Source organism: Streptomyces sp. NBC_00872 (assembly GCF_045161915.1).
Classification (GTDB): Bacteria; Actinomycetota; Actinomycetes; order Streptomycetales; family Streptomycetaceae; genus Streptomyces.
Genome location: NZ_CP108806.1, coordinates 1,264,763 through 1,322,433, shown reverse-complemented (window position 1 = coordinate 1,322,433; position 57,671 = coordinate 1,264,763). Strand labels below are relative to the sequence as shown.

Genomic DNA, 57,671 nt, shown 5'->3' with positions numbered 1-57,671 from the left:
TCGGTCAGTTCCTGGATCCAGGTCCAGAACGTGGTGACCTGCCCGGCCAGTTCGGCGACCGCCTCCTGTCCCCGGCGGACCGCGCCCCGCATCAGCGCGTTCCAGGTCTCCCGATAGCCGATGTGATACGCGCCGAGAACGGTCTCGACCGGCAGACCCTGCGCCGCTCGCGCCGCGCCCAGCCGCGAAGCCGCCCGGAGATATTCGGCCGAGGGCATGATTCCGCGGTCCAGTGCGTCCAGCAGCCCATGGAGCTGGACCGTCACAGCGCGAATGTGCTCCTGTTCCGGCACGACCGAGTACGGGGGAATCTCCGTACGGATCATTTCCGTGACTCTCGGTGCGAAGTCCGGCAATTCCTCGATCATCTCCCGGAACAATGAATCGATCATGGGTCGCCTCGGATTCGAGCGGAACGCGGATACCGGCGGGTCCGCCGCTCCGACACACCCGCCTCGGAACACCCGGAACCGGTGTCGGCCACGGTCTTCCACGCGCCTGTGGATTCACCGTACATCTCCTGCCACGGGCCCGCGTCCGTAGCGGATCACCCCTCCTCACCTTGAGGTTTCCCCAAGAAACAGGCGCGCCGATTCTCGCTTCCTGCCCTACCGGGAGCGGGTGCGCCCATGGATGGTTGAGAGTGGGACCAGAACCGCGGGTTGGAGCGAAACCGATGACTTCACGTGACATCACGATCGCCGAATACTTTCTCGACCGTCTCGCGTCGCTCGGGGTGGACCATATTTTCGGTGTTCCCGGAGATTACAATCTCGCCTTTCTCGACAAGGTGATGGAGCACCCCCGGATCGATTGGGTGGGAAACGCCAATGAACTGGGTGCCGCGTACGCGGCGGACGGTTATGCGCGTGTCCGGGGGATCGGGGCCCTGCTCACGACCTTCGGGGTGGGGGAGCTGAGCGCCATCAACGGAGTCGCGGGCAGCTACGCCGAATACGTGCCCGTCGTCCATCTCGTCATCGGTCCCTCCACGGCGGCGGAACGCACCGGTGCGCTGGTCCATCACACCGCCGGGGACGGTGACTTCGAACGCTTCGAGCGTGCCCAGCGCAGCGTCAGCGCCGCCATGGCCACCGTCACCCGTGCCGACGCCGCCGAACAGATCGACCGTGCCCTGGTGGCGGCCCTCCGGGAGAAGCGGCCCGTATATCTGCGGATGGCCTCCGATGTCGCGCTCGCCCCGATACCCGCGCCCGTCCGTCCGCTGCCACGGGAGGGACGTTCCTTCCTGGTCGACCCCGTTTCCCTGGAGCGGTTCGCGGACGCGGCGGGCAGGACGCTGGCCGGTGCGCGGAGCGTCACCGTGCTGGCGGATTTCCTGGTGGACCGGTTCGGCGCGCGGGAGGCACTGGGCGAGCTGCTGGATACGGGCGGGCTGCCGTTCGCCACGCTCTGCATGGGCAAGACGGTCGCCGACGAGAGCCGCTCCAGCTCTCTGGGGGTGTACTCGGGGGCCTTCGGCGACCCGCGCGTCCGGCGGACCGTCGAGGACGCGGATGTCCTCATCCGTGCGGGGGTGCGGCTGACGGACACGACGAGCGGCGGCTTCAGTCACCGTATCGATCCCGGCCGGGGGATCGACCTCCAGCCGGAGTCCGCCTTCGTCGACGGCACGGAGTACCCGGGGGTGCCGCTGGGCGTCGCGCTGTCGGCGCTGACGGGAGTGGTGGCGGGGAAACCGCTCGTCGACGCGTTCACCGGTGGTGCGGGAGATTCCCCTGCCGGAGCTTCCGCCACCGGAGCTTCCGCCAGCGGGGTTGCCGAAACCGCGGTTTCGGCAAGCGCGGTTTCGGCAACCGGAGCTTCGGCCGCCGGGCGCGGCCCGCGTCCCGACGAGCCGCTGACCCAGTCGTATCTCTGGCCACGGATCGCCAGGTCGATCCGGGAGGGACAGACGGTGGTCGCCGAACAGGGCACGTCCTACTTCGGTCTGTCCACCCAGCGCTTCCCCGCCGGATCGCGGTTCATCGGACAGCCGTTGTGGGGCTCCATCGGATACAGCCTGCCGGCCCTGCTCGGCGCGCAGCTCGCCTCTCCCGGCCACCGCTGTCTGCTCGTCATCGGAGACGGCTCGGCGCAGATGACGGCCCAGGAACTCGGGACCATCGGCCGCTACGGCCTCACACCGGTCATCGTCCTCGTCAACAACGCGGGTTATACGGTGGAGCGCGCCATCCATGGCCCCGAGGCGGCGTACAACGACATCGCCCGGTGGGACTGGCAGCGACTGCCCGCAGCACTCGGCGTCCGCGACGCGCTCTGTCTGAGCGCGGACACCCCGGCAGGACTGGACCAGGCCCTGGCGGCGGCCGACGAGGCCACGGACCGGCTGGTCCTGCTCGAAGTCCACACCGGTACGCACGACGCGCCCGGTCTGCTCCGTGACATCGTCGCGGGGATGAGCGGCCGGAACGGCGAGAGCTGACCGCGTACGTCCGGGCACGTCATCGGGACGACGCGGCGGCCCGGACGACATCTCACATTCCTACCGTGGCCCGCACGTTGTTCTCGATTTCCCTGACCTCTGTTCATGTTCCGTTCGGTTTGAGCCTCAAGACTCGGTCGCCGCCCCCGACGAGTCGAACGAGAGGCTTCACGTGAAGAACAAGAGCAGCGAAGATCCGGAGTACTCGGCCATCTCGCGCCGCAGGCTGGTCAAGTACGCCGGTGTCGGGGCGACGCTGGCGGCCGCGAGCCCGCTGGTGACCGGCGGCCCGGCATGGGCGCATGACGACGACCGCAAGCAGGAGAAGTCCGGTGACTCCGGCAAGCGGGTGTGGCGTGCCGGTGACCACCATGTGCACTCGGAGTACAGCGGTGAGTTCGACACGTCGACGACCCCGCCGACGTTCCACAAGGGCGCGGACGCCGTCTACCCGATCGTCACCAACGCGATCATGGCCAAGCACTTCGGTCTCAACTGGGTGATGTGCACCGACCACGGCGGGCCGACGCACTCCAAGGTGAACCTTGAGCAGGCCTACCCCGATCTCCTGCGCTCCCGTGTGCTGGTGCCCGAGGTGCTCCAGTTCTGGGGGATGGAGTTCGACGCCCCGGCGCTGGACCACCACACGCTGATGATCCCTCACCACAGCGACGAGGCACAGCAGCTCTACGAGCTGGAGCGCCGCTTCGCCAAGAACGACCCCTTCCCCGCCGATCCGGGCCGTGACACCGAGGCCAAGATGATCGAGTTCCTGAAGGCCGCGAAGGACATGAGGCGCAAGCCGCTGGTGATCGCCCACCACGCCTCGCGGTCGGCGACCGGCCTCGGTGTCTACGGGCAGGACACCCCGCGCGAGTTCCGCAACGGCAACAACGCCGCGCCGGAGATCTATGTCGGCTTCGAGGGCGCGCCCGGTCACCAGGCGGGCCCCCTCAACGGAGGCGCGCGCGGCGGCTACGGCAACTACCCGACCCACGGCGGCTTCGACCAGATGACGGCCCGTGTCGGCGGCCTCTGGGACTCGCTGCTCGGTGAGGGCCGGCGCTGGTGGATCACGGCGACCTCGGACTCGCATGTGCACTGGACGCGCGGTGGCTCCGACTTCTGGCCGGGCGAGTACAGCAAGACCCATGTGCTGGCCAGGCAGGACTACGCCGACATCATGGACGGACTCCGTAACGGGCGGGTCTGGGTCGGGACCGGCGATCTGATCACCAGCCTCGATCTCACGGCGGGCAACCGCGGTGACGAGGCCGCCATGGGCGAGACGCTCACCGTCAGCCGCCGCAACCGCACGGACGTCGAGATCGAGATCAGGTTCCGTCCGCTGGAGGGCAAGAACGGCAACGGCGACCGGCCCGAGGTCCGGCGTGTGGACCTGATCGTCGGCGAGATCACCGGCCCGAGCGCCAGCCTCGACACCGACACCAACCCGACCACCAAGGTGGTGGCGCGGTTCGGCCCGCGCGACTGGCGCAAGCAGGGCAAGGAGTACGTCATCAAGCACACCCTGCGCAACGTGGACAGCGACCTCTACGCCCGCGTGCGCGGTACGAGCACCGACGAGGTCGAGCCGCTGGCGGACGGGCTGGAGAGCCCCTGGGACGACCTGTGGTTCTACTCGAACCCGGTCTTCGTCCACGTCCGCTAGGACCCGTCCCGGACATGCTCCGGAGCCGCGGAGACACCCCTGATCCGGGGTGTCTCCGCGGCTCCGCGCGCGGCCGAGGGCGAGGGAAGAGGGGGACGAGGGGGCGACGAGGGGGCGACGAGGGCGAGAGCGAGGAGACGCCCTCAGCGGCCACCGGACACGGCGATGTCGCTGCCGGTGACGAACGACGCGGCGGGCGAGATCAGCCAGGTCACGGTGTCCGCGATCTCCCCCGGGCGGCCGAATCGTCCGATCGGGCTGTGGGCCACGGCTTCCTTGGTCTCCGGATTGTCCAGATCGGCCGTCATATCGGTGGCGATGATGCCCGGTGACACACTGTTCACCCGGATGCCCTCCGAGGCGACCTCGTTGGACAGCGCCCGGCTGAAGGAGATCAGGGCGCCCTTCGTGGCCGCGTACGGCACGAGTCCCGGCAGACCGCCGGTACGGGCGGCCACCGAGGCGATATTGACGATCGACCCGCCCCGGCCGCCATGGCTGGTGGACATCGTGTGCACGGCGTGCCGGGCGCACACCATCGGGCCGAGGACATTGATCGCCAGCAGCCGCGACAGCCCGGTCGGCTCCTGGATGTCGAAGGGGGCGGGCGCACCCGTGGTTCCCGCGTTGTTGACCAGTGCGGTCAGCGGGCCCAGTTCGCGCTCCGCACGCTCGAACATGTCGGCCACCTCGTCCGGTTCCGACACATCCGCGTGCATGGCGCTCGCGCGCCCGCCGTGCGCGCGGATGTCGGCGGCCACTTCCTCGGCGGGTTCCGGGTGCGAGGAGTAGTTGACGACGACGCCGTATCCGGCCTCGCCCAGTTCTGTGGCGATGGCCGCGCCGATACCCCGGCTCGCGCCTGTCACGATCACCGTGCCGTGTTCGCCCTCAGCAGTGTTCGACATCGCTGTCTTCGCCTCCTCGTGGAGCTGGTCCCTCGTCGGTCCCTGTGCCCCACGGTGGGAACGCTCCCTGCCCCGCGTCCGTACGCGGACTTCGGGTCACGGGCGGAGACTCGGCTCGCTGCGTGGTTGGTTCGCCCTTCCCTTCCAACGTACTCGCGGGAGCGGATTTGTCTTCCGGACAAGGCGACCGGCCGGCGGAACGAGAGGCAGCCGGGGCGTTGGCACTCCAGCCGTCCCGTCCCGCCGCGTCTATTCCCGCGCGGTGGGGGCACCTGGCGGATATTGGTGCGATCGACTGCCAGGACGAGGGACGAGGAGGGAAGCGATGGCGACACCTGCCCTGCCGGGGCCGGGAACCACACCGCCGACCGGTGCGACCGGGACCATCACCACGGCCGTACCGGCCCGGCTCGACCGGCTTCCCTGGTCGCGCTGGCACTGGATGATCGTCATCGGTCTCGGCACGGTGTGGATTCTCGACGGTCTCGAAGTGACGATCGTCGGCAATATCGCGGGCCGTCTGTCCGAGGACGGCAGCGGACTGTCGATCACATCCGCGCAGGTCACCGGGGTTGCCGCAGCGCTGTATGTGGCGGGTGCGTGTGCGGGCGCGCTGTTCTTCGGCGGGCTCACCGACCGTTACGGCCGCAAGAAGCTGTTCATGGTGACCCTGGCCGTGTACCTCGCGGCGACCGCGATGACCGCGCTGTCCTTCGAGGCCTGGTGGTTCTTCGTCTTCCGCTTTCTCACCGGGTTCGGTATCGGCGGCGAGTACGCGGCCATCAACTCGGCCATCGACGAGCTGATCCCCTCCAAGTACCGGGGACGGGTCGACCTGATCATCAACGGCAGCTTCTGGCTGGGCGCCGTCGCCGGTTCGCTGCTGTCCATCCTGATGCTGAACACCGCGCTCCTCCCCAAGGACGTGGGCTGGCGCATCGCCTTCGGCCTCGGCGTCGTCCTCGGCCTGGTCATCCTTCTCGTACGACGGCATGTGCCGGAGAGTCCGCGCTGGCAGCTCATCCATGGACACAGCGAGGAGGCGGAGAAGCTCGTCGACTCCGTCGAACGCGGTATCGAGGAGGAGAAACACCGGAAACTTCCGCCGCCGGCCGGTGAGATCACCGTTCACGAGCACGAGAGCATCGGCTTCGGACTCATCGCCAGGACGGTCTTCCGCCGCTACCCCAGGCGGGCGGTGCTGGGGCTGTCGCTCTTCATCGGACAGGCGTTTCTCTACAACGCGATCACCTTCGGTTTCGGCACGATCCTGACCACCTTCTTCGATGTGCGCACGGGACACACGGGCTACTACTTCGCGGTGATCGCCGCGGGCAACTTCTTCGGCCCGCTGCTGCTCGGCAGGCTCTTCGACACCGTCGGCCGCCGGATCATGATCTCCTCGACCTATCTGCTGGCGGGTGTCCTGCTCTTCGGTACCGCCTGGCTCTTCGACAGCGGCTCGCTGACGGCCACGACCCTCACGGCGTGCTGGTGCGTGGTGCTCTTCTTCGCGTCGGCGGGAGCCAGCAGCGCGTATCTCACGGTCTCGGAGATCTTCCCGATGGAGACCCGCGCCATGGCGATCGCGTTCTTCTACGCGCTCGGCACGGCGGCGGGCGGTATCAGCGGCCCGCTGGTCTTCGCGGACCTCACGGCGTCCGGGGTGGTCGGCGACACCGTGCTCGCCTTCCAGATCGGCGCGAGCCTCATGTGCGCGGCCGGTCTGGTGGCGGCCTTCCTGGCCGTACGGGCCGAGGGCCGGTCGCTGGAGGACATCGCGGCGCCGCTGTCGTCGGTGCCCGGTACGGGCCGCGACCGGGGCGGAGCGGGCGGCCGGGGCTCGGGCGGTGTACGTGCGTGACGTGACGTGACGTGACGTGTCGGTCGCACGGGACCTGATCGTGTGCGCGTGACCGTACGCATGCCGCGTGTGTACGGGACTGTACGCACGGAGCATGCGTACGCGACCGGGCGTGGCGCCCTCAGACCGTGCCGTCCCCGGCCGTGCCGTCCCCGCCGTGCCGTGGTGGCGCGGGGAGGACGACGGTGAACTCGGTCCGCCCGCCTCCGCTGACCGCGTCCACCGTGCCGCCGTGTGCCGTGACCACCGCGTGGACGATCGCCAGACCGAGTCCGGTGCCGCCGTCCCTGCGCGAGCGGCCGCCGTCCGCCCGTACGAAACGGCCGAAGACTTCGGGCAGGAGCCGCGCGGGAATGCCGGGGCCGTCGTCCGCCACGGTCAGCCGGACGGCGCCGGAACCGGCCGACAGCCGTACGGAGACCTCGGTGCCGTCCGGGGTGTGGGAGCGGGCGTTGGCGAGGAGATCGCCGATCACCCGGCGCAGCCGTTGCTCGTCACCCGTCAGGGTCACCGCCTCCTCCGGCAGGTCGAGCAGCCACCGGTGACCGGGGCCCGCCGCCCGCGCGTCCTCCGTGGTGTCGAGGACGAGCCGCGTCAGATCCACCGGACCCCGGTCGAGGGCCCGGCCCGCGTCGATGCGGGCGAGCAGGAGCAGATCGTCCACGAGCCGGCTCAGACGCTCCGACTCGGACCGGATGCGGGTCAGCGCGCGCCGGAAGTCGGCCGGTACGGGGCTCCGGTGGCGGAGCGCCAGCTCCGCGTGTCCGCGTACGTTGGCGACGGGGGTACGCAGTTCATGGCCGGCGTCGGCGGTGAAGCGGCGCAGACGTTCCTCGCCGGTCCGCTCCCGCTCCAGGGCGTTGCCGACCTGCCCGAGCAGACGGTTGACGGCGGTGCCCACCTGACCGGCCTCGGTGTGCGGGTCGCCGACCGGGACGGGACCGGGCAGGGCGGCGGCCCCCGCGGCGGCCCCCGCGCCGGCCAGGGGCAGATCGGCGACGCTCGCCGCGGCGGCGGTGACCGTGCGCAGCGGTCGCAGGGAGAGCCGTACCCACAGCGCTCCCACGGTGCCGGTGGCCACGAGAGTCACACCGAAGACCACCGCCTCCACGCCTTCCAGCCGGTGCACCGTCTCCTCGACGGGACGCAGTGGCAGACCGGTGACCAGGATGGCCTTGCCGTCGCCCGGTACGGCGGTGACGCGGTACGCCCCCAGGCCCGACAGCCGCAGATCGTGGCCGTTCCCGTCGGCGGGGAGCGCGGCGAGCGCCCGGCGGTCGCCGGGGGTCAGCGGCACCCTCACATCCGTACGGTCCTTGACGACGGCCGCCCGGGTGGGGGTCCCGTCCAGCAGCCGCGCCCCGAACGTACCCTCCGGCTGCCCACCGGTGTCGGGCGGATCGCCGGCGTCCGATGTGCCCTCGTCGTCCAGACCGGCCGCGAAACGTCCGTCGGACGCGGAGAGTTGCTGGTCGAGGCGGTCGGTCAGGAAACCGTCGAGCGCGAACGCCGTGGTGAGGCCGACCGCCAGACAGGCCAGGGCGACCAGGACGAGCAGCCCGGCGGTGAGCCGGCCGCGAAGAGTGCGGGGCGGGTGGGGACGGTGACGGGCCAGGAGGGCGCGGCGGACGTGGTGCGACGGACGACGGGCGGGGGGTGGGGCCTGGCGGGCGAGGGTCTGGGAGGCGAGGGCCTGGGAAGTACGAGTGGGGGGCCGTCGCATCAGGGCTCCGGCTTGAGTATGTAGCCCACACCGCGCACGGTATGGATCATCGTGCTCCTGCCCATGTCCAGCTTCTTGCGCAGATAGCTGATGTAGAGCTCGACGACATGCGCGTGGCCGCCGAAGTCGTAGGACCACACGTGATCGAGGATCTGCGCCTTGGACAGCACACGGCGTGGGTTGCGCATCAGAAGACGGAGCAGTTCGAACTCCGTACGGGTCAGTTCGACGGGATCACCGCCGCGGGTGACCTCCCGGGCGGCCTCGTCCATCACCAGATCGCCCACGACCAGACGGTCGGCGCCCGTCCCGCCCGCGTCGTGTGCCTCGTGTGCCATGCCCGCCCGGCGGAGCAGCCCGCGCAGCCGGGCCAGCAGTTCGTCCAGGCTGAAGGGCTTGGTCACATAGTCGTCACCGCCCGCGGCGATCCCGGCGATACGGTCCTCGACGGTGTCGCGCGCGGTCAGGAACAGGACGCACACATGCTCCAGGTCCCCGCGCAGCTGACGCAGGACGCGCAGACCGTCCATGTCGGGCAGCATCCGGTCCAGTACGACGGCATGCGGGCGGAAGACACGGGCCGCGGTGACGGCGGACGCGCCGTCGGCCGCCGTGAGGACACGCCACCCCTCGCCGGAGAGCACACCGGAGAGGATCTCGGTCAGATCGGGCTCGTCGTCGACGACGAGGACCCGCACGGGACCGCCGTCACCGCCGTGCGTGTGCGTACGCGTAGGACGCGTACGCGTAGGGAGTGGGTGGCTGTGACTGTCCATGGTGTGTTCCAGGATCCCCTCCGAGAGGGGGCGCCGGGGCGGCTGCCGGCTCTGAGTTCTCTCTGAATCGGGCGCCGGCGACGGTGTTGAGAGGGTCGTCACAGGTTGCGCTGCGAGGCTCACGACTCATCGGCCGTCGGCATCGGTCATCGGCGAAGAGAGGACCCATGAGCAGCACCGCAGCGCAGGCGCAGGCGCAGGTGGAGGCGGACACCCGGTACGGCACCGTGCGGGTCTCCGCCACCGCCAAGGCCGTGTCGGAGGGGCCCGGTGGCTGACTCCGAGCGGTCCGACGCCACGCGGTCCGAGGGCATGCGGTCAGAAGTGCGGGGCTCCGGCTTCAGACAGGGTCTGCGCCATGTCGAGCAGGTGATGGGCACCGTCTTCTCCTTCGACATACGTGACCCGCGTACCCCCGCCATCGAAGCGGCGCTGGCCGAGGCGGTGGTCTGGTTGCACCATGTCGACGAGGTGTACTCCACGTACCGGCCGGAGAGCGTCGTCTGCCGGCTCGCACGGGGCGACCTCACACTCGACCAGTGCTCCGCGGAGGTACGTGAGGTCCTCGCCCTCTGCAAGAGGGCCGTACGGACCAGCGGCGGCTGGTTCAGTCATCTCGCGGGCGGCGTTCTCGACCCCTCCGCGCTGGTCAAGGGATGGTCCGTGGAACGGGCCTCGCAGATCCTGCACGAGGCGGGCGCCCACCACACCTGTGTCAACGGCGGCGGGGACCTGCGGCTGCGGGGCGAGGCGGCTCCAGGGGTGCACTGGCGCGTCGGCGTCGCCCACCCCCTGCGCCCCGGCCATCTGTGCTCCGTCGTCACCGGCCGCGGCGACCTTGCCGTGGCGACGTCAGGCACCGCGGAACGCGGCGCCCGCGTCATCGACCCCCACCGCGGTACGCCCGCGGAGTGCTACGCGTCCCTCACCGTCGTCGGTACACACCTCACGATGACCGACGCCTACTCGACCGCGGCCTTCGCCATGGGCCCGACGGCACGGGAGTGGCTGGAATCCCTGGAAGGGTACGAGGGCTTCGCCGTGACGCCGGACGGCCGCTCCTGGCGCACGACGGGATTCCCCGGCGAGACGCCCGCCGCGGCCAGGATCCACCGGTGAGGGGAATCGCCCAGGCCTTCGTCCCCCGCGATCCGGACCACCGAGGGCGGTCATCCGTACTCACTCCCGCGCAACTTCCGCGCAGCTCCCGCTCACTCCCGTTCGATCACCAGATGCCGGGGACCGCGCAGCAGGGCGCTGCGCCGGTACGGGGGCGGGTCCTCCACCAGGTGGAAGTCCTCAAGATGGGGAACGAGCGCGCTCAGCGCGATCTGTGCCTCGACACGGGCGAGCGGGGCGCCGAAGCAGTTGTGGATGCCGCTGCCGAAGCCGAAGTGCTGATTGTCCTCGCGTGTCGGGTCGAAGTGGTCGGGGTCCTCGAAACGCAGCGGGTCCCGGTTGCCGGAGGCGAGCATCAGGATCAGCGGTGCGCCCTTCGGGATGGTGACACCGGCGACCTCGATATCGGTCAGCGGGGTGCGCTGCGGCAGCATATGGACGGGTGGCTCGTAACGCAGCAGTTCCTCGACGGCGTTGGGCATCAGCTCGGGCTTGCCGCGCAGCAGCCGTAGCGCCTCCGGGAGGCGCAGCAGTGTGAGCGCCCCGTTGGTGATCAGATTGACCGTCGTCTCATGCCCGGCGATGAGCAGCAGGGTCGCGGTGCTCTTCAGCTCGTCCCTCGTGAGACGTCCTTCGGGGCCGGTGTCATTGACCAGGGCGGAGAGCATGTCGTCCGTCGGACGGCCGCGCCGTGTGTCGGACAGTTCCCCCAGATAGTCCGCCATCGCGTCCCGGGCCTCCCTGCCCGCGTTGAGGCGTTCCAGGTGGCCCTCGTCCTGCTCGGGGGCGAAATCGAAGCTGGCGATGATCGCGTTCGTCCAGGCGCGGATCTGCGGTACGTCCTCGAACGGCACACCCAGGAGCCGGCAGATCACGGTGACGGGGAGCGGATAGGCGAAGTCGTCGACGACATCGATCCGGTCCTTGTCGCGGAACGAGTCGATCAGGCCGTCGGTGATCCGGGTGATGTCCGCGCGCAGGGCGTCGATCCGCCCGGGGGAGTGGGGCGGACCGAAGGGCCGCATCGCGATACGGCGGAGCCGGTCGTGCTCGGGGTCGTCGACGCCGATGAAGGCCGGCGGGTCGGATCTTCTGAGGATGTCCTCGTCGGGGTCGGCGCGGTTGCGGACGTCCGAGCTGATCCGCGGGTCGTGGAGCAGCTCGGCGATCTCGTGGTACGTGCCCACCAGATAGCTGCCGTCGGTCTGCCGTGTCACCCCGCTCTCCCGGAGTGCGGCGTAGAGCGGATAGGGGTCGGCGCGGTTCGCGTAGTCGGTGATCCGCTGGAACAGGGTGTCCGGGCGCATGGGTCGGTGGCTCCTCGTCGATGGCGGACGGCGGGTGGACTCAGTCGTGCCGTACCAGGGTCAGACGGCGGTCCGGCAGATGGCCGGTGAGGGCCACGGTCGGACCGTGCGAGAGCGTCTGCGGGGACGGCACGTCGGAGGGGACGGGCACCCCGGAGTCGGGCGGGTCGGCGGCGCCGGGCTCGGGCGGGAACGGCGCCGCCGTCTCGATGAGCCGCTCGTAGTACTCCAGCCACTTGGCCCGGTTCACACTGACCGCCGCGGTGACCCGTCCCCGGTAGCCGTAGACGGCGACCAGCCGGCGCTCCCGCAACGAGCCCTGGGCGATGACCACTTGGTCGGAGAAGGTGGGCACACCGACGGACTTGATGTTGAGGCCGAACTGGCTGGACCAGAAGGCCGGCACGGTCAGATGGGGTCGTCTGAGCGGCCCCGGGCTGACCATGTTGTGGGCCGCGACCTCGGCCTGCGCGACAGCGTTGCCCCAGTGTTCGAGGGCGAGTATCTGGTACTCGAAGAGCGGATGCGGGAAGCGGGCCACGTCACCGGCGACGAAGACGTCGTCGGTGACGATCCCGTACATGTTGAAGGCGCGGCACCCCGCGTCGCAGGCCACACCCCGGGGGCCCGCGGCCAGCCCGGCGTCGGCCAGCCATTCGGTGTTGCGTACGGCGCCCAGGGCGACCACGGCGATATCGGCCTCGATCCGGCCGCCGTCGGAGAACTCGGCGCCGGTGAGCCGGCCGTTGCTGCCCTTCAGGGCGGTGACCGTCACCCCGCAGCGCAGATCGACTCCGTGCGCGCGCTGCATGGTGGCGGCGAGGGCGCCGAGCGCTCCGCCGAGCGCGCCGACGAGGGGCGATGGTCCGCGTTCGGCGACCGTCACCTCGAAGCCGCGCTCCCGGCAGGCGGAGGCGATCTCCGAGCCGGTGAAGCCGGCGCCGATCACCAGGACCCTGCGCGGACCGGCGTCGAGACGTTCGGCGAGGCGGGCCGCGTCGTCGGCCGTACGCAGTGTCATGACGCCGTCGAGAGCGGCCTCGGCGGGGTTCGGCCAGGGCCTGGCCCGGGTCCCGGTGGCGATCAGCAGCCGGTCGCACGGCAGCCGTTCGCCGTCGGCGAGGAGTACCCGCTTCTCCACCGGATCGAGACCGACGGCGGCCACCCCGAGCCTCCACTCCGCGTCCACCTCGCGGCGGCTCGGTAGCCCGACGTCCCGTGCGTCCACCCGCCCGAGCAGCACCTGCTTGGACAGTGGTGGTCTGTCGTACGGGGGCCGGGGCTCGTCCCCGACCAGGGTCAGCGATCCGGCGAAGCCCTCCTCGCGCAGCGTCTCGGCGGCCCGCAGCCCGGCCAGCGACGCGCCGACGATGACGATCCGGCCGTCGCGCCGTTCACCGGACACGGGCGCCCGCCCGCTCCCCGACCAGGATGGCCTGCACAGGACATGCCGCCGCCGCCCGGCGGACGCGTTCATGCTGGTCGTCGGGAACGCTCGGCGTGTACATCAGGGCCTCCTCGCCATGCAGCTCGAACACCTGCGGGGCGAGAAACGCGCACTGCGCGTAACTCTGACAGCGATTGAGGTCGACAACGATCTGCATTCCGGTCCGCTCCTCCGTGCCGCCCGCCGTCTCCGTCCTACTGCCTGCCGGGGAGCGGCGCGAGCGGTGTTACTCCGGCGAGGGCGCCCGGCGAGGAGAAGCCACACGCGCGGACCAGCCGAGCGCGGACCAGCCACGCGCGGACCGGCCGGGCGGGACCGGCCGCTCGCCGACGCCGGGGCGGATAGGCTCTGTGACGCCGCGGTGACACACAGTCAATGAGCGTGGGAGGGACGGGGGATGCGGGTCCGTATCGAGGTGGAGGTCATGGACGAACCGGGCGGGGAGGGCGGTGAGTGGGAAGGCGACAGCGAGGAGTTGCTGTCGCTCCACCGGTGGCTCGACAGCGACCCGGATGTGGCGGGCGGCAGTGCGCTGTCGCTCGTCCCGCGCGCCCGGACCGGTGCGGACAGTGAGGCCGGCACGTATATGGGGCCGGGGCTGGAGGTGATCGAGGCCGTGTTCAACGGTTCGGTCCAACTCGCCCAACTGACCCTGGCGGTGGCCACCTGGCGGCTCGCCCGTCCGCGCCCGCCGCGCGTCCGGATCGAGCGCGGCGGCACGACGGTGACGGTCGAAGACGGCGACCCGGAGTCGATCGAGCGGGTCCTGAGGGCACTGGACGGGCCCGGCTCGGATCCCCGCCCCGGCCGGGACCCGGACGCACGTACAGCCCCCGAGCCGAGCGCCCGCCCCGAGCCGGAGCCGGAGCCCGGGTCCCGCTCCGGTTCCGGTCCCGGCGGCACCGCCGGTCTCAGGACCAGGCGATCTCGCCATGGCGGTCGATGAAGCGTCCGGTGCCGGCACCGGGCCCCTCGGTGGCGAGGGCGACGATCGCGTCCGTGCCCTCGGTGACGGTCTGGGAGCCGCTGTGACCGTTTATGTCGGTCGCGGTGTAGCCGGGGTCGGCGGCGTTGACGCGAATGCCCTTGAGCCCTTTGGCGTACTGCGTGGTCAGCATCGTCAGCGCCGCCTTCGAGGAGGCGTACAGCGGCACGACGACGTGCGACTCGGACCGGCCGGGGTCGTGGGTGAAGGCGAGGGAGCCCATGCCGCTGCTGACGTTGATGATCACGGGGTCGTCCGAACGGCGCAGCAGCGGCAGGAACGCGGTGGTGGTGCGGACCACGCCGATGACGTTGACATCGAGGACGGCGCGGGCGTCGGCGGCGGTGAGGTCGCCGGGATCACCGAAGGGACCCTGGACCCCCGCGTTGTTGATCAGGACATCGATCCTGCCCTCGTGCTCGGCGACGTCCGCGGCGGCGGCGGCCACGGACGCGTCGTCGGTCACGTCGACGGGGACGAAGCGTGCGCCCAGCGCGGCGGCTGCCTCCTCACCCCGCTCACGGTCGCGGGCTCCCAGGAGAACGGTGTGACCGCACGCGATGAGGCGGCGGGCGGTCTCGCGGCCGATGCCCTTGTTGGCTCCGGTGATGAAAGTGATCGTCATGCCTTCGATAGTCGCCTTGACGAGGGAGCCGGACCAGGGACGCTTCGACGGTGGGAAGACCAGTACCACCCTCGCGCCCCCGCATGTGACCGGGGACGCGGGAGGATGGAGAGCATGACGACGACACCCCCCGGAGCTGGACTGGGCGCGATGATCCGCACGTGGCGGAACCGGCTGCCCCCGTCAGCCGCTGGGCTGCCGGTCGTCCGCAAGCGCCGGGCTGTCGGGCTGCGGCGCGAGGAGCTGGCCGACCTGGCCGGAGTGTCGGTCGACTACGTCGTGCGCCTGGAGCAGGGGCGGGCCACGACACCCTCGGCGTCGGTGGTGGCGTCCCTGGCGCGCGCTCTCCAACTGTCCACCGCCGAGCGGGACCACCTCTACCGGCTGGCCCGGATCGTGCCGCCGGCGGACGGCACGATCCGCGACCATCTCCCGCCCGGTATGCAACGGGTACTCGTCCGCCTCGGAGACGTACCGGTGGCCGTGTTCGCGGCGGACTGGCAACTGGTGTGGTGGAACCACGGGTGGGCCGCCCTGCTGGGAGACCCCTTGGCCTCGCCGCCGCGGATGCGCAACTTCGCCCGCGACAGGTTCCCGGTGGACGTCGATCACACCCCCCTCGCGCTGTGGCCGGTCACCGAGACGGACCCCGACACCGCCGACGCCGCCCTCGTCTCCGATCTGCGCCGCGCCACCGGCCGCTTCCCCCGGGACAGCCGCCTGGCCGCGCTGGTCCGCGACCTGAACGCAGGCAACGAGAGGTTCGCCGAGCTGTGGGCGACGGGAGAGGTGACCGCGAACCGCGAGGTCCACAAGAGGGTCGATCACCCGTCGGTGGGCCCGGTCACGGTGGACTGCGATGTCCTGACCGACGGCGACACGGAGCTCAAGATCGTCATCATGACCGCCGCGCCGGGCAGTGAGGACGAGACCAAACTCCAGCTCACCACCGTCGTCGGCCCACCGGCCGGCACGCGCAACTGATCCGCCCCGCCCATCGGCCGACCGACGGCTCACGGTTTTCGTGACGCACCAAACCGTTGGACACGCACCGACGGGCGATCAGGACGGCCCGCGGATCACCGCGCGGCGCGCGGAACTGGACGAACTCGAAGAGCGGCTGGCCAAGCAGTTGGCGGAGGTACGGGCCGAGCTGGAACCGCTGCGCGGGAGACTGGTCGGACTCGTCGATCGCGGCCGGCCAACCGGGGTGCCCCCGGCGGCCGTTGGAACTGTGTGACGAGATCCAAGGAACGCGCCGAGGACACCTGCCCGCTTGATCACCAGTGCCGTCTGCCGCTGTCCACGAGCACCGTCAAGTACCCCGCCGATCTACTGCGACGCCACCTGAAGGCGATTCGGTCCAGGTGGCGGAGCCCGCCATGCGCGTGGAACACGGCGAGGGCCACGGTGACAGGACCGAAGGGGAACGCGGGCACCGGGAAGGTGGCCACGGCGGGTCCGTCGGCGGACCCGGCGGCGCACCGCCGGTGCCGGAGAGCGGCTACGCCTTCGATCCGACGTAGAGCTCGCCCGGCATGTCCGGTGTGATGCCCCGCGCCGTCAGCGCGTCGGTGTAGTCACGGCGTATCCGCGGGTCCTCGTCCTCGTACGGAAGCAGGCTGCCGCCCTCCCGGACGCTGACGAGCACGCCGGGACGGCCGTCCACGATCGGGTTGCCGGCCCGCCGGATGCCCGTCGGATGCTTCACCCCGCCCCGGAACGCGAGCTGTCTGGCGGTCCCCGGGCCGGTGTTGAAGTGCTGGTGGAACCACTTGCTCGGCGGGCTGTAGACGGAGCCCTCGCCCCACTCGACACGGACCACCTGGTCCCCGTTGCCGGCCTCGTACGGCCGGCCGCCCGCCTCCTGCGGCCAGATGAGTACGTAACCCTCCGACCGCAGGCCGTAGAGAATCGCCCCGCCCAGATGATGGTGCGCCTTGTGGTAGCGCCCCGCAGGCCAGGAGGTGATGTGCGCGGCGATGGTGTTGCCCGCCATCTCGAAGACGGTCGCGTCCACACCACTGCCCTTGACACCCAGGGAGTCCAGCGCGATCTCGTGGATATCGGCGATGAAGTTGGTCTCGGCGATACCACCGAAGTAGTTCTCGTAGCGCTTGCTGTCCGCGTAGTACTCCGCGCCGGGGGAGAACCGGTCGGTGAAGCGGTAGTCGTTGGCGAAGACGAAGTCCTCGTTGTGGAAGAGGTCCATCACCATGGGCGCGTCGTTGACGGCCATGTACACCACCGGCTCCGACCCGGTGTTGTGCAGGACATAGGCGCAGTTGAGCGGGATCGCGAAGAAGCTGCCCCGCTGCCATTCGAAGCTGGTCCTGCGGGAGTCGCCGGGCAGCCAGACATCGGCCGCGCCGCGCCCGGACAGGACGGTGATGAACTGCTGGTGCAGATGCTGCTGGCGCTCCAGGGACCGGCGGGCGGCGATCTCACCGATCTGCATGCCGGTGAAGCCCTCCATACCGCGCAGTTGGACGAACGCCGCCCTGCCCCCGGTGCGTGCCCAGTCGGCGCGTTCCACCGTACGGACGTCGGAGATGCCGTACCCGCGGTGGATCGGCGGCCCCTCCTTCCGCATCCAGTTGTCGTAGAAGGTCTCCCGGGCCTGGCCGGACGCTGCCATCTCTCGTTCCTCTCATGCCTCTCATGAAGGGCTCCGCTGAAGTGCTCCGAAGCGCTCCGAAGCGCTCTGCCACGGACGGGGCCTACGGTGTGCCGTGGAACGCCTCCATCCGCGATGTGATGCCGTTCGTGGCACACTCGTCGCGGTATGTCCGCCGGACCAGCGGGTCCTCGTCCGCGTAGTCGATCTGGTCACCGCCCAGCCGGGTGCTGATCGAGGACATCGGCAGTCCGGTCGCCGGGTCCCGGCGCGCGTTGAGATGGCGCAGGGCGAGGTAACGGGCGGGCGAGGCACCGGTGTTGAAATGCTGGTGAAATGTCTCGCCGGGCGGGATCACGAGTGAGCCTTCGGACCAGTCGTAGCGTGTGATCGGCTCACCCTCCTTCCACATCAGGCTGTAGCCGGTGCCGCTGAGGATCACCACATGGGCACCGGGGGAGTGCCGGTGTGCCTTCTTGTAGGTGCCGACCGGGAACTCCGAGACATGCGCCATCATCGTGTTCCTGGCCAGCTTGAACTGGACGTTGGTGCCACCCGCCCCGCGTTCCCGGTACTCGACGAGCGGGAAGTCGCGTACGTCGGGGACGAAGTTGGTCTCCCACAGCCGGCCGGTCAGTGTGCCCTCACCGCTGAAGTAGCCGTCCGCTCCGGAGAAGCGGGAAGGGAAGTCGTAGGGGCAGTCGAAGATGAAATCGGCCTCGTCGAACAGGTTGATCGCGACCGGGGCGTTGGTCACCGCCAGCAGGGTCGCGGGCGCCTCGCCGCTGCTGTTGAAATGCTGGTAGCGGACGTTCAGCGGGATGGCGAACAGGGATCCGCGCTGCCACTCGAAGCTCTGCGGCCGTCCGTCCGGTCCCCACACCGTCGTGCTTCCCCGTCCGGAGAGCACATAGATCATCAGCTCGTGCAGATGCCGTACCGGGTGCAGATGCTCCCCGGGCGGGATCCGGCACACGTAGCAGTCGTTGCTGCGATCGCTCTCTTCGTGGTTGATGAAACAGCCGTAACCGCCCATCCGCGCCCAGGGCTTGAGCGGAACCGCCCGGAGGTCCGGGATGTGGAAGCCGGGGACGATGTCGATGCCCTGGCCGCGGGACCACCGGGCGTACGCGGTCGGTGGGGTGGCGGACCGGCGCTGCGCTGTCATGAATACCTCCAGGGAAGTGAACGGAACACCGGCACCGACACCGAACGCTGATACTTGTCGTCGAGATGTCACACTGACATGTCACACCGACATGTCACACCGATCTGTCACACCGGCGGGCGGCGGGTCGTTCTACTGCGGACCGAGCAGGTCGATCAGCATCTTCTGGAGCCGCTTCACGTCCTTGGTCAGTACGTTCCAGCCGTAGCTGTCGTAGTACTCGCTGCCCGACTCGGGGATGGTCGCGCCCAGATCGGCCGGCACCGGCACATCCGCGCGGTTGCTCGGCACCTGGAGGGCCTTCGTCCATACGGTGTTGCCGTCCTTGCAGACCAGCCAGTTGACCAGCAGCTCGGCGGCGGCCGGGTGCGGAGCCTTGTTGTCGATGGCCAGCAGGCTGGACCCGCCGGTCGCCACGGGCGGAGCGCCGGTCAGTTTGAGCTGCTTCAGCGGCAGCCCTTCGGCGAGCGCGCCCTCGGTCTCCGCGGTCTGGAGCGAGAGTCCGAAGGCGAACTTGCCGCGGGCGATGTCGTCCAGCTCCTGGCGCTGGTCGGTCAGCAGGACCGGCTTCTGGTCGACATAGAGGGACTTGACGAAGTCCTCGCCGTAGGCCTGCTCGAAGGCGCCCACGTCGTAGATCGCCCCGCCGTTGGAACGCGGGTCGTCCACCACGATCTTGCCCTTCCACTTGGGATCGAGCATGTCCTCGAAGGAGGTCAGATCGCCGTCCTTGACCAGGTCGGTGTTGACGACGACGCCGGAGTCGACGTAGTTCGACAACTGGAGGATCTTGTCCTTCTCGGGATCGACCCACTTGGGCGCGCCGTCGCGCCAGTTGTCCGCGGTCAGCAGCGCCGGGTCGAGCACGTCCTTGAGGGAGCCGATCCATCCCTCGCCGTAGTAGGTGCTCGACATGGTGTTGCCACCGCCGCCGAAGACATCGTGGGTGTAGATGCCGGCCTTGCGCTCGGCCTGGAGCTTGGCCGCGATGTCGCTGTTACGGCCTCCGACATAGGTGACCTTGACGCCGTAGGTCTGCTCGAACGACTTGGGTACGTCGGTACGCACACTGCCGTCCGGTGTGCCCGTCATGACCACCTCCCCTTCCTTCTCGGCCCGCTGGGCCAGGGCGCCGTCGGGGTCAGGACATCCCGCGGAGACGCTCTTGCCGTCGGCGTTGCCGGAAGCGGCGCTCTCGGTGGAGTCGGTGGATGTGCCTCCCGCGCAGGCGCTGAGGAGCAGCACCGCGGCGGCGGGGAGGATGAGCCCGGCCTTCGTCGTCATCGACATGGCCCTCACCTGTTCTCTGTGCGAGTGAGTGATGTGGCTGGGGGGTGTCAGGACCATAGCCATGGAGTTCGCTCTCCAGGAATACTCGTGTCAGATATTCCGTCACAAGGAATGGCGAACAGCTTCCTGGAGTGCGTTGGCACCCCCCGCGCCGGGCCCGCGGCCCCCTTGGGCCGGGCCTCACGGGTTCACACCGGCTCCCTCGGGCCGGCCGGCGGCTTGCTCAGGCCGGACCGGCGGCGCCCTCGGCCAGGACCGGCAGTGTCATGGCGCCGAGCCGGCTGATCGATGTGTCCAGTACGTCGCCCGGAAGGATCGGCCCGACACCGGGAGGCGCGCCGGTGAAGATCACATCTCCGGGGTTCAGTGTCATCATGCGCGACGCGTAGGCGATGATCTGCGGTACCGGGGTGATCAGCGAGGCGGTGTTGACCGCCTGCCGCCGTTCGCCGTTGCAGGTCAGCAGGATGTCGAAGTCGGCCGGGTCGCCCGCCTCGTCGCTGGTGGTGAGCCAGGGACCCAGCGGGCTGAAGCTGTCGTAGCTCTTGCGCCGCGAACGGTCGGCGGCGCTCCGTACGGTGATGTCGAGACCGATGGTGTAGCCGAGCACATGCTCCAGCGCGTTCTCGACGGCGATGTCCTTGCCACCGGTGCCGATCACCACCACGAGTTCGGACTCGTGGTGGATCTCGCTCCCCGCCGCGAGCACATCGCGCGGCAGCACGATGGCGGACCCGGGCCCGACGATCGACGACGGTGCCTTGAGGAAGACATCGAAGTTCATCATCCAGGACTCGACCTGCCCCAGGGTGCGCTCCTGCACCGAGTGCATCTCGTCGACATGTTCCTGGTAGTTGCTGGCGCAGGCGATGATCTTGGTGGGTGCCAGCACCGGCGCGGCCAGCCGCACCGAGTCCAGCGGCCGGCGCGGGCCGCTTCCGGCCGCGGCCTCCAGCGCGGGCGCGAGCGTACCGAAATCCCGGCACAGGCCACGCCACCAGCCCGCGAGCAGCGGATCGGATTCGTACGCCCACGGCAGCGCGCCGGTGACATCCACGATGGAGTCACCGACGACGGCACCGAGACGGTGGTCGTCGAAGATCGCGAGTCTCATACGTTCACCGTCTCTGTCGGCGGGAGTACTGCCGGGGTGAAGACACCGGTCACCTGCTGGGGCGCGTCGAGCGTCAGCTCGCGGTGGATTCCCAGAGCCCGCAGTACGGGGCTGTCGCCGATGGAGAACAGGTCCGCGCCCCCGGCGCTGGTGTGCTCGACCGCGGCCCAGGACGGAACGACGAACATGTCACCCGCCGACCAGTCGAAGCGCTGTCCCTCGATCACCGACGAGCCCGATCCCCGGTGGACGACGAAGACCGCGTTGCCGGTGCGCCGTACGGGCAGGGTCCGTGCGCCGGGTATCAGCCGGTGCATACCGCAGCTCATGGTCGGCAGCACACTGGCGCCGGTCCCGGGGTTGACGTATTCGAGGCTCACCAGAGGGTCGTCGCTCTCGGCGGCCAGCCGGGACAGTTCCCTGTCGGTGTCCGCCCATCGGTAGACCAGGAGCGGGGAGTGCTCGGTGGTGAGGACATCGCGTACGGCTCCGCTGACGAAGCGCGGCCCGGGGCCCGCCTCCCTCTCCGACCGGTTGTGCGGGTCGATGTCCGGCTGCCGGATGTCGGGGTAGGGCTCGAAGAACACCGCGTCGAGCGCCTCGATCATCGGCAGATCGAGACCGTCGAACCAGAGCATCGGGCCGTCGCTCGCACTGCTGTGGTCGTGCCAGTTCCAGGACGGTGTGAGGATCAGATCGCCGGGGTGCATGTCGCACACATCGCCGTCGACCGTGGTCGCGACACCGTCCCCGGACAGGATGAAACGGATGGCGCCCGGAGTGTGCCGGTGTGCCGGTGCCGTCTCGCCGGGGCCGAGGCACTGAATGGCGCCCCACAGCGTTCCGGCCGCGTAGGGCAGTCCTGCCAGGCCGGGATTGCCGAGGCTGAGCACCCGCCGCTCACCGCCGCGCTCCACCGGCACCAGCCGCAGCGCGCGTTCGGCGAGTTCGGTCAGTACGGGTGAGCTCCACAGCCAGGGGACCGAGCGGGGGCGCGGTGTGGGCGGAAGGAGATCGCGGGTGATCGTCCACAGCGGATACAGATCCACGGCGGCCAGATCCCCGTACAGGGACGCCAGTTGCGCGTCTTCCCCGGCCGGCGTGCCATCGGTTCGCGTGCCATCGGTTCGCGCGGGACCGGCCGGGGCGTCGTCGGTCCGCACACGCGGTGTCTTGTCGAGTGTCATGGGTCCTCTTTCACCTGCGCCGCGCCCGGTCCGGCCGGGCCGACGGCGGCAGTTCGCTCATGGAGTGGAGTGGGCCGCCGCGTCCATCCGGCGGCGCACCTCCTGTGGTGGCAGGCCGATCCCGAAGCGGGCCACCGATTCCAGCAGGGAGGCACGCCGGCACCAGGCCCGTGCCCGCTCGGGGTCGGCCGCGATGGCGCGCAGCTCCTGGTGGTTGGCGTCCCGCTTGGCCTCGTCGCGTTCGCTGATCCGCTCGGTGTTGCGCTTGGTGTCGGCCTGTACGTACTCGACGGCGACCCGGCGGCGCACCTCGGCGAAGGTCGCCAGCTCGGTGTCCTCGTCCGCCCCGTCGAGGACGATACGGACGAGCCGGCGGGAGAGGTCGACGGCGTCGTGGATACCGCTGTTGAGACCCACTCCGCCGAGCGGGCTGTTGATGTGCGCCGCGTCACCGATCAGCGCGCACGGCCCGGACAGGAACGAGTCGGCCACCCGCTGATGGACGTGGTAGATCTGGCGGTCGCCGATCTCGTAGCCGCCGGGAAGGGGCGCTATGCCCTGGAGACGGCTCTGCATCTCCACCGGATCGGTGGCATCCTCGTACGTCTGGCCGGGCGGAACGGGGTACACCGCGCGCCATGACTCCGGTGTGCGCAGCAGGAAGAGCCATTCGTCCGGGTCTGCGACATAGTTGACATCGGCGATGTCGGGGATGAGCGCGCGGAAGTCGGCCGAGGTGCTGGCGATCAGGAATCGCTCGGGGTAGGTGAAGCCCTTGAACTCCACACCCAGCAGTCCCCGGGCCGTGCTGCTCGCGCCGTCGGCGGCGATCAGGAAGCAGCCGCGCAGACTCACCTCGCCCGACGGTCCCCGTCCCTCCACGACCACACCCTCGTCGCCGGTCCGGATCGCCGTGGCCTCGATGCCGTAGTGCAGGGTGGCGTTCGGCTCGTCCGCGAGCCGCTCCACCAGCATCCGCACCAGATGCTGCTGGTTGAGCTGGAGCCGGTGCGGATACTTCGTCTCCTCCTTCAGCAGCGTGAAGTCGAACTCGGCCACCAGCCCCGCACGCCGGTCGCGGTACTGGTAGCGCGGCACCGTCAGACCCTCGGTGTGCATCTGCGCCGCGAGGCCGAGTTCGTCGAGCAGTTCGAGGGTCGGCGGATGAAACGTCGACGCACGCCAGTCGGTACGCGGCTCCGGCTCCCGCTCGATGAGATGGACCCGTACGCCGGCCCGAGCGAGGGCCCATGCCGCGGTGACGCCGACGGGGCCGCCACCGAGGATGAGCACAGGCAGCCCACGATGATTCGACACGAATGTCATAGCTCAAACCTTAATGATTATTCCGTGCGCCGAAAGAGTTGACGCTACTATTCCGATATGAAGAACTCAGTCCACGATGAACCCCACCACGCCGCTCCGTACCCCACGCAGTCCGGCCTCTCATCGGTCGACAACGCCCTCCAGTTGCTGCATCTGATCAGCGAGCGCCGTGTGCTGCGCGTGGCCGAGGCCGCGGACGACTTGGGCGTCGCCCGTTCCACCGCGCACCGGCTGCTGACCGCACTTCGCCGGCAGGGCTTCGTGACCCAGGACAAGCCGAACGGTGTCTACCGTCCCGGCCGCGCCCTGCTGGAGATCGGGCTCGCCGCCATCGGCCGTGTCGATATCCGGCACGCCGCCCGACCGGTACTCGAAAAGCTGAGTGAGGACACGGAGGAGACGGTCAGTCTGCTGCTGCTGGAAGGGAATTCCGTCCGGTTCATCGACTGTGTGGAGGGCACACGATCGGTGCGCGTCGCCACCCGTACCGGGATCGTCCTGCCCGCGCACTGCACGGCGGGCGGTAAGGCGATCCTGGCGGCGCTGCCGTCCACCGATCTCGGCCGGCGTTACCCCACCCGTCAGTTGGACACCCGTACACCGCACTCCATAGGTTCGTGGAGCGAGCTGGAGTCCGAACTCGACGTGATCCGTGACGTCGGCTACGCGGTGAACTTCGGAGAGGGCGAGAGCAGTATCTGCGCCGTGGGAATGGCGATCCACGACCTCATCGGCTACCCGCTCGCGGCGATCGCGGTGGCCGTGCCCCACTCCCGGCTGGAGACCGTCGACCAGGCGCGGGAACTCGCGCCCATGCTGGTCGAGGCCCAGCTTTCGGTGCACGACGCGCTCAACGAGACGGTCTGAGGCGCGTCCCGGCTCCGAGCCGGACGTCCTGCGCCACGGCGGCGGTCTGGCCCACGCCGGTCCGCCGTTCACAGCGAGAACACCATCGACTTGAGCGAGACCGGTACGGTCCCGGACTTGGGCAGCACCGCGCCGATGTCGACGAAGTCGAACTCGCCGACCGTGATGCCGTCGACGGAGATCACCGGCACCGTGACCCCCTGGTCGAGCAGGATGCCGCCGACGGTCCTGGCGATATCGCCCTCGAAGAGCAGACACAGCGGCCCGCCGGCCGCGATCCGCTCGCTCAGACCGCGCCGGATCCCCTCCACGAACGCGTCGAGGCGGGGAAAGCTCGGCAGTCCGCTCCACCGGAATCCCAGGACCAGCACATCGGCCGGGTCGGCGTCGAGGCGGGCGAGATGCTTCCCGATCGCGTCCGCGACCGCGTGCGGATCGACCGTATCGGCCAGCTCCACCTCGGGGCGGACCACCCGCAGATTGTGCAGCGGAAGCAGGTCAGGGTCACTGATGTGGATGGTGTTCCCGCTCACCCGCACCGTGTACTGGGACGCCCCGAGCACCGTCGCCCTGATCGCCCTGCCGGTGTCCTCCACCGGGCCCGGCATCCTGCCCGACCGCTCGGCGAGCGCGCGGCCCAACAACGGGCCCAGATCACCGAATTCCCGGGACTCGCGCCCGTGGACGTACTCCGCGACTCCGCCGGAGAACACAACGGCGTCGTACGGACCTCGCTCGGTCAGTGGTTCCGTGAGCCGGAGCCAGTCGAGACCGCCGAGCGGAGCGGGGGCTCCATTGACCGTGGCGACGACGGTGTCGGCCATCAGCGCGGCCAGTTCGGCCAGTTCGGCCGTGTGGACCAGGTCGCCCGGTGACCAGTCCAGCCCCAGCGACAGGGCCAGCCGCCGCCCCGCGGGCTCCAGCCGGACGATCCGTCCGGTGCTGTCGACCACGATCAGCCGTGCGCCGAGATGCAGCGCGGCGATCGACCGTACGGTGCCCGCCTCGGCCACGGACAGTTTGGTGGTGCCCCCGCCGATGTCGATGTTGAGCACCCGCGCGTGGCCGCGCTCGCTCCTGGCGACCGCGCCCGACCCATGCGCGGCGAGCGTGGCCTCCATGTCATGGCCGGCCGTGGCGCAGATGAAACGCCCCGTCCGGGCCGCGAACAGATCGGCGATGGCGCGCGCGTTGTGACGGCGGGTCGCCTCACCCGTGAGGATGACCGCTCCCGTGTCGACCTCGTCGGCCCGGACGCCGGCGTCCTCGAACGCCCGGTCGACCAGGGCCGTCAAGCGCTCCTCGTCGATACGCAGTCCTTCGGCGTAGGGCGTGAGAGCGACAGCCGACTCATGGACGATCTGCTTGTCCACGACGACGAAGGCGCTGGACAGCTCACGTCCCATGCGGCGCAGGGTCAGCCGGGAGAAGAGCAACTGGCTGGTGGCGGAGCCGATGTCGATGCCGACACTGGTCAGGACGATCTGATCGCGCTCCCACAGCGGATGGTCGGGGTCGTCGGACCGGATCGTCACACCGTGGTCGTGGTCGTCGTCGTGGTGATGGTCCAGATCGTGGTGATGGCCGTGGCCGTCGTTGTGGTCCGTGCCGCGGTCATGGCCGTGTTCACGGTGGTGTGTGCCGGTCAGGGCGCTGTCGGGCATGTTCTCACCGCTCCCCGGCCTTCTCGGCCTCTTCATCGGTCAGCCGGCGGTAGAAGCGCCAGGCGGAGTCGATCAGTTCGGGCCGGGTCCGGCCGGAACCGACGATCTCCTCACGCTCCGCGCGCTCGATCTCCCTCGGCTCACCGAGCAGTCTGGCCCGGTAGTTCAGCTCGGCCAGCTCGCTGAGTTTGATGACGTTCAGCGCCGCCTCCTCGGGACTCGCGCCCACGGTCGTCACACCGTGGCCGCGCATCAGACAGGCGGAGCTCGTCCCGAGCACGGCGGCCATCTCGTCCCCCAGCCGCGGGGTCGTCACCAGCACACCGCGCTCGAACGTGGGTACTCCCCGGGCCAGCAGGCGCAGGGCGTACGGGTCGTAGGCGCCGATCAGCGGCAGCAGCGGCACATCACAGATACCGAAGAGCACCGGCATCAGGGGATGGACATGCACCACACTGGTGACATCGGGGCGTGCCCGGTACACCGCGAGATGGATGGCGAGTTCCCGGGGCGGCTCCAGCCCCGGCGCCTCCGAGCGCGGTGTCCCGTCCGGATCGACCACCACCACATCGGCGGCGCCGGCGAACCGGAGCCCGGACTCCGAGGGGCCGCGGGCCTTGATCGCGACGCTCCCGTCGTCGAGCAGCATGCTGATGTGACCGGCCGGTTCGCGGGTGAGACCCAGCCGGCCGAGGACCCGGCAGGCCGCCGCGATGCGCTCGGCCACCGCCCCGGGCCCGGCCGGCGAGGTCATCACACCCGGCCCTCGGCCACGGCCACCCGGGCCTGACCACGGGACACGTCGAAGGTGACCACCGCCTGGGCGGGATCGCGGATCAGCGCCATCGGGTCCTCCCCGGCCTGTACCCGCTCGATCTGCTGCCGCAGCAGCCTGCGGTACATGGCGATGCCCTTGTCCTCCGCGCCGAGCATCTCCCTGGTGCGGTCGTAGACGGCGCCCTGTGTCTCCCACGCCATCCGGTCCTGGCTGGTGAAGGTGGTCATCGCGTGATCGCCCTCGGCCGTCATCTCCGACGGGACGCGTACGACGGAGGGTTCCTCGTCGTGCACCCGCTCCTCGCCCGGCTTGTCCGGCAGCAGACCGGCCCGGATGAGCATGGTGTGTTCGTCGTCCACCGGCACCCGCCAGTGCATCGCCTGCAACGGACCCTCGGGCAGCCGCAGGATGTTGGGGAACACCAGCGGATGTCCCGTCTCCTCCTCCAGCTCACCGGCCTGGTCGCGGTAGACACGGCGCTTGATGATGCCCCACTCGAACTGCTCGAAGGAGTACTTCTCGATGGGGCGGTAGTAGTAGCTGCCGCGGTCGATGCCCTTCATCCGCATGGTGTGTCCATGCAGCCAGAAGGTGTGCACGGTGTCGACGGCGTTCTCCATCGGCTGGAGCCAGTTGCACTCCAGATCCTCCTCGACGAAGAGTGTGAGATGCCCGTCGCGCCGGTCGAGCACATCCCAGTGAGGCAGTACGGGCGGCTCGCCGGGGCCCAGATAGGCGAAGACGATGCCGCGGTAGGCCTGTACCGGGTAGGCGGCGATACGGGCGCGCTCGCGGGCCCGCCGGTTCTCCTGCTCGAAGGGCTGCTCAAGGCACTGGCCGGTACGGTCGTACTTCCAGCCGTGGTACGGGCAGCGGATCTCGCAGCCCTCGACAAAGCCGTAGTACAGGGACACCCGGCGGTGCGCGCACGACTCCGCGACCAGCGCGTAGGTGTTCTCGTCGGTCAGATAGAGCACCAGGTCCTCGCCCAGCACCCGGATCCGCTTGGTCCGCTTGTCCGTGGAGAGATCGGCGGTGACGGCGACGGGCTGCCAGTACCGCCGCAGCAGGTCGCCCGCCGGGGTACCCGGACCGACGCGCGTGAGAAATTCGTTCTCGGCTTCACTGATCATGGTCATGCTCCTCTTGATTCCGCAGTGCCTGCCGCAGCATGGCGGCGACCCGTCGCCGGAGGTCGTCGCGCTCCCCGGTGCCCCGCGCTGCCCAGGTGTCGACGAGCCGGCGCAGATACGGTGTGGCGTCCGCGTCCGGGAGGCTCTCGATGAGCGGCTCGATGTCGCGTTCGAGTTCCTCCAGGTACTCCCAGGTCCTGTCCTCGGCGGGGGACCAGCCGAGCCGTGCCTGGAGCGCGTTGAGATAGCTCCAGAAGTCGACCGACAGCGTCGGTGTGTCCGCCGCGGGGGAGAAGTCCTCGTCGAAACTCCGTTCAAGGCTGATCATTGTCAGCCGCTCTGCCCGGCGGCCCGGTCCTGGAGCCGCCGCGCGGCCCGGTCGTAGACCTCGCCCATCCGGCTCTGCGCACCGTGCCCGGCGAGCTCGGCCTCGAATGTGGCGCGTACCGACGGGTCCTCGTCCTGGTACTCGATCTGGTCGCCGCCCTCGGTGGTGGGGCGGTCGATGAGGAACTGCTTGAACAGTGGGTACTTCTTGCTGCCCCAGCGCAGTGCGAGATAACGGGCGGGCGTGGTACCGGTGTTGAAGTGCTGGTGGAACCACCGCTCCGGCGGCACCACGATCGAGCCCTGCCGCCAGTCGACCTTCCGTACCGGTTCGCCCTCGCGCCACAGCAGCGAGAAGCCCGTACCGCCGAGGATGATCACATGGGCGCCCGCGTTGTGCCGGTGGGCCTTCTTGTACGTACCCACCGGGAACTCCGAGACATGGCCGCACAGGCTGTTGTCGGCGATCTCCAGCATGACGTTGCTGCCGCCCGCGCCGCGGGCGGCCCATGACTTCAGCTCGATGGCCGCCGCGTCGGGGATGAATCTGCTCTCCCACACCCGGGACTGATAGGCCGTGCCCGTCCCGCTGAAGTCGTCCTTGTCCGACCCGAATCTGTCGGTGAAGTCGAAGTCGCAGTCGTAGACGAACGAGCGGTTGTGGAACATCCGCATCACCAGCGGCGCACTGGTCACGGTGTAGAAACGGGCCGGCTGCGACCCGCTGCCGTTGAAGTGCTGTGCGTAGGCGTTGAGCGGTACGGAGAACACACTGCCCGCGTTCCACTCGAACGTCGTCCGTGTCCCGGCCGAGTTCCACACCGTGGTCGAGCCCCGGCCGGAGACCACATAGGTGATCTCCTCGTAGAGATGCCGCTCGGGCGCCACCTCGCCGCCGGGAGCGATCTCGATGATGTGGGCGTCGTTGACGTCCTCGGTGCCTTCCAGCCGGGCGACCGCCGCCCGGCAGCCACGCCGCTCCCAGGTGCCCAGCTCGACGGTGCGGAGGTCTTCGATGAACAGCCCTTCCACGACCTTGAGTCCCTCATCGGTCAGCCACTGCTCATAGGCCGTCGGGCGCTTGATCGTGGGCAACTCGGTTTCGGCCACGGTCATCTGATGTCTCCTTGTGCGCTAGTTCGAACCGATGAGGCTTTTGATCAGTTCCGTCGCGTCCGTCACGCCCTTGGTGAGGAACTCCCAGGAGTTGGTGTTGAAGTAGTCCACACCGTCCTGCGGGACCTGCCAGGCGGGCAGCTCGGCCGGCGGCTTGACGTCGGAGCGGGCGCTGATGCTTCCGTACGCGTCGTTCCACGCCTTGTTGCCGTCCGGGCAGGCCAGCCACTGGGCCAGCACCTTGGCGGCCTCGGGGTGCGGCGGCTTGTCGGAGACGGCCAGGAAGCCGAAGCCGCTGGTGGTCTGGAGCAGGTCCGGCATGACGACCTTGACCGGCAGCCCGTCGTCCGACGCCGTGTCGACGTCGAGCTGGCCCAGCCCCAGGGCGATCGGGTACTTGCCCTTGGCGAGATCGTCGGTTCCCTGCCGGGAGTCGGTGATGAGGACCGGCTTCTGGTCCTTGTAGAGCTGCTTGACGAACGCGTCGCCGTACCCGTCGGCCGCCTGGAACATACCCACGTTGTAGATCGCGCCGCCGGGGCTCCGCGGGTCGATGGTGGCGATCTTGCCCTTCCACTTCGGGTCGAGCAGATCCTTCCAGGAGGTGATCTCGTCCGCCTTCACCTGGTCGGTGTTGATGACGATGGGGACGCTGACGTACCGGCTGATGCTGAGGATCTTCTTGTCCGCGTCCACGAACGGGACGGTCCCGCCCCGCCACCCCTTCGGGTCCAGCTCCGACGCGGGCAGCACGTCGGTCAGCGGGGCGATCCAGTTCTGCGCGTGGTAGGTGTTGGCCATGGTGTCGGCGCCGCCGAGGAACACGTCCTGGGAGTAGATCCCGGCCTGCCGCTCGGACTGGAGCCGGGCCGCGTTGTCCTTGCCGCTGGTGCCGATGTAGTCGAGGCTGATCCCGTAGGTCTGCTCGAACGCCTTGGGCAGCTGCTGCCGTACGGTGTCGGTGGGCGGGCCCGACATCACGACCGTGCCCTCCTTCTTCGCCTTGGCGACGAGCGCGCCCGAGGGATCCGGGCAGTTGCTGCTGACATCAGCGGGGGCGCTGCCCGCCGTCGTGGTGGACGAGCCGTCGCCGCACGCTGTCGCGACGAGGGCCACCGCGGCGCCCGCGCATATCAGCTTCCAGTTGTGGTGAGCGATGAATCTTTTGATGACGCACCTGCTTTCGTTGCGGAGAGGGGCGACGGCGGGGTACCGCCGGTCACCCGGAGACGGCGTCCCGACCGCGGCTTGCGCAGCCGGCCGCCACTGAGCACCCGGGACAGCAGGGCCACTCCGACGGTGAGCGCGCTGATGAGGACGCCCAGCACGGAGGCCTGTTCGAGTACGCCGCTGGTGCTGTATTCGAGAAGGAGGATCGACAGTGGCCGGGAGTCGTTGCTGCTGAGCAGGACGACGGTGCTCACATCACTCACGGCGGAGTGGAAGGTGAGAACTCCGGCCGCGGCCACGGACGGACCGAGGAGAGGGAAGAGGATATAGGTGTACGCGCGCACCGGACTGGCGCCGCAGATACGTGCCGCCCGGTCCAGATCGGGGCTCACCTGGAGGATCGCGGCCTTCAACTGCTGGGTGCCGGTGGCCATATGGCTGATCACCAGCGCGATGATCAGACCGAAGAGATTGCCGTAGAGCACGGTGCGCAGCGGGGTGCCGAGATAGACCCAGAGCAGTCCGAGGCCCAGCAGCATGCCCGGTACGGCGGCCGGCAGCCAGGCCATCACATCGATACCGCCCCGGGTGGGCAGTTCGCTGCGGACGATGACGAAGGAGATCACGAAGTAGACGAGCACACCGACCAGGGTGGCGATCAGACCGATGATCAGTGTGTTGCGCACCGAGGAGGCGAACAGGTTGTCGTTGAAGAGCGCCGACCAGTGCTCCGTGGTGAAGGGATTGGTCAGCTGGAAGAACCCGAACCGCCGCATGAACGAGCCCAGGACGATCGCGCCCATGGGGAGCACCACGGTGATGACCGCGTAGAGCGAGAGCAGCCCGGCGGCCACCCAGCGGCGTACCCGGCCCAGCCGGATCGGCTCGTCGTTGTAGGTGTGCGCGCCGACCGTGACGTAACTGCGGCTGCGTACGGCGTACCGCTGCATGATCGCCAGCATGATGAGGATCGGGATGAACACCGAGCCCAGCGCGGTCGCGGTGCCGAACTGCGGAGGCGACGACTGGAGCCAGTTGTAGATCTGGGTGGAGTAGACGTTCAGTCCGATCGGGGTGCCGAGCAGCAGCTCGATCTCGAAGGTCTTCAGCGAGTAGACGAAGCTGAGCAGGGTGGCGGCGATGATGGCCGGACGCATCATCGGGACGGTGACACTCACCAGGGTGCGCATCCGGCTGGCGCCGCAGATCTGCGCGGCCTCTTCCATCGACCGGCTCATCCTGCGGAACGCCGGCACCAGCAGAATCACCATGATGGGCACGGTGGTGGCGGTCAGATGGGTCCAGATGATGCCCCAGTAGCTGTAGATGTTCAGTGGGCCCTGGGTGACGTCACCCAGCCCCGGCACCATCCTGATCGCCTGGTTGACCACACCGTTGGCGGGGTCGAGCAGCAGGATCCAGCCCAGGGTCATCGACAGCGAGGGGATGAAGAACGAGAACCACAGGAACACCTCGATGACCTTGCCACCGGGCATGTCGGTGCGCGCGATCAGCCAGGAGACGACCGTGGCGATCACCATGCCGAGCAGCACTCTCGGTACACCCAGACGCAGTGTGTTCCAGGCGGACTCCCACATCGCGCCGTTGGCGAAGGCCTGCCGCCAGTTGTCCAGGCCGTAGGTCGCCGGATCACCGGGATCCGCGACATTGAGGCTGTTCAGCAGGAGCAGTGTGATGGGGACGACGGTGACCGCGGCCACCAGCAGCAGTACGACGACGCCGGTCACCCGGGAGCCGCTGGAGCGGCGCGCGCTGATCAGTCTTCTCACCGGACCCGGGAGCGGCTCGACGGCGTCCGGGGCCACCGGGGGCAGGACGCCGGTCACAGCGGCCACACCATCGCGCGTCGCGGGTCGACCTCGACGACAACCGTGTCACCGGGCTGGTGCACCACCCGGCGCGGGGCGCTGAGCAGCACATTGGATCCGGCGATGTCGAGTACGTACTCGAAGCTGTCGCCGAGGTAGACGGAGGACAGCACCCGGGCCGCCACCTGGTTCGGCGCGGGGCCGTCGGGACCGGCCGGTCTGATGTCGACGTCCTCGGGCCTGAGATACACACCCACCCGGTCGCCGTCGCCCAGTTCCGGCGGCACATCGGGGCCGTGGATCTCACCGGCCCGCTCGCCGCCGGTGCCGAGCAGGACCCGGCCGTCTCCCGTGAGCACGCCCTCGACGACGATGAGCCGGCCGAGGAAGTCACGTACGAACGCCGTTTTGGGACGCTCGTAGAGGTCCATGGGCCGGCCGATCTGCTCGACCTTGCCCTTGTTCATCACCGCGAGACGGTCGGCCAGGGACAGTGCCTCGTCCTGGTCGTGGGTGACGAAGAGCATCGTGATGCCCAGTTCCCGGTTCAGTCTGCGGATCTCGCGGCGCATCTGGATACGCAGCTTCGCGTCCAGATTCGACAGCGGCTCGTCGAGCAGCAGCAGGTCGGGGGTGTAGACAAGGGCGCGGGCGAGCGCCACCCGCTGCTGCTGACCGCCCGACAGCAGGGTGGCCGGCCGGTCCGCCAGCGCCTCCAGACCGGTGACCGTCAGGATCTCCTCGACCCTGCGGCGCCGTTCGGCACGCTTGACCCGGCGCATACGCAGCGGAAAGGCGACGTTCTGCGCGACGGTCATATGGGGCCAGATCGCGTAGGACTGAAAGACCATCGCGATATTGCGCTTCTCCGACGGCAGGAAGGTTCCCCGGCCGGCGTCGGCGAGTGATCTGTCACGCATCGAGATCGAGCCCTGGTCGATCTTCTCCAGGCCCGCGATCATCCGAAGCGATGTGCTCTTCCCGCAGCCGCTCGGGCCGAGGAGGGCGAATATCTCGCCCTGCTTGACGTCGAGGTCGATCTGGTCGACAGCGACGACGTCGTTGAACTTCCTGGTCACACCGGACAGCTGGAGCTGTACGGCGGGCTCACCGGAAGCCTGGTCCGCCGGGCCTGTGATCCGGCCCGCGAGGCGGTCCGGTGTGGTCGCCCTCATCGACATCCTGCACTCCTCGGATCAGTCCTGGTTCACGCGACCTTAACCAGGAATACCTCATAGAGAAATAGTTGTTCTCTAAGTTCTTCGATAGGGAATAGGGACCGTCAAAGGTCCAGTGTGAGCAGCTCCGAGGCCGACCGGCCGACGCAGATCATCATGGTGTCGCCGCGTTCCCGTTCCTCGTCCGAGAGCACGGTGTCGTGGTGCTCGGGCACACCGGCGAGCACCTTCGTCTCGCACGAGCCGCAGTAGCCCTCCTCGCAGGAGAACGCCACATCGGGGGCGACCTCGCGGACGACGTCGAGCAGTGTGCGCTCCGGCGGGACGTCCAGGGTCAGACCGCTGCGCCGCAGTTCCACGGTGAAGTGGCCCGCGCCGGGGGACGGACTTCGCGCGTCCGCCGCGCCGCCGCCCGGAGGCGCGCCGAAGCGTTCGACATGCAGTGCGCCGGGCCTGGCCCGCGCGCAGACCTCGGTGACCGCCTGGACCATGCCCTCCGGGCCGCAGCAGTAGACCGCGGTACCGGCGGGCGCGGCGTCGACGAGCGCGGCGACCGGCAGCATGCCCTGTTCGTCCTGCGGCACGATATGGACGCGATCGGTGTCGATGGCCGACAGCGTCCCGGTGAACGCCATGCCGGCGCGGGTGCGTCCGCCGTAGTACAGCTCCCATGAGGCGCCGTCCGCGGCGGCCTGACGGGCCATCGCCAGAATCGGTGTGACACCGATACCGCCGGCGAGGAAGAGATAGTGCGGCGCGTCGACGAGGGCGAAGTGGTTGCGCGGTCCGCGGACTTGCAGCACCCGTCCGACCAGCGCGGTGTCATGCACCTCCGCCGACCCGCCGCGGCCGTCCTCCTCACGCAGCACCGCGACGGTGTACGAGCGGGGATCGCCGGGCGGACCGCACAGCGAGTACTGACGGACCGTGCCGCTGGGCAGGCGCAGATCGATATGCGCGCCCGGTGTCCATGGCGGCAGTGTGTCGCCGTCCGGATCGACCAGGGTCAGCGAGACGACACCGGCGGCTTCCAGACGAACCTGCTCGACCAGCACGTTCCGGGTGGCGAGGAGATCCAGATCGTTCATGGCGGCTCAGTCCGTGCCGGCCGGTCGGAAACCGTAGATGTCCAGGGTGAGTTCGCCCCCGGCGATCCGGCTCATATAGCCGGCCTCGGCGGCCTCGCGCGCCCGGCCGCGCTCCAGTACCGATGCCACCGACGCCTGTGGAATCACCACGACGCCGTCGGTGTCGGCCACGACGAGATCCCCGCGGCTGACAGTGGCGGTGCCCAGGGTGATGGGATCACCGACGGTGCCCGTGTCGTCCTTGACCGTCGTACGCACCGCGACCGAGGAGCTGAAGACCGGAAAACCACGCTCGCGCAACTGGTCCACGTCCCGCACACCGCCGTCGATCACCAGCCCCAGCACCCCGCGCGCCTGCGCCGCCGCCGTGAGCACCTCGCCCCAGTAACCGCAGGCCTCGCGCTGTCCGTCGACCACCAGGACATCGCCCGGCGAGGCGTGTTCGAGCGCGATGTGCAGTGGCAGGTTGTCGGCGGCCGCGGTGGTCACGGGCAGCGCCCGGCCGACCACGGCGGCGCCCGGCCAGACCGGCCGGATACGCGGCGGGAGGAAGCAGTCCAGCTTCGACGCCTCGTACAAGGTGGCGGTTCCCAGCCGTAGGAAGACGGCGGTGTCCGTGAGATCGGACGGGGCGGTCGTCATGCCTGGTTCCTCTGCAGCAGGTGATAGCCGTGGGCGGCTCGCGCCTCGGCCAGGGAGCGGCCCGCGAGTATGTCGTCGACGATGCGCGACTCGCGTTCATGGATGGTGTGGCAGATGTCCGCCACGTCGTCCTCCACATCGGGCGGTACGGTGACCGCGCCGTCGGCGTCGGCGATGACGAGCTGACGGGCCGCGATCCGGACCCCGCCGACGCTCACCGGGCACTGGACGTCCCGGACCTCGACCCGGTCCTTGCCGGTGCGCATGTACCGGCCGCGGGTGAACAGCGGATACCCCACGTCGAGCGCCCGCCGCACATCGCGGCAGACCCCGTCGATCACGGTGCCCGCGATACCGCGGTCGTTCGCCATGGCGGTGAGGATGTCGCCCCACACCGTGCAGTCGGTACGGCCGCCGTTGTCGAGCACCGCCACATCGCCGGGCCGCATGTCGTCCAGATAGTCGCCCACCGTGCCGGCCGGGTGCCCGGCCGTGGTGTACGAGACGGTGTAGGCCCGCCCGAAGATCCGCGCGCCGTCGAACAGCGGGCCGATGCCGAGCAGACAGCCCTCCCTGCCGACGCGGTCGAGCGCGTCGGCGATCGTCGCGGTCGAGTAGCCGTAGAGGGGATGCGCCGTGCCGTCGGCCGAGGCCGGCTCACGGGCGGCGGTTTGGTCGCTCACGCGCCGTACTCCTCGGTCGTGGGGAACTGACTGTCGTGCATGACCTCGGTGACCGGCCGCCCCTGGGCGACCGCGTCGGCCATGGCCGCCTCGCGGGCGACGATCCGCTCGGCGAAGCCGATGACGCGCTGGACATAGGCCCCGGGTACGAAGGCGACACCGTTGCCGTCGGCGATGACGTGGTCGCCCGGCTCCACGGTGATGTCACCGAACCGGACCGGCTCGTCCATCGCGTACTGGACGACACGTCCGCGCGCGCTGACGGGCACCACGGCCCGTGCGAAGACCGGCAGACCGAGTTCGGCGCTCTCGGCGGCGTCGCGGCAGGCGCCGTCGACCACCACTCCCGCGATGCCCCGGGCGAGCGCGGCGCGGCTGAGTATCCCGCCCCAGCAGGACACGTCCAGACGTCCGTCGTTGGCGATGACCAGCACATCGTCCGGTCCTGAGATGTCCACGGCGGCGGCGGCGACATGGTCCGCCGGCCTGCCGGAATCGCGCGGTCCCACCGTGACGGTACGCACGCGCCCCGCGACGACATGCCGGACCGGCCAGACCGGCACGGGTCCGAGTGTCACCGTGGACAGGCCGTAGGCGTCCAGGGCGTCCGAGACGGCACAGGAGTCCAGCGCCCGCAGCCGTTCCACCGCGGTGGCGGCCGGGGCGGTCGTCCGCGCCTCGTTCTCCGTCGTCATTCCGCGTCCTTACCGGAGTCGGGCCGTGCGGCCGTGGCGTCCTGCCAGGTCATGAACGCCATCGCGCAGCCGGTGCCCGCCTCGGCCCGGTAGCACGGCTCGTAGCCGACCAGTTCGGCGCCGAGCGAGGAGGAGTGCAACGCTCCCGCGACCACGATCCAGTTGCGCATCTCCGAGGTTCCCGACCGCAGCACCGCGTCGGGCAGGGAGCGCAGATAGTCACTGTCCCGGCTGGTCAGCGCGGCGATGAAGGCACGGTCGAGCTCCTCGTCGACGACGAAGTGACTCAGCCCGCCGGAGGCGACGATCCCCACCCGCAGCGCAGCGGGGAAGGCTCGGATCGCCTCGCCCAGGGCGACGCCGAAGTCGAAACAGCGGGCGGCGGACGGCGGGTTCGGCTCCCAGAAGGTGTTCACGAAGACCGGCACGGTCGGCGGTATCGCGTCACCGCCGAGCAGCTGCTCGAAGATGAAGCCCCATCCGTGCGGGATCCCCGAATTGCCCCACTCACCGGGCGGCAGCGCGCGGGACGCGGCCGGGTCGAACCCCGAGGCCGAGGTCCGCTCGATCAGATGCCGGGCCAGCGCGGAGTGCCCGGGACGCACGGTGCTCGTGGCGGGCACATTGGCGACCTCGGCGATGGCCAGCCCCGGCTTCATACCGTCGAGCTGCTCCTGGGTGAAGGGCTCGTGGCGCATGGTGTCGCCCCAGTAGAAGGCGAACTGCGGCAGCAGTTCATCGCCGAACACCTCCTTGTGGTCGCTGCTCACGACCACCAGGACATCCAGCGCGGCCGCCTCGATCCGCCGGCCCAGCTCCTCGATGTCCGCACGGCAGGCGCTGTGGCGCCGGCGGCGTGTCTCCAGCTCGCATTCGGCCGCGAACCCCGGTGCGCGCAGTGCCAGCAGGTCGTCGTACGGATACTCCACACCGCGGTAGACCAGTGCCTTGTTGGCGCGGTCCGCCTTCGCCCGCTGCCCCCAGTCCTCCGGCGGTGTGTTCAGCAGGGGGCCGTGGGAGGTACCCACGCCCAGTACGAGATCGCTCACGCTTCTTCACACCTCCAGACGGAACAGCTCGACGGCGTTCGTCTCGAACAGCGCTTTCCTGTCGTCGTCGGTCAGCCAGTCGATGTCCTCGATGAGCAGATGGATGTCATCGATCCAGCGGCCGGTCTCCGGGTCCTTCACCGAGCCGGTGCCCGGCTTCTCCGTACCGAACAGACAGCGGTCGACACCGACGGTGCGCAGCAGGAATTCGATCGAGTCACGTGTATAGAGGCAGGTGTCGTAGTGGAGGCGGCGCAGGCGCTCCTCGAAGGTGGTGCCCGCCCGCAGGGCCGCCGGGTAGAAGCGGCCCTTCTGGTACGGGACGGCCCCGCCGCCGTGCGACACGACGATCTTCAGCTCGGGGAAGTCGTCGAGGACGGTGGACTGGAGCAGTCCGGCCACCGCCAGGGTCTCCTCCTGGACGAAGTGGAGCGAGTAGCTCTCCCTGGCCGGAGGACGGCAGGCCGCCGAGTGGATGATGGCGGGGACGTCGAGTTCGCAGAGCGCCTCCCACACCGGGTACCAGAAGCGGTCCCCGATGGCCGGCGGCTGCCGCAGCCCCTCGTAGGGGTCGGTGTTCAGGGTCGCGCCGACGAAGCCCAGGTCATTGACACAGCGCCGCAGCTCCCGGGTCCACGCGGCCGGATCGAGCTCCATCGACTGCGGCATCCCCGCGACACCGCGGAAGCGGCTGTCCGCCGCGCAGCACATCGCGATGACGTCGTTGGTCTCCTCGGTGAACCACTCGACGAGCTTGGCCGGGCTCTCGCTGTGCATCATCTGGAACGGCCGCGGCGAGATGAACTGGATGTCGACCCCCGCCTCGTCGAGATGCCGCAGATGCGAGATCTTGCCGAAACTCGGATGCGGCGCGTTGAGCGCCTCCACGACATGCTGCTCGGTCACTCCCGACCGCCCGCGCCCGTGAGCGCCGCGATGGGAGAGGAGTCCGGCTTTGTACGCGTAGAGCTTGTCAGGGGCGGTGACATGCCCGTGGACGTCGATATAGATGGTGCTGCCCTCCTTGTGGCCGGAACGGGCGATGCCCGCCGTGGCCGGTGGAGCCGCTGAGAGAGCTCCTGTCCGGGTGTCCTGAACCATAGAGATGGTGTGCCCTATACGGAATAGGTCGCGCGAGAATTCCGTATGGCGGTATGTGGTGGACCCGGGGGTCTTGCGTTCGCCCTGTTCTCCTGTCGGGCCTCGCGCCGGACCGGGCTCCCGGCCGAGGGCGAAATATGCGCCAAGAGGGAGGAAAGGCGCACGCCGGCGGGCGGAAAGCGCCATCGATACGCGGTCACCGGCCGGTAGAACGTCACATTAGGCGAAATTTCCGTCGCTGGACCGGTCGCGTACGAACTTGGCCATCCTGGAATGGTCTCAGTCGGCGCGCCCGGTGGTCCGGCGGTGTCCCGGGGCTCCCGCGCGAGGGGTTAGTTGGAATTTCAAACTCACTGGGCCGGGGTGTGCGCCGGTATGTTCCGGACCCGTCGGCGGGCTGCCGCCGGCGAACCGGCCCCGGCGCCGACACGGGAACCGGTGTACCGCGGAACCGTACGGTCCCGCGGTACACCGGCGTGGTCAGATCTCAGGCTCGGGCCTCAGGCTCAGACCGGGACGATGCGGTACGTCCTGTCCACCGCCGTCTGGACGGAGATCACCCCGTTCGCGGTGGTGAACGGCACCGCCGCGCCACCGGCGTCGGTCACGGTGAAGGCGCCCGTGGACCACGGGTTCTTCAGCCGCAGTGTGCCACCGGCCTTGCTGGTGACCTCGACATAGCTGACGCGGTCGCTCTCCTTCGCACTGGACACCACGAACGCCCCCTTCTGGCGGAGCTGCCAGAAGCTCGCGTTCTTGCCCGCCGGCCAGACCGGGAACAGGGTGATGATCCCCTGGTCGCTCTGGACGAGCATGCTGTTGACCGCCTCGGTCGCCCCGGACTTCTCGATGCCGTGGTACGGGTCGGCGATCCGCAGATTCGGCGCCAGGTGCGAGTTGATCACCTGCTTGAACTTGTCGATGAGCGACTGCGCCGGATATCCCACCCGGGCCGCCTGGTTGAACACCTTGGGGAAGCTGTTGTTCTGGCCCCAGGAGTTCATGGCGTCGAGGGTGTCCACACCGATCCGCAGCTTCGCCGGGTCCGAGTTGATCCCGAGCTGGTCGGCCGGCTGGACGAATTCGAGGTTGATGGTGTTGTCACCGGGGCGGATGTCCCGGGTGTCGGACCCCTGCATGGTGCCGGGGCTCACCAGTGAGTACACCGTCTTCCCGTTGAACACCGTGGTCGGCTGCGCCGGCAGATTGTCGAGGATGTTCTGCCAGGTGGCACGACGGTCCGCGTCGACACCGAGCTTCTGGCTGCCCGCGATCAGGGTGGACAGCACCTGCTTCAGCAGACCGATGTCGGCGGAGGAGTTCTTGCCCCAGGTGCCCTCGTGCGGACCGCTCCACATCGAGTACCGGCCCGCGGAGTCGCGTTCGAGATAGCTCTCGAAGAACTGCGCGACCTGGCCGAGGAAGGGATACGCCTTGGTCCTGAGGAACTCGGTGTCCTGCGTGTATTCGTAGTAGGAGATGAACTGGGAGGCGGAGAAGAGGGAGTTGGAGACCTGCTGGTGGTACTGGTCGTCGGTGGTCGTACCGTACGGGCCGATCCCCACGGGGAAGAGCACACCGGCCGGCACACCGCCGCTCGGGAAGCGCCCGCTGATGTAGTCGGACTTCACCCGGGTCAGATCCTGCCTGGCCCGGCGCTGCGCCTCGGGGACATACGCGAGGATCGTCTCGTGGAACGGCAGGGAGAGTTCCGGGCGGTTGCTGGAGTAGACACCGTAGAACGGCGCCTGCGCGTTGTAGTTGAGATGGTAGTCACCGCTGAACTGCGGGGAGTCCGTGGTGGTCCAGATCCCGTAGAGGGCGGGGGCGGTCTTCCCGGCCCGGCTGGACGCCCCGATGAAGTACTGCGCCGCGTAGTAGAACTTCTCCAGTACGGCGTCGCCCAGTTCGACGGCCGACCGCATCCAGTAGTTCTTCCACCAGTCGGCGCGCTGGGTGTCCAGCGTCGCCAGCGAGGCCGTGGTCTGGGTGCGCACCTGTGTCACCGCGTCGTTGTGCGGCGCCGACGGGTTCTGTCCGCCGCCGCCGATCTGGGTGACGACACGTACGGTCGCGCCCGCGGGAAGGGTGAAGACGGTCTTCGCGGTGGCGCCCGAGACGGTCGGTGTCTGCATGGCGGACGCGCCGAGGACCGTGGTCGCCAGTGCCCCGCGCGACACCCACCTGCTGCCGGAGGCGGTGGCGCGCTCGGCCCACATCACCTGGCCGTCCACCCCCGCGGAGTTGCTGTAGGCGGAGTTGGGCGTGGTGGCACCCGCGTAGGTCGACGCCTGGAGCTGTACCGGCTGGCTGCCGGTCGAGGTGACGGAGGTGACCAGTACGTTCTTGTCGGCGGCCAGCCAGGTCTTCATCGACACGGGGGCGTTGGACAGTGACATCGTTGTCGCGATCGTGCCGTCGACGATGTTCTGTTCCTCGCGGAAGGGCGCCGCCGGCGGGGGAGTGCCGCCGCCGCTCTGCGCGTACAGCTCGATCTGGCCGATCCGCGCCCGGGGGTTCTGTGTCGAGTCGGGGGTCGTGCTCTGCGTCGGCTCGGTGACGTTGACCCTGATGTACCGGGTCTGTACGGCCGTGATGGACCGGTCGATGACATCGGCGGTGTTGTTCTGCACCGTGTCGGCACTGTTCCAGTTGGTGCCGTCCGCGCTGGTCTGGAACGCCATGTTCTTGGTGTTGAAGGCGGCGTTGCCGGGGCGCGCTGCGTTGTCGTTCCGTATGACATAGCGGGCCACGGTCTTGACGGAGCCGAGGTCGAGGGTGATCCACTGCGGCTTGCCGATCTGGGAGACCCAGCCCTCGTACCCGCTGCTCCACTGGCCGTTGACCGCCCGGTCGGGCGTGAAGGAACCTTCCGTGCTGCTGGCGGTCGCCCGTGCGCCGATGGCGAGGTTGGTGCCGGTCTGCGCGGTGGTGCCGGTGATGGTCACACCGCCGATGGGGGCCGGCTTCGGGCTCGGGTTGGCGTTCCAGAAGTCCCCCTTGGAGACATAGAACGTCTTGACGCCCGTGCTGCCGCCGGAGGTCACTCCGACGTCACCGTTCCCGAGCAGGGCGGTGTTGGGCATCGAGTTCGAGATCGAACCCGAGTAGGCCTGGTCGGTCCAGACACCCTTGATACCGGCCAGCTTGGCCCTCAGGGTGTCCCACTGCTGGGCGGGCGTCGGCGGTCCCGCCGCCAGGGCCCGTACGGACTCGTTCCCGGCGCCCGCGGCGTTCCCGGCCACCGCGCTGCCGGGAATCGCGAGCGGTACGGCGACGGCCAGGGCCACCGCCACCGCGTACCCGCGTGGTCGTCCGAATCCGCGGATCACTCTCCGCGTCGTACTCTCCTGCCCCATTGCGGCTCTCCTTCGAGTCGGGGTCCTGTGAGTCGGGATGGTGCGAGAGGGCGGTACAGGTGTTTCCGTGCGGTGCGGCCGTGCGTTCCCACGCACGGCCGCACTGTTCCTCCGGGACCGGCCGGGACGTGTCGCGAGAGTCCCGCCCGGCCCGCGACGGCCTACCTCGGTGATCTGGGCAGGCCGAAGCCGATGGCCCGGACGTTCTCCAGCCGTCCGTACGGGGTACTGGTCGTCCCGATGTCCTTGCTCAGGGACTCGATCCCGGCCTCGATACCGAAGAGCCCGGCGAGGACGGCCTCCGTCACGGCGACGGCGGCGTTGCTGTCCCGGTTCGCCACGCCCCGGCCCGCGACGCGGTAGCCGCCGTCCGCGGCGACCTCCATGGCCTGCCCCCACAGCCCGCCGGAAGTGGCGCGGTGCGCGCGGCGCAGTACCCCCGCCGCGATATCGGGACGCCCGAGCCGGCACAGTCCGAACGAGGTGGCTCCTGGCCAGGCCGCGAAGGCGCCGGCGGCGCCGTGGTCGGGCCGGTCCGAGAGCGGCGCGATCAGGTCCCCGGGGTCGAGGGCGCGCATCCAGTCGCCGTCCAGAAGATGTTCGGTGACGAAGCGGACCATCTCCGCACGCTGGTCCGCCGACAGGTCCTCGCCCATGTCGGCGGCGACGAGCTCGAAGTCCAGACAGTGGCCGATGACCTCGTCGCCCTCCGGATGGGAGATCATCCACCGGCCGTCGCCCGCGTACTGGCCGAGCACGGCGGCGGAGAGCTCGGCCGCCTCGGCCTCGGCCACCCCGGCCTCCTCCTCGTGCCCGTCACCGAGCGCGCGCAGCAGCGCGGCCAGGGAGCGCAGCATGCCGACATAACCGGCGTTCAGCGAGACGACCGCGTCGCGGTAGTTCGGCACGCACTCCAGCAGTTCCCAGGCGTCCCGGCCGAAGTCGGCCAGCACACCCCCGCCGAACGTGGCCCGCAGTGTGTTCGGGCGGAACGCCATCTCCCGCAGATGCTGGAGCACACGGCGTCCGCCCGCGCTCTCGTCGAGCAGCCCGAGATCGCCGGTCACCCCCACATACGCCTTCACGGTCCTGAAGAGCGAGTGGTCGTTGGCCGAGTAGTGGTTGCCGACCGGCAGCAGATTGCGGGTGTCGAAGGAGTGGCAGCGCTCGTACGGCTGAGCCAGCGCCGCGAGGATCCAGCGGCGCAGACCGTCGGGTTCGAGCAGGGCCGCCGTCCTGGCCCACTCCGAGATGTCCCAGAAGAAGGTGGTGGTGGCGCCCAGGCGCGGCCCGCCGGTCAGGAACACCGGACCGACCGGACTGACCTTGGTGTTGCGCAGATAGACGGCGAGCAGCGCGCCCAGATAGTACGTACGGGCGAGGTCCGCGTCCTCGGTCCGCAGGGTCGGCAGATGACCGGAGAACTCGGTGTTGCCCGGCTCGAACGCGCTGTCCCAGGTCCGGCGCCAGCGCTCGGCCACGGCGTCGAACTCCGCCGTGAAGGAGGCGGCGGCCCGCGCCGCGTCGCGTGCCACGGCCCCGGCCGAGTCCCCGATCTCCAGCACCACGCCCAGTACGGTCTCCTCGCCGGGCTGGAGTGTGATGTCCCAGCGGGCGGTGCCGCGCGCCCCCGCCGTGCCGATGGAACCGGGCGGGACCGAGAAGGCGTACGCACTGCGCGCGGGCGACCGGGAATCGGCGATCGAGACCGTGCCGCCGTCGGCCGTGGCGGTCCACCGCTGTCCCTCCCACCAGGCGGCGGTCGTCAGCAGGGGCGCGTCGTCCAGCAGCAGTTCGGCGCCGGTGTCGGCGACCAGGACCGCCACACCGTGCCAGCTGCCGGGGGCCAGCGGCTCCGGCGCGACAAGACGCTCGCCCGCGATCCGCAGGGCGAGACACCCGTTCTCCAGGGAGACCTGGAGCGAGTCGGGGTGGTTGCCATGGGTGATGATCACCCCGGTCTGCCCGGGTGTGTCCGCGCGTACGGAGAACAGGAGGACATCGCCGTTGCCGAGCCCCACCGTGCCGATCCGCAGATCGGTGTCGGGACGCACCTCGTACTCCGCGGTGTCTTCGCCGGTGTGCTTTTCCGCGCCCCCGACCGGTTCCGTCCCGCCCGTGCCGGCGCGGCGTACGGCGACCTCCCTGACCAGGCAGGCCGCCCCCGGCGCCCGTACCCGCCCCGAGTCCGGCGTCGAGTGGTCGGGCAGCTCCGACTCCAGCAGCATCGGCTCGGAGTCCTCGTCCCGCTGGATACCGGGGACACGGGGGCTGCCGAGCCGTATCCAGCGCTCCCCGATCGGCAGGAACTGCACCTGGCGGGGCCGGTCGGCGACGGCCTCGTCGCGGATCCGCTCGGTGGTGAAGTAGTCGTGGTGATGCCCGTCGTTCCACGGACTGCCGTAGAGCCAGCCCCAGTCCACCTCGGAGTGGGCGAAGGGAGCCAGCAACTCCTGCTCCACCGCCGCCGTCACGGGTCCGGACGTGGTGTTGCGCAGCGCGAGCCGCCACAGCAGCCGGCTCCGCTCGTACCCCATCCGGACCTCGGTGGTGACCGTCAGCGCGCCGGCCTCCGCCGCGCGCCGGACACCCCAGGGGGCCCAGCGCAGCCGCTCGGCGAGCGGTACGGAACCGTCGATCCGCAGCGCTCCGGTGTGGTAACCACCGCTGTACGGCGGAAAGGCGAGCCAGGACAGCGAGGTGAGATCGCCGTTGACATGGCCCTGGCCCCACTGGTTGCGCAGGGACGGCAGATGGTTCAGCTCGGCGCGCTCGGTCCATCCGCCCGCGAGCTCGTCCAGGGCGGGGACGCCGTCGGTCGGCCGGTTCACTTGGACGCTCCTGACATGAGTCCGTGGATGAACTCGCGCTGGCTGACGAGATATCCCACGACGGGGATGACAGCGGCGAGGAACATGATCCCGAAGAGCTGGCTGTAGTCGGTCGAATAGGCACCGAGCGAGACATAGATGCCGGTGGTGATCGTCTGGCCCTGGAGCGGGCCGAGGATGAACTGCGGGTTGAGGAAGTCGTTCCACACCCACAGGCCCAGGAAGATCGCCACGGTCGCGGTGGCCGGGCGTACGACGGGGAAGACGATGCGCCACCACAGCCGCAGATCGCCCGCGCCGTCCATCCGCGCGGCCTCGATGACCTCGCGGGGGATCGTGCGCAGGAATCCGACGTAGACGAACACGGCGAACGAGAGATAGCCGCCGCCCACGTTGGACAGGATCAGACCCGCGTACGAGTTGGCGAGACCGATCGAGCGCAGCAGCGTCACGATCGGCAGCAGCACCACCTGCGGGGGCACCATCAGCCCGAGCGCGAACACGGCGAGCAGGGCGCCCCTGATCCGGGGCGAGCGCTCGGAGATGTAGAAGGCGAGCATGGAGCTGAGCGGGACGAGAATGACCAGCGTCGCCGTGGTCACCATGATCGAGTTGAGCAGCCCCGCCTGGACCAGGTTGTCCGGCCGGCTCAGCGCGTTGACGATGTTGTCGAAGGTGAACGGAATCGGCGGGGCGGCCGGATTCGAGACGATCTGGTCCTGCTTCTTGAACGCGCTGACGAAGGCGACGTACACGGGCAGGATGAACGCCAGTGTGATCAGCCAGGCGCCGGCGAGATGCGTCCTGCCGCGCAGCCGGGACCCCGGGGCCCGGACGGAGCCGGCCGGCCCGGTCGACGGCGCGGACCCGGCGGAGGCCGCGGTCCCGTTGGGCTTCCCGGTCCTGACGGGCCGTGTGGTGGGAGCGCTCACAGGTTCGTCTCCCTTCGGCGGAGCAGTGTGGTGACGCCGTACGAGACCACGGCGGTCAGAGCCAGCAGGAACATGGCGATGGACGAGGCGTAGCCGAACCGGTTGTCGGTGAAGGCCACGGAGATCAGATAGAAGGCGGTCGACTGGGTCGACTCCGCCGGGCCGCCGCCGGTGAGGACGGCGACCACGTCATAGAGCTTCAGTGTGGTGATCAGACACAGGACGACACTGATCGTCGTACCGGGCGCGATCATGGGCAGGGTGACATGCCGGAAGCGGCCGAGGACACCGGCGCCGTCCATCCGGGCCGCCTCGTACAGCTCCTGCGGTACGGACTGGAGCGAGGCGGTGTAGACGACGGTGGCGAACGCGATGGTGATCCAGCTGACGACCGCGCAGACCGACACCACGGCCAGTTGTGAGTCACCGAGCCAGGCGACGGGTTCATCGATCAGCCCCACCTGGGCGAGCGCGCTGTTGAGCAGGCCGTTCTGGGTGAGGATGCTGCGCCAGATGAATCCGACGATGACCCCGGACAGCACCTGCGGGATGAAGATCAGGGTCCGCATCACCCGGTAGTTGGCGGAGGAGCGGTTGAGGACGATCGCGAGAAGCAGGCCCACCGCGTTGGCGATGACCGTGACCGCCACGACCACGATCATCGTGAACAGGAGGCTCGACATGAGCCGGTCGTCCGACAGCAGTTCGCGGTAGTTGGCGAGTCCGACGAAGGAACTGCCGGCCTGAAGGGGATTCTTGTCCGTGAAACTGAGGAAAAGGCTCTGCACCAGCGGGTACAGAAGGAACATCCCGTACAGGATGACCGCGATCCACGCGACGGGCGCCAGCCCGAGGCTTCGGCCTGTTCGTAGAGATCGTGAGGGCACAGCGTGATCCTTTCTGCCCCGGGGGCGGGAGGCGGGGCCGCGGGTTCCGATGCCGTACGGAGTCAGGGCCGTACGGCGGCGGAGGGCCGGAATGCATATGACAACGATGTCAAAGCTGCCCGGACCGCGACCCCGCCCGTCACTCCCGACGGGCGCCGGCTACTTGGCGGCCTTGTCCCAGCCGGCGTCGAACGAGGCCAGCTCACCCTTGACGTCGGAGCTGGTGAACAGCTTCTGCGCCAGGGAGTTGAACTGCTCGACCACACCGGGCGGCAGCGCGTCGTCGTTGTTGACCTGGCCGAAGGCGCTGACCTTGGTGTTGTCCTCGGTCACCAGCTTGAAGCCGTCGGTGTAGACCGGGGTCACCTTCGCTCCGAACTCCTCGAAGGGGACGTTCTTCAGCATGGGGAAGGCGCCGTCGGTCTCGATGAGCGTCTTGAGATTGGCCTTCGACAGCGACCACGCCTGGGCGAACTTGGCGGCGTCGCCGACGTTCGACGACTTCGCGCTGACCGCGGTCGTACCACCGGTGTTGAACGGGACGATCGCCTCGCCGGTCGCGCTCGGCAGCAGGAACGTGCCGTAGTCCTTCGCCGCCGCGGCGGGGATCTGGCCGATGAACCAGCTTCCCATCGGATACATGGCGCTCTCGCCGTCCAGGAACTGCTTGTTGGCGTCCGCGTAGCTCACGCTCAGGGCGCCCTTGTCGAAGGCGCCGGCGTCCACGAGCTGACGGTACTTGCCGACCGCGGCCGTCATCCCGGGATCGGTGAACTTGACCTCGTTCTTGTACCGCTTCTGGATCCACTCGGGGTCCGCGCCCAGCACATCGGCGGTGATGATGCCCGACAGCGGGATCGCCGCAGACCAGGGCTCGCCGCCCGCCATCTCGACCGGGGTGACACCGGCCTTCTTGAGCGTGGTGACGACATCGACGAACTCGTCCCAGGTCGTCGGGGGCTGGAGGCCGTTCGCCGCGAAGATCTTCTTGTTGTAGAAGATCATCGGGATGACCTGGGAGTTGGTGGGCGGTATGTAGGACTTGCCGTCGATGGCGTTGCCGTTGGGGTCGGTGAAGTTGTCGTCCAGCCACTTCTGGTCGAACGGCTTCAGCAGCCCGGCCGCGGTGAAGTCCTTGGGGTTGATGGAGGAGAGGATGTCGGGGAACTGTCCGGACGCCTGGAGCTGCTTGGCGTAGGCCGTACGGTCCGCGTCCGGCGAGACGATCTTCTTGATCTTGGTGTCCGGGACTTCCTTCTGCGCCTCCGCGATGGAGGTGTCCCAGAAGGTGGCGGTGAGCGCCGGAGTCTCGAAGGTCATGAACGTCAGGCCGCCGCCGCTGCCACCGCCCGCCGACGTGGCGCTGGTGGAGCAGCCGGTCAGCGCCAGGGCACCGGCCAGACCGGTGGCCGCCGTCATGAGGGCAGGTCCACGCTTCATGTCATCCTCCTTGATGCTTCACGCGGGACGTCCGGAGACCGGCCGCGCCGCGAGCCGTCGAGCGAATTACCTGGTCCTGAAAACCCGCCCGCGGAGGGGGCGGGGTGAGATGTTCCATGAGGGTGAGACGTTCCATGGGACCGGGAGTCCGGGCGGGAGGCAGGCCACCGGGCACCCCGTCCGCGCCCGCCCGCCGTGCCGCCCGGCATGGGTGTGTGTCGCTCCGCAGGCCCCGGTCGGGTCCGGCGAACACCCTTGTTTCGTATACTTTTCAGAAGAGTAGCCAGCATCATGACGCAGTCAAGACTCGTACCGCCCGTTACCGGATCGAGACCGGACGTCGTGTGTCACGAAGCGGACTCCATCGATATAGATGCAGCTCGCAAGGGGTCTTGACGGGAGGGCCGGGGTGGGTTCGACTCTGCGGGGGACGAGGGCGGGCGGAAACCGTGCCGGGTACCTCGGACCAGGGAAAGAGCCGGAAAAAATAGAATCGACGGATCACGGCATCGGGAATCGGTCCGGAACAGGAACGGGAGCGGGAGCGGCACGATGGCAGGCACGCCTCGACGACAGGCGCTCGCGGACACCGCCTATGACACGATCCGTCAGCGGCTCGTCGACCACGACATCGAGCCCGGGTCGAAGCTGAACATCAATACGCTCGCCCAGGAGTTGACGATCTCACCGACCCCGCTGCGCGAGGCGCTCGCGCGACTGGAGGCGGAGGGTCTGGTGGTGAAACGTTCGCTGGCCGGCTACACGGCCGCGACACTGCTCAGCAGCCGCAGTCTGCGCGAGCTGTTCGAGGTACGGCTGCTGCTCGAACCGGCGGCGGCTTCGGCGGCCGCCCTCCAGGTGACCGACTCCGATCTGCGGCAACTCGCGGACCAGCTCGCGGAGATGAGGGAGACCGCACGGGACTTCAGAAGCCGCTCGACGCTGCTGCTGTATCTGCACCACGACTCCGTCTTCCATGACCGGATCGCCGCTCTGAGCGGTAACGCGTTTCTCCGTCTGACGCTGGAGCGGCTGCACGCGCACGCGCATCAGTACCGGCTCTCGTTCCGTGAGGGCTGGGCGGAGGAGACCTGCCGTGAGCACGAACGCGTCTTGGAGGCGCTCAGCGAGAACGACGACGAGACGGCCGCCGCCCGTATGCGTACGCATCTGCGCAGGGCGCAGACACGGCTGATCGAGGCGGCGACGGAGTAGGCCCGGTCTGAGGACGGTCCGGGGGCCGGGGCGGGGGCCGGGGGTTCGGGCGGCTTTCGTGGTGCGACACACCCGCCGGGATCGCTGACCGCGGGTCATGGTGGCGACGGGGTGGGCCCGGTGGGCCTGTGCGCCGTGCCGAAGCGGGGTCGAGGCACGGTCGAGGCGGGGTCGACGCGCGTCCAGCGGCCCGATACTTTTCATGTCCACGTCATGGCGGTGGCGGGGTGGGCGTCATCCGGCGACCGGAAAGTGGCGACCGTTCGCACACCGGACTGCCCCCGGTCGTTCGACGACCGGGCCCGACCTCTGGAGAACCCCGTGAAACTCCGGCGATCCGCCCGTGCCGCCTTTGTCACCCTCCTGCTCTCCGTGGGACTCCTCGCCGTGCCCGTCCAGGCGCAGGCCGCCGGACCCAGCGACGCCGATCTCGCCTATCGCTGGGCCCCGGTCCACTACCAGGACAGCGCGTCGTCCTCCTACACCGCCGACTATCTCTCGCGCGTCGACTACGACGGGGACTGGAACACCCTCAACAACTGGGAGAACCTCGACGCCAACGCCGCACGGCTGACCGGCACGGCGTACTACTCCGTGGTCGAGACCTCGACCCACTGGTACATCACCTACGCGTTCTACCACCCGCGTGACTGGAAGCTGTCCTCGCACGAGAACGACATGGAGGGTGTCCTGGAGGTCGTCGTCAAGGACGGCAGCACCTACGGCACTCTCCAGGCTGCCGTGACCCAGGCGCACAACAACTACTACTCGTACATCCCGGCGGGCAGCCCGTTCCAGGGCAACCGCGAGAACATCGACGGCACCCTGCTCATGGAGACCCATGACGGCGCCCAGCACCCCACGGTCTTCCAGGAGGCCAAGGGCCACGGGATGTACAACTGGAGCGGCGGCAGCTTCCCCGGGGGCGACGGCATCGTCTACCGCCCCAGCCGCGGCGCCGGTACGGTGCCCACGGGCGGCAACGACCGTGCCGCGTCCTACGAGCTGGTGGACATCTTCTCCTCCGGCGGCCTCTGGGAGCGCCGCGACTCGAAGCCCCCGTACGCCTCCTGGGGCACCTTCGCCGGTGACAACGGCACGGACAACGCCGCGCACACCCCCTGGGCCTGGGACGACTCGAACGACGGCAGCGACCTCCAGGCCGGTTCCATCGCGGGCGACCCGGCCTATCTGATCAGCAAGTACTTCAAGAACACCGGGACGTTCAACCTGACGTACACCCGTAACTCGTACCTTTCCTGAATCATCCGCCCGTCCGGACGGTGTGGACGGTACGGACACGAGCGGCGGCCGGCCGGCGGGCCGTCTGCCGCTCGTGCGTGGGTAGCCCGCTGTTGGCGTGTACGTCATGCGCTGTCCCTACCGTCCGTGTCATGAACAAGCTCTTGATCATGCTGAGTGCCGCCGCGCTGACCGTCGGTCTCGCCTCGCCCGCGGTGGCCGACCGCGACCACCACCACCGTCCCGCCGAGTTCGGCCGGGCCACCCTGACCGGATTCGCCTCCCTCCCGGTCGAGACCTATGTACCGGGCAGCCCGGTCTCCGGCACGGCCCTCGACCCGGCGCCCGTCAACGGCATCGCCGCGCCGTTCCCGGGCCAGCCGGTCCAGGGATTCAGCGGCATCCTCAACCGTCACGACGGCACCTACGACGTGCTGTCCGACAACGGTTTCGGCAACAAGGCCAACAGCGCCGACTTCCTGCTCCGTGTCCACCACATCAAGCCGGACACCCGCACCGGCAAGGTCAAGGTGCTCGGCGGCTTCAACCTGAGCGACCCCTACCGTCATGTGCCGTTCGCGCTCACGCGCGCCGACCGGGTGCTGACGGGCGCCGACTTCGATGTCGAGTCCATCGTCCGGGCCTCCGACGGCACGTACTGGACCGGTGACGAGTTCGGCCCGTTCCTGCTGCACTTCTCGTCGAAGGGCCGCCTCCTCCAGGCCCCCATCCCGCTCAAGGGCGTCCAGGCGCCGGAGAACCCGTATCTGAACGGCGCGGCCCCCAACCTGCCCAGCAGCAAGGGCTTCGAGGGCATGGCCCGCGGGGTCGACGGCCGTCACCTCTACCCGCTGCTCGAAGGCTGGGTGGCCGACGGCACGCCCGGCGACCTGCGCATGAGCGAGTTCGACCTGCGGACGAGCCGCTACACCGGCAAGCGCTGGGTCTACCGTCTGGCGTCGCCCGACAACGCCATCGGTGACGCGATCGCCCTGGACGCCCACCGCTTCCTGGTCATCGAGCGCGACGGCGGGCAGGCCGACTCGGCCAAGTTCAAGCGCGTCTACCTGGCCGACAACCGCGACCGGAACCACGACGGGGCCATGGACAAGACCCTTGTCGCCGATCTGCTCGACATCGCCAACCCCAAGGGCCTCGGCGGCTTCGGGAAGACCTTCCGCTTCCCGTTCACCACGATCGAGGACGTCGTGCTGATCGACGACCGCACCCTGGCCGTCATGAACGACAACAACTTCCCGGGCTCCTCGGGCCGTACGCCCGGCAAGGCGGACAACAACGAGTTCATCACCCTCCGTCTCACGGACCCGCTGAACGCCGACAGGCGCGCCTTCCACTGATGCCCGGCCGTTGATCCGGCCCCGGCCGACGGGTGATCCGGTCCCGGCCGACGCGTGATCCGGCCCCGGCCGGCCGGCGGGCGGGCCACCGGGTGATCGCCGTGAGGTGTCCACCACCTCCGCGATCACCCGGTGGCCACGGTGCGGCCGTGGAGCGGCCATGGGTTCCCCGATGCGAATCCGAGGGCCTTATGTCACCCCTTCGTTATCCCCCGACAGGTATCGATCCCCGTGGCCGGGGCACCGAGTGGGTTACCGGGGAGCCCGAGGTCCCGCGTTCCGCGGCTCCGTCGCGAAGGCGTACGCAGAGTCCCCCCTCACAAGTGTTGACGCACTCCCATTCCGTGACGGACCATCACATCAGGTGCACAACGCGGAGTTGGGCACCGTGATGTCGAAGGAGCGGCTCATGAGCGGAACGGTCAAGAGCGACAGCACCTCACGCCGCAAGCAGACCACCATCAAGATCCGTCGGCTGGACAGGAAAGAGACAACGGGCGACAGCAACTCCACCGGCTCCTGAACGGGTCACCGTGCCGGGGCGATATCCAACGGTCGATGAACTGACCTCCGGCGCCGCGGCCCTGGCCGCGGCGCACCCCGACCGGGTGGTCCTGCGGTCCATCGGGACCTCACGGGCGGGGGAGCCGATCCGGCTGATGTCCGTGGGGCGGGGCAGCCGGCACGCGCTGGTGGTCGCCGGACCGCACGCCAACGAACCGGTCGGGGGGCTCACGGTGCTGCGCCTGGCCCGGTATCTGCTGCGGCCCGGCAGGCCGGCCCGGTTCACCGACACCACCTGGCACTTCGTCCTCTGTCTCGATCCCGACGGGGCCCGCCGCAACGAGCGGTGGCTCAAGGGCCCGATGACATTCTCCCAGCACTACCGGAACTTCTTCCGCCCCGGCTTCGACGGACAGCCCGAGTGGCTGCCCACCGAGCCCGGCACGGAGCCCATGCCGGAGACCCGGGCCCTGCTCGGTCTCCAGGACGAACTGCGGCCCTATCTCCAGTGCTCGCTGCACGGCGTGGACGTGGGCGGCAGCTTCGTACAGCTCACCCGCGCCCTGCCCGGACTCTCCGACGAACTGGCACAGTCCGCCGCCGATCTCAGGATCCCGGTGGAACTGGGCCCGTACGACGCGTTCTTCTGGCCGAGCCCGGGACCGGGCGTCTATGACATGCCACGGCCGCAGGAGACCGATCAGTTCGTCTCGCTGCCCGCCGCCACCGCCACCTCCACCTGGTTCCATCCGCATGCGTACGGCACCGTCACCGCGGTCGTCGAAGCGCCGATGTGGGCGGCCGACGGGGTCGGCGACACCTCACCGCACCCCGATCCGCACGGCGCCCTGGAGACCATCAGCCGTGCGCTCCGACAGGACGCGCGGACGCTCGCCCGGCTGCTGGAGCGGGTACGGCCCGACCTCCTCGCCACCGTGGATCCACTGCTCGCGCCGGTCGACGAATATCTCGCCGTCAGTCCGGGACTGGCCGACGAGTGGTCCCCGGAGGCGGCCCTCGGCCGCTCCGGCGGCGCGCGTACGGGCGAGGACACCGGGGCCCGTACCGGCACCGGAACCGGCGCCCGCGGCGGCACCGGGACCGGCTCCGGCGGTCTGCCGCCGATGAACCGGGCACGGATCATGGCACTGCGGATCGCCGCGCGGCGGCTCGTCGTCCGTACGGCGGGACTGCTGCACCAGACGCTCGTTCCCGAATCCGTCGCCCAGCCCCGTTCCGTCACCGGGGCCCTCCCTGCGCCCGTATCGCTCACCGGACCTTTCCCCGGCTTTCCCGCGGGAGCCCTCCCGGAGCCGCTCGCCGAAGTACGCTCCACCCTGGACCAGTTCCTCACCGAGCGCTGCGCCGCCTTCGAGGCCGACTGCCGCGCCCGCTGGATCCCGGTCCGTGACCAGGCGGAACATCAGTTCAGGATCGTGCTGGCCGCCGCGGAGCTGGCCGAGCGGTCCAGGGAGCCGAGGGCGGTACGGGCATGACACCCGACGGACGGCCGGAACCGCTGTCCGGATTACGGCGGCCACGGGTGAAGCCCGAGCACCGGGCGTATCGCACCGTGGACGGGAACGTACGGATCGGCAGCGTCGTGTACGGGATCGGCGCCGAGGTCACCGACCCCGACGGCTGGATCTGGACACTGACCGAGGCGCTCGACGGCACCCGCGCCCCCGCCGAGGCGGTCACCCAGGTGGTCACCCGCCATCCCGGAGTCGAACCCAGCTCGGTCACCGAGGCGATGGGCGATCTCTACGAGGCGGGATTCCTGGAGGACGCCGGGGCGGAGCCCTCCGCCGCGCTCACCGCGGAGGACCGTGAGCGCTACAGCCGCGGTGTGACCCTGCTGCGCTGGATGGATCTCTCACCGCGCGCGACGGCCTGGGAGCTCCAGGCACGATTACGGTCGGCCCGGGTCCTGCTGCTCGGTCTCGGCGGCACCGGGGGGTTCGCCGCCCAGGGCCTCGCCGCGTCGGGCGTGGGCCGGATGCACTGTGTGGACGGCGATGTCGTGGAGCTGTCCAATCTCAACAGACAGCCGCTCTACCACGAGAGCGACATCGGCCGGCCCAAGGCGACCGCCGCGGCGGCGGCCCTGAAGGCGGTCAACTCACGGGTGGCGCTGACCGCGGAGCGGCGCGAGGTGCGCGGTCCCGACGATCTCGCCGCACTGCTCGCGCCCGGCTACGATCTGCTGCTGCTCTGCGCCGACCGGCCGCCGGAGATCCGCCGCTGGGCCAACCGGGTCTGTCTCGCCGCCGGAATCCCCTGGCTCGACGCCGGCTACCGCGGCCCCCTGGTCACGGTCGGGGTCCATGCCCCCGGCCGTGGCGCGTGCTGGGAGTGCCACCGCGCGGGCGAGGTCGAGCGGCGCGATCTGCGGCTCGGCGCGGGTCAGGACGAGGAGGCGGCCTCGCCCCGGATGGAGTGGAACCCCGTGAACGCCGTCACCGCGGGGCTCTCCGGCCATCTCCTCGTCTACGCCGCGATCGCGCTGCTGACCGGCGTACCGGAGATGGAGCCCGGCTTCCGGTTCGGCCTCAATCTGATGGCGCTGTCCGAACCGCTGGAGGAGCGCTTCGAGCGCCGACCCGACTGCCCGGCCTGTGGCACACCCCCACACCTGTGACGCGTCCCGCCGGACCGGCGGACGGTGACGCCCTGTACTCCCGGCCCGGTCCGACGCGCAGTCGAACGGCCGAATTCGTGCGGATTCAGGTCCACTCGGGGCACTCCGGGGCTAGGCTCGACACTTGACCTGCGCACACTGTTCGAGAGGAGGGACGCCGGTGCACCGGCCCGAACACTCGATCGCCCTCCCCTTGCTGGAGCGCGAGCCCGAACTCGCGGCGGCGGCCCGCGCGGTCGACGCCCTGTGCGCGGAGAAGCCCTCCGGCGGAGTGCTCGTGTACCGGGGCGCGGCGGGACTCGGCAAGACCGCGCTGCTCTCCGAAGTACGCCGGATGGCGACAGGACGCCGTGCGGTCTGGTCCGCGCGCGGCGGTGAGACCGTCACCTCCGTCCCGTTCCATGCCGTACGGCAACTGCTCCTGCCCGCGATGACGGTGGACGGGCGGGACGGCGAAGGCGCCCCGGACGCACGGGAACTCCTCGGCGACCGGTACGAGATCGTCGGTCCCGCACTGGGCATAGCGCCGCCCGGCGAACAGCACGCCGACCCGCAGGGTGTCAGGGACGGGCTGGACGCGCTGGTCGGACGGCTCGTCGAGGCGCACGGACCGCTCGTTCTCATCGTCGACGACGCGCAGTGGGCCGACCTGGAGACACTCGCGTGGCTCGCCTCCTTCGCCGAGCGCCCGGCCGGCGGTCTGCCCGTCCTCGTCGTCATCGCGTACCGCACCGAGGAGGCCGTCGGCGAGACCGAGGGGTATCTCCAGACCCTCGGCGCGGCGGCCAAACTGCTCGTCAGTCTGCGGGCGTTGACCTCCGACGCCACGGCCGGCCTCACCCGCGCCGCGCTGGGCGAGCACGCGGACGACCCGTTCTGCCGCGAGGTGTGGGCGGTGACCGGCGGCAACGCGTACGAGACCGTCGAGCTGCTGGCCAAGGTCAGGGACTGCGGACTCGAACCCGTCGAGGAGTCCGCCGGTGAGCTGCGCGCCCTCGGTGCCTCGGCGCGGGGCAGGGGACTGATCGCCCGGCTGGAGGAACTGGGCACGGCCACCACGAAGTTCGCCTGGGCCGCCGCCATCCTCGGTACCGACATCTCCCTCGATCTGGCCGTCTCGCTGGCGGGTATGAGCCATGAGGAGGCCGCCGAGTGCGCCGAACGGCTGAGGGCCGCGCGCATCCTGGTGGGTGTGGACCCGCTGGAGTTCGTCCACCCGCTGATCGCGGGCGCCGTCTACCGCGCCATTCCCGCCGCCGTCCGTACCGCCATGCACGGACTCGCGGCATGGGCGGTCTCCCGCAGTGGCAGGGGAGCGGCGGCAGCGGCGCCGCACCTGCTCGAAGTGCACCCCGACGGTGACGCCGAACTGGTCGAGCAGCTCCGCGAAGCCGCCGCCGAGCATCTCGCGGTGGGGGCGCCGGACGCCGCGCGGCGCTGTCTCGAACGCGCCCTGGCGGAACCACCGCTGCTCAGTGTGCGGGCCGAGGTGCTGTACGAACTGGGCTGTGCCACCCTGCTCACCTCACCGGCCACCACGGTCGGGCATCTGCGCGCGGCGCTCGACACCCAGCAGCTCGACGACGCCCTGCGGGTCGATGTGGTGTTCCGGCTCTCCCAGGCCCTGACCCACAACAACCAGACCGGGGACGCCGCCCATGTGGTGGCCACCGAGGTCGCCCGTACGGAAGAGACCCAGGCCAGGATGCGGCTCCAGGCCGCGCACTTCCTGTGGGAGGGAGTACAGGCCATCGAGGACGACGGCCCGGGGCGCTCCCGCCGTCTCGACCGGGTGGCCGCCGGACTCACCGGCCGTGACAACACCGAGCGTGTGCTGCTGATGCTGCGCGCCTTCGACGGCACGGCCCGGGGCGAGAGCGCCGAGGAGATCGTCCAGATCGGCGAACGCGCCCTGCTGAACGGGGGATTGGCGGCGGGGGTCGGCTGGACCGACACGGCCTGGGGCTTCGAACCGCCGGCCCTGCTCGGACTGTCCTATGCCTTCGCCGACCGGCTCGACCGCGCGGAGAGTCTGTTCACCGAGGGACTGCGGGCCTTCGAGATCTCCGGCTGGAGCGGCGGTCATCTCGCCTTCGCCCACGCGCTGGTCGGCCATGTCCACCGCAGACGTGGTGATCTCATCGAGGCCGAGGCGTATCTGCGCGAGAGCCTGCGGCTGGCCGACCGGGTGGGGAACGGGCTGCCGATGCACTGGGACGCCGCTTCCATGCTCATCGACACACTGCTCGCGCGCGGCCATGTCGACGAGGCGCGGGAGGCGGCCGAGCGCCACACGTTCCTCCCGCCGTACTCCTCCTCGATCGTCATTCCCGACGCGCCGTCCGTACGCGGCCGGCTGCTGCTCGCA

At 69.5% G+C, this 57,671-nt stretch carries 47 protein-coding genes (2 of these 47 running past the window's edge); 14 read left to right on the top strand and 33 right to left on the bottom strand.

The features are described from left to right. Window positions 1-392, bottom strand: partial view of a PucR family transcriptional regulator gene (locus tag OG214_RS05550; RefSeq protein WP_405983976.1) — the beginning only. 889 nt of this gene lie to the left of the window's left edge; the window shows 392 of its 1,281 coding nt (coding positions 1-392); it begins with the start codon at window positions 390-392; its stop codon lies beyond the left edge, outside the window. 284 nt (window positions 393-676) lie between these two features. On the opposite strand from OG214_RS05550, the gene OG214_RS05545 reads away from it, so the two are divergent. Both OG214_RS05545 and OG214_RS05540 read left to right on the top strand, forming a co-directional pair. Then, window positions 677-2,446, top strand: a complete 1,770-nt coding sequence (locus OG214_RS05545; RefSeq protein WP_405983975.1) for an alpha-keto acid decarboxylase family protein — start codon at window positions 677-679, stop codon at window positions 2,444-2,446. 172 nt (window positions 2,447-2,618) lie between these two features. Continuing rightward, window positions 2,619-4,118, top strand: a complete 1,500-nt coding sequence (locus OG214_RS05540) for a twin-arginine translocation signal domain-containing protein (protein ID WP_405983974.1) — start codon at window positions 2,619-2,621, stop codon at window positions 4,116-4,118. Between the two features lie 143 nt (window positions 4,119-4,261). On the opposite strand, the gene OG214_RS05535 is transcribed toward OG214_RS05540, so the two are convergent. After that, window positions 4,262-5,026 carry a glucose 1-dehydrogenase gene (locus OG214_RS05535; protein ID WP_363080605.1) on the bottom strand — a complete coding sequence of 255 codons (765 nt, stop codon included), beginning with the start codon at window positions 5,024-5,026 and terminating at the stop codon, window positions 4,262-4,264. A gap of 325 nt (window positions 5,027-5,351) precedes the next feature. On the opposite strand from OG214_RS05535, the gene OG214_RS05530 reads away from it, so the two are divergent. Beyond that, complete coding sequence (locus OG214_RS05530) at window positions 5,352-6,890, top strand: MFS transporter (protein WP_405983973.1); 1,539 nt, start codon at window positions 5,352-5,354, stop codon at window positions 6,888-6,890. Between the two features lie 121 nt (window positions 6,891-7,011). On the opposite strand, the gene OG214_RS05525 is transcribed toward OG214_RS05530, so the two are convergent. Together OG214_RS05525 and OG214_RS05520 are read right to left on the bottom strand one after the other, a co-directional pair. Then, entirely contained in the window at window positions 7,012-8,613 is a 1,602-nt protein-coding gene (locus tag OG214_RS05525; RefSeq protein ID WP_405983972.1) for a sensor histidine kinase, read from the bottom strand. After that, window positions 8,613-9,389 carry a response regulator transcription factor gene (locus tag OG214_RS05520; RefSeq protein WP_405983971.1) on the bottom strand — a complete coding sequence of 259 codons (777 nt, stop codon included), beginning with the start codon at window positions 9,387-9,389 and terminating at the stop codon, window positions 8,613-8,615. The genes OG214_RS05525 and OG214_RS05520 overlap by 1 nt, the downstream gene beginning before the upstream one ends. Before the next feature lie 372 nt (window positions 9,390-9,761). On the opposite strand from OG214_RS05520, the gene OG214_RS05515 reads away from it, so the two are divergent. Beyond that, the gene (locus OG214_RS05515; protein WP_405987433.1) at window positions 9,762-10,508 is read left to right on the top strand and encodes an FAD:protein FMN transferase; all 747 of its coding nucleotides are present in this window, start codon (window positions 9,762-9,764) and stop codon (window positions 10,506-10,508) included. Between the two features lie 92 nt (window positions 10,509-10,600). On the opposite strand, the gene OG214_RS05510 is transcribed toward OG214_RS05515, so the two are convergent. Genes OG214_RS05510 through OG214_RS05500 form a run of 3 tightly spaced genes read right to left on the bottom strand, consistent with a single transcriptional unit; the run spans window position 10,601 to window position 13,419 of the window. Beyond that, window positions 10,601-11,815, bottom strand: a complete 1,215-nt coding sequence (locus OG214_RS05510; RefSeq protein ID WP_363080609.1) for a cytochrome P450 — start codon at window positions 11,813-11,815, stop codon at window positions 10,601-10,603. Between the two features lie 40 nt (window positions 11,816-11,855). Then, the gene (locus tag OG214_RS05505) at window positions 11,856-13,220 is read right to left on the bottom strand and encodes an NAD(P)/FAD-dependent oxidoreductase (RefSeq protein ID WP_405983970.1); all 1,365 of its coding nucleotides are present in this window, start codon (window positions 13,218-13,220) and stop codon (window positions 11,856-11,858) included. Then, on the bottom strand, window positions 13,210-13,419 hold the full coding sequence (locus OG214_RS05500) for a ferredoxin (protein ID WP_363080611.1): 210 nt from the start codon (window positions 13,417-13,419) through the stop codon (window positions 13,210-13,212). Before OG214_RS05500 ends, OG214_RS05505 begins: the two co-directional genes overlap by 11 nt. A 240-nt stretch (window positions 13,420-13,659) precedes the next feature. On the opposite strand from OG214_RS05500, the gene OG214_RS05495 reads away from it, so the two are divergent. Continuing rightward, complete coding sequence (locus tag OG214_RS05495; protein WP_405983969.1) at window positions 13,660-14,208, top strand: effector-associated constant component EACC1; 549 nt, start codon at window positions 13,660-13,662, stop codon at window positions 14,206-14,208. Here the strand turns inward: OG214_RS05495 and OG214_RS05490 are convergent. Then, window positions 14,174-14,872: an SDR family NAD(P)-dependent oxidoreductase gene (locus OG214_RS05490; RefSeq protein WP_046426084.1), complete on the bottom strand. Its 699-nt coding sequence runs from the start codon at window positions 14,870-14,872 to the stop codon at window positions 14,174-14,176. The genes OG214_RS05495 and OG214_RS05490 overlap by 35 nt on opposite strands. A 105-nt stretch (window positions 14,873-14,977) precedes the next feature. On the opposite strand from OG214_RS05490, the gene OG214_RS05485 reads away from it, so the two are divergent. Together OG214_RS05485 and OG214_RS05480 are read left to right on the top strand one after the other, a co-directional pair. Then, window positions 14,978-15,856, top strand: a complete 879-nt coding sequence (locus OG214_RS05485; RefSeq protein ID WP_405983968.1) for a helix-turn-helix transcriptional regulator — start codon at window positions 14,978-14,980, stop codon at window positions 15,854-15,856. Window positions 15,857-15,896: 40 nt separating this feature from the next. After that, window positions 15,897-16,112: a hypothetical protein gene (locus OG214_RS05480; RefSeq protein WP_405983967.1), complete on the top strand. Its 216-nt coding sequence runs from the start codon at window positions 15,897-15,899 to the stop codon at window positions 16,110-16,112. 264 nt (window positions 16,113-16,376) lie between these two features. Here OG214_RS05480 and OG214_RS05475 read toward each other — a convergent pair whose 3' ends face one another. From OG214_RS05475 to OG214_RS05450, 6 genes are all read right to left on the bottom strand, one after another. Next, window positions 16,377-17,510 (bottom strand): hypothetical protein, encoded by a 1,134-nt coding sequence (locus OG214_RS05475; RefSeq protein WP_405983966.1) that lies wholly within the window; start codon window positions 17,508-17,510, stop codon window positions 16,377-16,379. 82 nt (window positions 17,511-17,592) lie between these two features. Further along, on the bottom strand, window positions 17,593-18,657 hold the full coding sequence (locus OG214_RS05470) for a cupin domain-containing protein (protein ID WP_405983965.1): 1,065 nt from the start codon (window positions 18,655-18,657) through the stop codon (window positions 17,593-17,595). Window positions 18,658-18,789: 132 nt separating this feature from the next. Next, entirely contained in the window at window positions 18,790-19,947 is a 1,158-nt protein-coding gene (locus OG214_RS05465; RefSeq protein WP_405983964.1) for an ABC transporter substrate-binding protein, read from the bottom strand. Between the two features lie 223 nt (window positions 19,948-20,170). Beyond that, window positions 20,171-21,061 (bottom strand): fumarylacetoacetate hydrolase family protein, encoded by an 891-nt coding sequence (locus OG214_RS05460; protein ID WP_405983963.1) that lies wholly within the window; start codon window positions 21,059-21,061, stop codon window positions 20,171-20,173. Next, window positions 21,058-22,248, bottom strand: a complete 1,191-nt coding sequence (locus OG214_RS05455) for a cupin domain-containing protein (protein ID WP_405983962.1) — start codon at window positions 22,246-22,248, stop codon at window positions 21,058-21,060. Before OG214_RS05455 ends, OG214_RS05460 begins: the two co-directional genes overlap by 4 nt. Window positions 22,249-22,305: 57 nt before the next feature. Further along, entirely contained in the window at window positions 22,306-23,574 is a 1,269-nt protein-coding gene (locus OG214_RS05450) for an FAD-dependent oxidoreductase (protein WP_382860184.1), read from the bottom strand. A 57-nt stretch (window positions 23,575-23,631) separates the two neighbouring features. Here OG214_RS05450 and OG214_RS05445 point away from each other — a divergent pair, with 57 nt between their 5' ends. After that, window positions 23,632-24,441, top strand: coding sequence for an IclR family transcriptional regulator (locus tag OG214_RS05445; RefSeq protein ID WP_363080622.1), 810 nt, complete (start codon window positions 23,632-23,634; stop codon window positions 24,439-24,441). 68 nt (window positions 24,442-24,509) lie between these two features. On the opposite strand, the gene OG214_RS05440 is transcribed toward OG214_RS05445, so the two are convergent. The 19 genes from OG214_RS05440 to OG214_RS05350 form a co-directional block, all read right to left on the bottom strand. Beyond that, window positions 24,510-26,105, bottom strand: a complete 1,596-nt coding sequence (locus OG214_RS05440) for an ethanolamine ammonia-lyase reactivating factor EutA (RefSeq protein WP_405983961.1) — start codon at window positions 26,103-26,105, stop codon at window positions 24,510-24,512. A gap of 4 nt (window positions 26,106-26,109) precedes the next feature. Next, the gene (locus OG214_RS05435; protein ID WP_363080625.1) at window positions 26,110-26,859 is read right to left on the bottom strand and encodes a class II aldolase/adducin family protein; all 750 of its coding nucleotides are present in this window, start codon (window positions 26,857-26,859) and stop codon (window positions 26,110-26,112) included. Continuing rightward, entirely contained in the window at window positions 26,859-28,016 is a 1,158-nt protein-coding gene (locus OG214_RS05430; protein WP_405983960.1) for a Rieske 2Fe-2S domain-containing protein, read from the bottom strand. The genes OG214_RS05435 and OG214_RS05430 overlap by 1 nt, the downstream gene beginning before the upstream one ends. Next, the gene (locus OG214_RS05425; protein ID WP_363080627.1) at window positions 28,006-28,344 is read right to left on the bottom strand and encodes a hypothetical protein; all 339 of its coding nucleotides are present in this window, start codon (window positions 28,342-28,344) and stop codon (window positions 28,006-28,008) included. The genes OG214_RS05430 and OG214_RS05425 overlap by 11 nt, the downstream gene beginning before the upstream one ends. Before the next feature lie 2 nt (window positions 28,345-28,346). Then, entirely contained in the window at window positions 28,347-29,459 is a 1,113-nt protein-coding gene (locus tag OG214_RS05420; protein ID WP_365903151.1) for an ethanolamine ammonia lyase-activating protein, read from the bottom strand. Window positions 29,460-29,477: 18 nt separating this feature from the next. Beyond that, window positions 29,478-30,575 (bottom strand): extracellular solute-binding protein, encoded by a 1,098-nt coding sequence (locus OG214_RS05415; RefSeq protein WP_363080629.1) that lies wholly within the window; start codon window positions 30,573-30,575, stop codon window positions 29,478-29,480. A 17-nt stretch (window positions 30,576-30,592) separates the two neighbouring features. Further along, the gene (locus tag OG214_RS05410) at window positions 30,593-32,485 is read right to left on the bottom strand and encodes an ABC transporter permease (RefSeq protein WP_405983959.1); all 1,893 of its coding nucleotides are present in this window, start codon (window positions 32,483-32,485) and stop codon (window positions 30,593-30,595) included. Continuing rightward, on the bottom strand, window positions 32,473-33,639 hold the full coding sequence (locus OG214_RS05405; protein WP_363080631.1) for an ABC transporter ATP-binding protein: 1,167 nt from the start codon (window positions 33,637-33,639) through the stop codon (window positions 32,473-32,475). The genes OG214_RS05410 and OG214_RS05405 overlap by 13 nt, the downstream gene beginning before the upstream one ends. 101 nt (window positions 33,640-33,740) lie before the next feature. After that, window positions 33,741-34,724 carry a PDR/VanB family oxidoreductase gene (locus OG214_RS05400; protein WP_363080632.1) on the bottom strand — a complete coding sequence of 328 codons (984 nt, stop codon included), beginning with the start codon at window positions 34,722-34,724 and terminating at the stop codon, window positions 33,741-33,743. A 6-nt stretch (window positions 34,725-34,730) separates the two neighbouring features. Beyond that, the gene (locus tag OG214_RS05395; RefSeq protein ID WP_383038379.1) at window positions 34,731-35,366 is read right to left on the bottom strand and encodes a 4-carboxy-4-hydroxy-2-oxoadipate aldolase/oxaloacetate decarboxylase; all 636 of its coding nucleotides are present in this window, start codon (window positions 35,364-35,366) and stop codon (window positions 34,731-34,733) included. Then, on the bottom strand, window positions 35,363-36,049 hold the full coding sequence (locus OG214_RS05390) for an RraA family protein (protein WP_363080634.1): 687 nt from the start codon (window positions 36,047-36,049) through the stop codon (window positions 35,363-35,365). Before OG214_RS05390 ends, OG214_RS05395 begins: the two co-directional genes overlap by 4 nt. Further along, window positions 36,046-36,744, bottom strand: a complete 699-nt coding sequence (locus tag OG214_RS05385; RefSeq protein WP_405983958.1) for an RraA family protein — start codon at window positions 36,742-36,744, stop codon at window positions 36,046-36,048. Before OG214_RS05385 ends, OG214_RS05390 begins: the two co-directional genes overlap by 4 nt. Further along, complete coding sequence (locus tag OG214_RS05380; protein ID WP_405983957.1) at window positions 36,741-37,793, bottom strand: hypothetical protein; 1,053 nt, start codon at window positions 37,791-37,793, stop codon at window positions 36,741-36,743. Before OG214_RS05380 ends, OG214_RS05385 begins: the two co-directional genes overlap by 4 nt. A gap of 6 nt (window positions 37,794-37,799) precedes the next feature. Then, a complete protein-coding gene (locus OG214_RS05375) occupies window positions 37,800-38,894 on the bottom strand; it encodes an amidohydrolase family protein (protein WP_405983956.1) in 1,095 nt (364 codons plus the stop codon). A 506-nt stretch (window positions 38,895-39,400) separates the two neighbouring features. Further along, entirely contained in the window at window positions 39,401-42,226 is a 2,826-nt protein-coding gene (locus tag OG214_RS05370; protein ID WP_405983955.1) for a discoidin domain-containing protein, read from the bottom strand. Between the two features lie 188 nt (window positions 42,227-42,414). Continuing rightward, complete coding sequence (locus tag OG214_RS05365) at window positions 42,415-45,084, bottom strand: hypothetical protein (protein WP_405983954.1); 2,670 nt, start codon at window positions 45,082-45,084, stop codon at window positions 42,415-42,417. After that, window positions 45,081-46,016, bottom strand: a complete 936-nt coding sequence (locus OG214_RS05360) for a carbohydrate ABC transporter permease (protein WP_405983953.1) — start codon at window positions 46,014-46,016, stop codon at window positions 45,081-45,083. The genes OG214_RS05365 and OG214_RS05360 overlap by 4 nt, the downstream gene beginning before the upstream one ends. Next, window positions 46,013-46,825 (bottom strand): sugar ABC transporter permease, encoded by an 813-nt coding sequence (locus OG214_RS05355; protein WP_363084488.1) that lies wholly within the window; start codon window positions 46,823-46,825, stop codon window positions 46,013-46,015. Before OG214_RS05355 ends, OG214_RS05360 begins: the two co-directional genes overlap by 4 nt. 237 nt (window positions 46,826-47,062) lie before the next feature. Next, window positions 47,063-48,343: an extracellular solute-binding protein gene (locus OG214_RS05350; protein ID WP_363084489.1), complete on the bottom strand. Its 1,281-nt coding sequence runs from the start codon at window positions 48,341-48,343 to the stop codon at window positions 47,063-47,065. Between the two features lie 552 nt (window positions 48,344-48,895). Between OG214_RS05350 and OG214_RS05345 the strand changes: the two genes are divergently transcribed. The 6 genes from OG214_RS05345 to OG214_RS05320 all read left to right on the top strand — a co-directional run. Beyond that, window positions 48,896-49,558 (top strand): GntR family transcriptional regulator, encoded by a 663-nt coding sequence (locus OG214_RS05345; protein WP_405983952.1) that lies wholly within the window; start codon window positions 48,896-48,898, stop codon window positions 49,556-49,558. A 321-nt stretch (window positions 49,559-49,879) separates the two neighbouring features. Beyond that, on the top strand, window positions 49,880-50,821 hold the full coding sequence (locus tag OG214_RS05340; protein WP_405983951.1) for a hypothetical protein: 942 nt from the start codon (window positions 49,880-49,882) through the stop codon (window positions 50,819-50,821). A gap of 131 nt (window positions 50,822-50,952) precedes the next feature. Further along, window positions 50,953-52,158 (top strand): esterase-like activity of phytase family protein, encoded by a 1,206-nt coding sequence (locus tag OG214_RS05335; protein WP_363084492.1) that lies wholly within the window; start codon window positions 50,953-50,955, stop codon window positions 52,156-52,158. A 533-nt stretch (window positions 52,159-52,691) separates the two neighbouring features. Continuing rightward, window positions 52,692-54,158, top strand: coding sequence for a M14 family zinc carboxypeptidase (locus tag OG214_RS05330; protein WP_405983950.1), 1,467 nt, complete (start codon window positions 52,692-52,694; stop codon window positions 54,156-54,158). Beyond that, on the top strand, window positions 54,155-55,303 hold the full coding sequence (locus tag OG214_RS05325) for a HesA/MoeB/ThiF family protein (RefSeq protein ID WP_405983949.1): 1,149 nt from the start codon (window positions 54,155-54,157) through the stop codon (window positions 55,301-55,303). Before OG214_RS05330 ends, OG214_RS05325 begins: the two co-directional genes overlap by 4 nt. Window positions 55,304-55,463: 160 nt before the next feature. Continuing rightward, on the top strand, window positions 55,464-57,671 hold the 5' portion of the coding sequence (locus OG214_RS05320; RefSeq protein ID WP_405983948.1) for an ATP-binding protein. The gene runs 453 nt beyond the window's last position; the window shows 2,208 of its 2,661 coding nt (coding positions 1-2,208); it begins with the start codon at window positions 55,464-55,466; the stop codon falls past the right edge of the window.

Bases quoted from the DNA above. Each gene is read 5' to 3' on its own strand.
- OG214_RS05545 (WP_405983975.1), top strand. From the start codon at position 677: ATGACTTCACGTGACATCACGATCGCCGAATACTTTCTCGACCGTCTC.
- OG214_RS05535 (WP_363080605.1), bottom strand. From the start codon at position 5,026: ATGTCGAACACTGCTGAGGGCGAACACGGCACGGTGATCGTGACAGGC.
- OG214_RS05530 (WP_405983973.1), top strand. From the start codon at position 5,352: ATGGCGACACCTGCCCTGCCGGGGCCGGGAACCACACCGCCGACCGGT.
- OG214_RS05525 (WP_405983972.1), bottom strand. From the start codon at position 8,613: ATGCGACGGCCCCCCACTCGTACTTCCCAGGCCCTCGCCTCCCAGACC.
- OG214_RS05520 (WP_405983971.1), bottom strand. From the start codon at position 9,389: ATGGACAGTCACAGCCACCCACTCCCTACGCGTACGCGTCCTACGCGT.
- OG214_RS05515 (WP_405987433.1), top strand. From the start codon at position 9,762: ATGGGCACCGTCTTCTCCTTCGACATACGTGACCCGCGTACCCCCGCC.
- OG214_RS05510 (WP_363080609.1), bottom strand. From the start codon at position 11,815: ATGCGCCCGGACACCCTGTTCCAGCGGATCACCGACTACGCGAACCGC.
- OG214_RS05500 (WP_363080611.1), bottom strand. From the start codon at position 13,419: ATGCAGATCGTTGTCGACCTCAATCGCTGTCAGAGTTACGCGCAGTGC.
- OG214_RS05495 (WP_405983969.1), top strand. From the start codon at position 13,660: ATGCGGGTCCGTATCGAGGTGGAGGTCATGGACGAACCGGGCGGGGAG.
- OG214_RS05490 (WP_046426084.1), bottom strand. From the start codon at position 14,872: ATGACGATCACTTTCATCACCGGAGCCAACAAGGGCATCGGCCGCGAG.
- OG214_RS05485 (WP_405983968.1), top strand. From the start codon at position 14,978: ATGGAGAGCATGACGACGACACCCCCCGGAGCTGGACTGGGCGCGATG.
- OG214_RS05475 (WP_405983966.1), bottom strand. From the start codon at position 17,510: ATGGCAGCGTCCGGCCAGGCCCGGGAGACCTTCTACGACAACTGGATG.
- OG214_RS05470 (WP_405983965.1), bottom strand. From the start codon at position 18,657: ATGACAGCGCAGCGCCGGTCCGCCACCCCACCGACCGCGTACGCCCGG.
- OG214_RS05465 (WP_405983964.1), bottom strand. From the start codon at position 19,947: ATGTCGATGACGACGAAGGCCGGGCTCATCCTCCCCGCCGCCGCGGTG.
- OG214_RS05460 (WP_405983963.1), bottom strand. From the start codon at position 21,061: ATGAGACTCGCGATCTTCGACGACCACCGTCTCGGTGCCGTCGTCGGT.
- OG214_RS05455 (WP_405983962.1), bottom strand. From the start codon at position 22,248: ATGACACTCGACAAGACACCGCGTGTGCGGACCGACGACGCCCCGGCC.
- OG214_RS05450 (WP_382860184.1), bottom strand. From the start codon at position 23,574: ATGACATTCGTGTCGAATCATCGTGGGCTGCCTGTGCTCATCCTCGGT.
- OG214_RS05445 (WP_363080622.1), top strand. From the start codon at position 23,632: ATGAAGAACTCAGTCCACGATGAACCCCACCACGCCGCTCCGTACCCC.
- OG214_RS05440 (WP_405983961.1), bottom strand. From the start codon at position 26,105: ATGCCCGACAGCGCCCTGACCGGCACACACCACCGTGAACACGGCCAT.
- OG214_RS05435 (WP_363080625.1), bottom strand. From the start codon at position 26,859: ATGACCTCGCCGGCCGGGCCCGGGGCGGTGGCCGAGCGCATCGCGGCG.
- OG214_RS05430 (WP_405983960.1), bottom strand. From the start codon at position 28,016: ATGATCAGTGAAGCCGAGAACGAATTTCTCACGCGCGTCGGTCCGGGT.
- OG214_RS05425 (WP_363080627.1), bottom strand. From the start codon at position 28,344: ATGATCAGCCTTGAACGGAGTTTCGACGAGGACTTCTCCCCCGCGGCG.
- OG214_RS05420 (WP_365903151.1), bottom strand. From the start codon at position 29,459: ATGACCGTGGCCGAAACCGAGTTGCCCACGATCAAGCGCCCGACGGCC.
- OG214_RS05405 (WP_363080631.1), bottom strand. From the start codon at position 33,639: ATGTCGATGAGGGCGACCACACCGGACCGCCTCGCGGGCCGGATCACA.
- OG214_RS05400 (WP_363080632.1), bottom strand. From the start codon at position 34,724: ATGAACGATCTGGATCTCCTCGCCACCCGGAACGTGCTGGTCGAGCAG.
- OG214_RS05395 (WP_383038379.1), bottom strand. From the start codon at position 35,366: ATGACGACCGCCCCGTCCGATCTCACGGACACCGCCGTCTTCCTACGG.
- OG214_RS05385 (WP_405983958.1), bottom strand. From the start codon at position 36,744: ATGACGACGGAGAACGAGGCGCGGACGACCGCCCCGGCCGCCACCGCG.
- OG214_RS05375 (WP_405983956.1), bottom strand. From the start codon at position 38,894: ATGGTTCAGGACACCCGGACAGGAGCTCTCTCAGCGGCTCCACCGGCC.
- OG214_RS05355 (WP_363084488.1), bottom strand. From the start codon at position 46,825: ATGTTCCTTCTGTACCCGCTGGTGCAGAGCCTTTTCCTCAGTTTCACG.
- OG214_RS05350 (WP_363084489.1), bottom strand. From the start codon at position 48,343: ATGAAGCGTGGACCTGCCCTCATGACGGCGGCCACCGGTCTGGCCGGT.
- OG214_RS05345 (WP_405983952.1), top strand. From the start codon at position 48,896: ATGGCAGGCACGCCTCGACGACAGGCGCTCGCGGACACCGCCTATGAC.
- OG214_RS05335 (WP_363084492.1), top strand. From the start codon at position 50,953: ATGAACAAGCTCTTGATCATGCTGAGTGCCGCCGCGCTGACCGTCGGT.
- OG214_RS05325 (WP_405983949.1), top strand. From the start codon at position 54,155: ATGACACCCGACGGACGGCCGGAACCGCTGTCCGGATTACGGCGGCCA.